Source organism: Ruegeria sp. BI11 (assembly GCF_056538005.1).
Genome location: NZ_JBQFSM010000003.1, coordinates 113,458 through 169,042 on the forward strand (window position 1 = coordinate 113,458; position 55,585 = coordinate 169,042).

58 protein-coding genes (2 of these 58 running past the window's edge) are annotated in these 55,585 nt (G+C 57.4%); 32 read left to right on the plus strand and 26 right to left on the minus strand.

The features are described from left to right. The 3 genes from ileS to ACR0DT_RS08935 all read left to right on the plus strand — a co-directional run. A protein-coding gene (ileS, locus tag ACR0DT_RS08925; RefSeq protein WP_480710386.1) for an isoleucine--tRNA ligase crosses the window boundary here: on the plus strand, positions 1 to 89 show its end. 2,824 nt of this gene lie to the left of the window's left edge; the window shows 89 of its 2,913 coding nt (coding positions 2,825-2,913); its start codon lies beyond the left edge, outside the window; its stop codon occupies positions 87 to 89. A 76-nt stretch (positions 90 to 165) separates the two neighbouring features. Further along, a complete protein-coding gene (locus ACR0DT_RS08930; RefSeq protein ID WP_480710387.1) occupies positions 166 to 621 on the plus strand; it encodes a methylated-DNA--[protein]-cysteine S-methyltransferase in 456 nt (151 codons plus the stop codon). A gap of 76 nt (positions 622 to 697) precedes the next feature. Beyond that, positions 698 to 1,165: a hypothetical protein gene (locus tag ACR0DT_RS08935; protein WP_480710388.1), complete on the plus strand. Its 468-nt coding sequence runs from the start codon at positions 698 to 700 to the stop codon at positions 1,163 to 1,165. Here the strand turns inward: ACR0DT_RS08935 and ACR0DT_RS08940 are convergent. Next, positions 1,150 to 1,863, minus strand: coding sequence for a CDP-alcohol phosphatidyltransferase family protein (locus ACR0DT_RS08940; protein WP_480710389.1), 714 nt, complete (start codon positions 1,861 to 1,863; stop codon positions 1,150 to 1,152). The two genes, ACR0DT_RS08935 and ACR0DT_RS08940, sit on opposite strands and share 16 nt — an antisense overlap. 266 nt (positions 1,864 to 2,129) lie before the next feature. Between ACR0DT_RS08940 and ACR0DT_RS08945 the strand changes: the two genes are divergently transcribed. Then, a complete protein-coding gene (locus tag ACR0DT_RS08945) occupies positions 2,130 to 2,624 on the plus strand; it encodes a hypothetical protein (RefSeq protein WP_480710390.1) in 495 nt (164 codons plus the stop codon). Here the strand turns inward: ACR0DT_RS08945 and ACR0DT_RS08950 are convergent, their stop codons facing one another. The 3 genes from ACR0DT_RS08950 to fsa all read right to left on the minus strand — a co-directional run bounded on the left by ACR0DT_RS08950 (position 2,625) and on the right by fsa (position 5,101). Further along, positions 2,625 to 3,545 (minus strand): tyrosine recombinase XerC, encoded by a 921-nt coding sequence (locus ACR0DT_RS08950; protein WP_480710391.1) that lies wholly within the window; start codon positions 3,543 to 3,545, stop codon positions 2,625 to 2,627. Continuing rightward, positions 3,542 to 4,249, minus strand: coding sequence for a DUF484 family protein (locus ACR0DT_RS08955; RefSeq protein WP_480710392.1), 708 nt, complete (start codon positions 4,247 to 4,249; stop codon positions 3,542 to 3,544). The genes ACR0DT_RS08950 and ACR0DT_RS08955 overlap by 4 nt, the downstream gene beginning before the upstream one ends. Before the next feature lie 198 nt (positions 4,250 to 4,447). Continuing rightward, positions 4,448 to 5,101: a fructose-6-phosphate aldolase gene (gene fsa, locus ACR0DT_RS08960; protein WP_170351720.1), complete on the minus strand. Its 654-nt coding sequence runs from the start codon at positions 5,099 to 5,101 to the stop codon at positions 4,448 to 4,450. Between the two features lie 90 nt (positions 5,102 to 5,191). On the opposite strand from fsa, the gene ACR0DT_RS08965 reads away from it, so the two are divergent. The 4 genes from ACR0DT_RS08965 (at position 5,192) to ACR0DT_RS08980 (ending at position 10,088) form a co-directional block, all read left to right on the plus strand. Beyond that, entirely contained in the window at positions 5,192 to 7,387 is a 2,196-nt protein-coding gene (locus tag ACR0DT_RS08965; protein WP_480710393.1) for a primosomal protein N', read from the plus strand. A gap of 79 nt (positions 7,388 to 7,466) precedes the next feature. Then, positions 7,467 to 8,699, plus strand: coding sequence for an MFS transporter (locus ACR0DT_RS08970; RefSeq protein WP_480710394.1), 1,233 nt, complete (start codon positions 7,467 to 7,469; stop codon positions 8,697 to 8,699). Positions 8,700 to 8,765: 66 nt separating this feature from the next. Next, positions 8,766 to 9,644, plus strand: a complete 879-nt coding sequence (locus ACR0DT_RS08975) for a 50S ribosomal protein L11 methyltransferase (RefSeq protein WP_480710395.1) — start codon at positions 8,766 to 8,768, stop codon at positions 9,642 to 9,644. Positions 9,645 to 9,743: 99 nt separating this feature from the next. Continuing rightward, a complete protein-coding gene (locus ACR0DT_RS08980) occupies positions 9,744 to 10,088 on the plus strand; it encodes a hypothetical protein (protein ID WP_480710396.1) in 345 nt (114 codons plus the stop codon). A 99-nt stretch (positions 10,089 to 10,187) separates the two neighbouring features. Here the strand turns inward: ACR0DT_RS08980 and ACR0DT_RS08985 are convergent, their stop codons facing one another. Next, positions 10,188 to 10,400 (minus strand): DUF1127 domain-containing protein, encoded by a 213-nt coding sequence (locus ACR0DT_RS08985; protein ID WP_480710397.1) that lies wholly within the window; start codon positions 10,398 to 10,400, stop codon positions 10,188 to 10,190. Positions 10,401 to 10,729: 329 nt separating this feature from the next. On the opposite strand from ACR0DT_RS08985, the gene ruvC reads away from it, so the two are divergent. From ruvC to ACR0DT_RS09005, 4 genes are all read left to right on the plus strand, one after another. After that, positions 10,730 to 11,227 carry a crossover junction endodeoxyribonuclease RuvC gene (ruvC, locus tag ACR0DT_RS08990; RefSeq protein ID WP_480710398.1) on the plus strand — a complete coding sequence of 166 codons (498 nt, stop codon included), beginning with the start codon at positions 10,730 to 10,732 and terminating at the stop codon, positions 11,225 to 11,227. Beyond that, positions 11,224 to 11,901, plus strand: a complete 678-nt coding sequence (ruvA, locus tag ACR0DT_RS08995; RefSeq protein WP_480710399.1) for a Holliday junction branch migration protein RuvA — start codon at positions 11,224 to 11,226, stop codon at positions 11,899 to 11,901. Before ruvC ends, ruvA begins: the two co-directional genes overlap by 4 nt. A gap of 16 nt (positions 11,902 to 11,917) precedes the next feature. Beyond that, positions 11,918 to 12,937 (plus strand): Holliday junction branch migration DNA helicase RuvB, encoded by a 1,020-nt coding sequence (ruvB, locus tag ACR0DT_RS09000; RefSeq protein ID WP_480710400.1) that lies wholly within the window; start codon positions 11,918 to 11,920, stop codon positions 12,935 to 12,937. A 62-nt stretch (positions 12,938 to 12,999) separates the two neighbouring features. Next, complete coding sequence (locus ACR0DT_RS09005; RefSeq protein ID WP_480710401.1) at positions 13,000 to 13,623, plus strand: hypothetical protein; 624 nt, start codon at positions 13,000 to 13,002, stop codon at positions 13,621 to 13,623. A 3-nt stretch (positions 13,624 to 13,626) separates the two neighbouring features. Here the strand turns inward: ACR0DT_RS09005 and ACR0DT_RS09010 are convergent, their stop codons facing one another. Next, on the minus strand, positions 13,627 to 15,333 hold the full coding sequence (locus ACR0DT_RS09010; RefSeq protein WP_480710402.1) for a SulP family inorganic anion transporter: 1,707 nt from the start codon (positions 15,331 to 15,333) through the stop codon (positions 13,627 to 13,629). 164 nt (positions 15,334 to 15,497) lie between these two features. On the opposite strand from ACR0DT_RS09010, the gene ybgC reads away from it, so the two are divergent. The 14 genes from ybgC to ACR0DT_RS09080 all read left to right on the plus strand — a co-directional run bounded on the left by ybgC (position 15,498) and on the right by ACR0DT_RS09080 (position 29,057). Continuing rightward, complete coding sequence (ybgC, locus tag ACR0DT_RS09015) at positions 15,498 to 15,893, plus strand: tol-pal system-associated acyl-CoA thioesterase (protein ID WP_480710403.1); 396 nt, start codon at positions 15,498 to 15,500, stop codon at positions 15,891 to 15,893. A 109-nt stretch (positions 15,894 to 16,002) separates the two neighbouring features. Further along, positions 16,003 to 16,698, plus strand: a complete 696-nt coding sequence (tolQ, locus tag ACR0DT_RS09020; protein WP_480710404.1) for a protein TolQ — start codon at positions 16,003 to 16,005, stop codon at positions 16,696 to 16,698. Between the two features lie 2 nt (positions 16,699 to 16,700). Continuing rightward, a complete protein-coding gene (gene tolR, locus ACR0DT_RS09025) occupies positions 16,701 to 17,177 on the plus strand; it encodes a protein TolR (RefSeq protein WP_480710405.1) in 477 nt (158 codons plus the stop codon). Positions 17,178 to 17,186: 9 nt separating this feature from the next. Further along, positions 17,187 to 18,281: an energy transducer TonB gene (locus tag ACR0DT_RS09030; protein ID WP_480710406.1), complete on the plus strand. Its 1,095-nt coding sequence runs from the start codon at positions 17,187 to 17,189 to the stop codon at positions 18,279 to 18,281. After that, positions 18,278 to 19,597: a Tol-Pal system beta propeller repeat protein TolB gene (tolB, locus tag ACR0DT_RS09035; RefSeq protein ID WP_480710407.1), complete on the plus strand. Its 1,320-nt coding sequence runs from the start codon at positions 18,278 to 18,280 to the stop codon at positions 19,595 to 19,597. The genes ACR0DT_RS09030 and tolB overlap by 4 nt, the downstream gene beginning before the upstream one ends. An 88-nt stretch (positions 19,598 to 19,685) precedes the next feature. Then, positions 19,686 to 20,195 (plus strand): peptidoglycan-associated lipoprotein Pal, encoded by a 510-nt coding sequence (gene pal, locus ACR0DT_RS09040; RefSeq protein ID WP_480710408.1) that lies wholly within the window; start codon positions 19,686 to 19,688, stop codon positions 20,193 to 20,195. Positions 20,196 to 20,199: 4 nt separating this feature from the next. Continuing rightward, the gene (ybgF, locus tag ACR0DT_RS09045) at positions 20,200 to 21,030 is read left to right on the plus strand and encodes a tol-pal system protein YbgF (protein WP_480710409.1); all 831 of its coding nucleotides are present in this window, start codon (positions 20,200 to 20,202) and stop codon (positions 21,028 to 21,030) included. Then, positions 21,027 to 22,280 (plus strand): tRNA lysidine(34) synthetase TilS, encoded by a 1,254-nt coding sequence (gene tilS, locus ACR0DT_RS09050; protein WP_480710410.1) that lies wholly within the window; start codon positions 21,027 to 21,029, stop codon positions 22,278 to 22,280. Before ybgF ends, tilS begins: the two co-directional genes overlap by 4 nt. Before the next feature lie 76 nt (positions 22,281 to 22,356). Further along, positions 22,357 to 24,273, plus strand: coding sequence for an ATP-dependent zinc metalloprotease FtsH (gene ftsH / locus ACR0DT_RS09055; protein ID WP_480710411.1), 1,917 nt, complete (start codon positions 22,357 to 22,359; stop codon positions 24,271 to 24,273). 103 nt (positions 24,274 to 24,376) lie between these two features. Next, positions 24,377 to 24,952: an MOSC domain-containing protein gene (locus tag ACR0DT_RS09060; protein WP_480710412.1), complete on the plus strand. Its 576-nt coding sequence runs from the start codon at positions 24,377 to 24,379 to the stop codon at positions 24,950 to 24,952. Positions 24,953 to 25,116: 164 nt separating this feature from the next. After that, the gene (locus ACR0DT_RS09065; RefSeq protein ID WP_480710413.1) at positions 25,117 to 26,793 is read left to right on the plus strand and encodes a formate--tetrahydrofolate ligase; all 1,677 of its coding nucleotides are present in this window, start codon (positions 25,117 to 25,119) and stop codon (positions 26,791 to 26,793) included. Between the two features lie 57 nt (positions 26,794 to 26,850). After that, the gene (locus ACR0DT_RS09070; RefSeq protein ID WP_480710414.1) at positions 26,851 to 27,156 is read left to right on the plus strand and encodes a chorismate mutase; all 306 of its coding nucleotides are present in this window, start codon (positions 26,851 to 26,853) and stop codon (positions 27,154 to 27,156) included. 52 nt (positions 27,157 to 27,208) lie between these two features. Next, the gene (gene folD / locus ACR0DT_RS09075) at positions 27,209 to 28,099 is read left to right on the plus strand and encodes a bifunctional methylenetetrahydrofolate dehydrogenase/methenyltetrahydrofolate cyclohydrolase FolD (protein WP_480710415.1); all 891 of its coding nucleotides are present in this window, start codon (positions 27,209 to 27,211) and stop codon (positions 28,097 to 28,099) included. Between the two features lie 361 nt (positions 28,100 to 28,460). After that, positions 28,461 to 29,057: a LytTR family DNA-binding domain-containing protein gene (locus tag ACR0DT_RS09080; RefSeq protein ID WP_480710416.1), complete on the plus strand. Its 597-nt coding sequence runs from the start codon at positions 28,461 to 28,463 to the stop codon at positions 29,055 to 29,057. A 6-nt stretch (positions 29,058 to 29,063) separates the two neighbouring features. Here ACR0DT_RS09080 and pdeM read toward each other — a convergent pair whose 3' ends face one another. From pdeM to ACR0DT_RS09155, 15 genes are all read right to left on the minus strand, one after another. Further along, positions 29,064 to 29,726, minus strand: a complete 663-nt coding sequence (gene pdeM / locus ACR0DT_RS09085; protein ID WP_480710417.1) for a ligase-associated DNA damage response endonuclease PdeM — start codon at positions 29,724 to 29,726, stop codon at positions 29,064 to 29,066. Positions 29,727 to 29,767: 41 nt separating this feature from the next. Then, entirely contained in the window at positions 29,768 to 32,179 is a 2,412-nt protein-coding gene (locus tag ACR0DT_RS09090; protein ID WP_480710418.1) for a ligase-associated DNA damage response DEXH box helicase, read from the minus strand. Between the two features lie 40 nt (positions 32,180 to 32,219). Beyond that, positions 32,220 to 33,527, minus strand: a complete 1,308-nt coding sequence (locus ACR0DT_RS09095; protein WP_480710419.1) for a P-loop NTPase family protein — start codon at positions 33,525 to 33,527, stop codon at positions 32,220 to 32,222. A 117-nt stretch (positions 33,528 to 33,644) separates the two neighbouring features. Further along, positions 33,645 to 34,190, minus strand: a complete 546-nt coding sequence (locus ACR0DT_RS09100; protein WP_480710420.1) for a prepilin peptidase — start codon at positions 34,188 to 34,190, stop codon at positions 33,645 to 33,647. Between the two features lie 3 nt (positions 34,191 to 34,193). Beyond that, a complete protein-coding gene (locus ACR0DT_RS09105; RefSeq protein ID WP_480710421.1) occupies positions 34,194 to 35,045 on the minus strand; it encodes a tetratricopeptide repeat protein in 852 nt (283 codons plus the stop codon). Between the two features lie 29 nt (positions 35,046 to 35,074). Further along, the gene (locus ACR0DT_RS09110; protein WP_480710422.1) at positions 35,075 to 35,614 is read right to left on the minus strand and encodes a tetratricopeptide repeat protein; all 540 of its coding nucleotides are present in this window, start codon (positions 35,612 to 35,614) and stop codon (positions 35,075 to 35,077) included. A gap of 49 nt (positions 35,615 to 35,663) precedes the next feature. Further along, positions 35,664 to 36,644 carry a type II secretion system F family protein gene (locus ACR0DT_RS09115; protein ID WP_480710423.1) on the minus strand — a complete coding sequence of 327 codons (981 nt, stop codon included), beginning with the start codon at positions 36,642 to 36,644 and terminating at the stop codon, positions 35,664 to 35,666. Positions 36,645 to 36,654: 10 nt separating this feature from the next. Then, the gene (locus ACR0DT_RS09120; protein ID WP_480710424.1) at positions 36,655 to 37,623 is read right to left on the minus strand and encodes a type II secretion system F family protein; all 969 of its coding nucleotides are present in this window, start codon (positions 37,621 to 37,623) and stop codon (positions 36,655 to 36,657) included. 11 nt (positions 37,624 to 37,634) lie between these two features. Continuing rightward, positions 37,635 to 39,068: a TadA family conjugal transfer-associated ATPase gene (locus tag ACR0DT_RS09125; RefSeq protein WP_480710425.1), complete on the minus strand. Its 1,434-nt coding sequence runs from the start codon at positions 39,066 to 39,068 to the stop codon at positions 37,635 to 37,637. A 25-nt stretch (positions 39,069 to 39,093) separates the two neighbouring features. After that, positions 39,094 to 40,326, minus strand: coding sequence for a CpaE/TadZ family protein (locus ACR0DT_RS09130; protein ID WP_480710426.1), 1,233 nt, complete (start codon positions 40,324 to 40,326; stop codon positions 39,094 to 39,096). Positions 40,327 to 40,515: 189 nt separating this feature from the next. Next, complete coding sequence (locus ACR0DT_RS09135; RefSeq protein ID WP_480710427.1) at positions 40,516 to 41,145, minus strand: OmpA family protein; 630 nt, start codon at positions 41,143 to 41,145, stop codon at positions 40,516 to 40,518. Between the two features lie 16 nt (positions 41,146 to 41,161). Beyond that, on the minus strand, positions 41,162 to 42,568 hold the full coding sequence (locus ACR0DT_RS09140; RefSeq protein WP_480710428.1) for a type II and III secretion system protein family protein: 1,407 nt from the start codon (positions 42,566 to 42,568) through the stop codon (positions 41,162 to 41,164). A gap of 193 nt (positions 42,569 to 42,761) precedes the next feature. Further along, positions 42,762 to 43,637, minus strand: a complete 876-nt coding sequence (gene cpaB, locus ACR0DT_RS09145; protein ID WP_480710429.1) for a Flp pilus assembly protein CpaB — start codon at positions 43,635 to 43,637, stop codon at positions 42,762 to 42,764. Positions 43,638 to 43,786: 149 nt separating this feature from the next. Beyond that, positions 43,787 to 43,999, minus strand: coding sequence for a hypothetical protein (locus ACR0DT_RS09150; RefSeq protein ID WP_480710430.1), 213 nt, complete (start codon positions 43,997 to 43,999; stop codon positions 43,787 to 43,789). A gap of 83 nt (positions 44,000 to 44,082) precedes the next feature. Beyond that, positions 44,083 to 44,337, minus strand: coding sequence for a Flp family type IVb pilin (locus ACR0DT_RS09155; RefSeq protein WP_480710431.1), 255 nt, complete (start codon positions 44,335 to 44,337; stop codon positions 44,083 to 44,085). A gap of 352 nt (positions 44,338 to 44,689) precedes the next feature. Here ACR0DT_RS09155 and ACR0DT_RS09160 point away from each other — a divergent pair, with 352 nt between their 5' ends. Continuing rightward, positions 44,690 to 45,556, plus strand: a complete 867-nt coding sequence (locus tag ACR0DT_RS09160; RefSeq protein ID WP_480710432.1) for a lytic transglycosylase domain-containing protein — start codon at positions 44,690 to 44,692, stop codon at positions 45,554 to 45,556. Between the two features lie 42 nt (positions 45,557 to 45,598). Here the strand turns inward: ACR0DT_RS09160 and ACR0DT_RS09165 are convergent, their stop codons facing one another. From ACR0DT_RS09165 to tldD, 5 genes are all read right to left on the minus strand, one after another. Beyond that, the gene (locus ACR0DT_RS09165) at positions 45,599 to 46,225 is read right to left on the minus strand and encodes a CoA transferase subunit B (RefSeq protein ID WP_480710433.1); all 627 of its coding nucleotides are present in this window, start codon (positions 46,223 to 46,225) and stop codon (positions 45,599 to 45,601) included. Then, on the minus strand, positions 46,225 to 46,929 hold the full coding sequence (locus tag ACR0DT_RS09170; RefSeq protein ID WP_480710434.1) for a CoA transferase subunit A: 705 nt from the start codon (positions 46,927 to 46,929) through the stop codon (positions 46,225 to 46,227). The genes ACR0DT_RS09165 and ACR0DT_RS09170 overlap by 1 nt, the downstream gene beginning before the upstream one ends. 101 nt (positions 46,930 to 47,030) lie before the next feature. Beyond that, positions 47,031 to 49,649: a type I DNA topoisomerase gene (topA, locus tag ACR0DT_RS09175; protein ID WP_480710435.1), complete on the minus strand. Its 2,619-nt coding sequence runs from the start codon at positions 49,647 to 49,649 to the stop codon at positions 47,031 to 47,033. Positions 49,650 to 49,810: 161 nt separating this feature from the next. Next, on the minus strand, positions 49,811 to 50,938 hold the full coding sequence (dprA, locus tag ACR0DT_RS09180; protein WP_480710436.1) for a DNA-processing protein DprA: 1,128 nt from the start codon (positions 50,936 to 50,938) through the stop codon (positions 49,811 to 49,813). A gap of 229 nt (positions 50,939 to 51,167) precedes the next feature. Then, the gene (gene tldD, locus ACR0DT_RS09185; protein WP_480710437.1) at positions 51,168 to 52,589 is read right to left on the minus strand and encodes a metalloprotease TldD; all 1,422 of its coding nucleotides are present in this window, start codon (positions 52,587 to 52,589) and stop codon (positions 51,168 to 51,170) included. A gap of 176 nt (positions 52,590 to 52,765) precedes the next feature. Between tldD and coxB the strand changes: the two genes are divergently transcribed. From coxB to ACR0DT_RS09210, 5 genes are all read left to right on the plus strand, one after another. After that, complete coding sequence (gene coxB, locus ACR0DT_RS09190; protein WP_480710438.1) at positions 52,766 to 53,677, plus strand: cytochrome c oxidase subunit II; 912 nt, start codon at positions 52,766 to 52,768, stop codon at positions 53,675 to 53,677. 76 nt (positions 53,678 to 53,753) lie between these two features. After that, positions 53,754 to 54,710, plus strand: a complete 957-nt coding sequence (gene cyoE / locus ACR0DT_RS09195; RefSeq protein WP_480710439.1) for a heme o synthase — start codon at positions 53,754 to 53,756, stop codon at positions 54,708 to 54,710. Further along, entirely contained in the window at positions 54,707 to 54,868 is a 162-nt protein-coding gene (locus ACR0DT_RS09200; RefSeq protein ID WP_480710440.1) for a hypothetical protein, read from the plus strand. The genes cyoE and ACR0DT_RS09200 overlap by 4 nt, the downstream gene beginning before the upstream one ends. Beyond that, the gene (locus ACR0DT_RS09205) at positions 54,868 to 55,443 is read left to right on the plus strand and encodes a cytochrome c oxidase assembly protein (RefSeq protein WP_480710441.1); all 576 of its coding nucleotides are present in this window, start codon (positions 54,868 to 54,870) and stop codon (positions 55,441 to 55,443) included. The genes ACR0DT_RS09200 and ACR0DT_RS09205 overlap by 1 nt, the downstream gene beginning before the upstream one ends. A 22-nt stretch (positions 55,444 to 55,465) precedes the next feature. Beyond that, positions 55,466 to 55,585, plus strand: the start of a protein-coding gene (locus tag ACR0DT_RS09210) for a cytochrome c oxidase subunit 3 (RefSeq protein ID WP_480710442.1). The gene runs 696 nt beyond the window's last position; the window shows 120 of its 816 coding nt (coding positions 1-120); it begins with the start codon at positions 55,466 to 55,468; the stop codon falls past the right edge of the window.

The following is a 55,585-nucleotide window of genomic DNA, read 5'->3' on the forward strand; positions in this document are numbered from 1 at the left end:
AATGTCAGCGTTGCTGGAAAATCCTGCCCGATGTGGGTCGCCACTCCCATGAGGGCGTCTGCGGGCGTTGCGACGAGGCGCTGAGCTAACCATCAAACCCCCGACCCACCCGCCGGGGGTTTTTCTTTTCTTGCGCAGAGCCTGGCGATCTGAAACGCTGCGCTCATGCCGATGATTGCCGTTGAAACCCAGTTTGGTCTCCTTGGTGTCGAAGAAACCGACGGTGCCCTGACGCGCCTTGTGTGGAATGGCCGAAATGAGGGCCCCGAAACCCCGCTGCTGCAAGAGGCCGCCGCGCAGCTGAGGGCCTATGATCAGGGGAAACTGGATCAGTTTGACCTGCCATATCGCGTCGCCGGTTCCGATTTTCAGCAACAGGTTTGCGATCTGATGTACGCCATCCCGCTGGGTGAAACCCGGACCTATGGCGATATCGCGAAGGAACTGGGCCATCCGCCTCAGCCGGTGGGTCAGGCCTGTGGAGCCAACCCGATTCCGGTGATCATTCCCTGCCACCGGGTACTTGCTGCCAACAGTCTGGGTGGCTTTTCGGGGGATGGTGGAATTGAGACGAAAGTTGCTCTGTTACGCCACGAACGGGCAGCGGGGCTATTGATCTGACACGTTGAATTCTGTTGCAATCCGGCTGGTTGATGCTCAATTTGTATCAGATAGAGAATTCAAAGGATCGCATTGCATGACTGCCCCAACAGACCCGGCCGTCCGTAAGAAGGCCATCATCGACCGACTGATGTCGCTGGAAGAGCAAGAATTAGCGACGGCACAGGCCCACTACGACGCTTTCCTGAAGGATTCTCAGCTGGATGACCGGGAAGGCCATGACAAGGATGATATCGCAGCCTCACGCGAGAACGCGGATCTGGCGGCGGCCTTTGATGCCCCTGTACATGCGCATCACGCCAAGATCGACGTGATCGAAAACACCGATTTCAGCATCACAGATACGGTGCGGCCCGGCGCCGTAGTCAAGTTCAACAACCGCCGTTTCGTGGTCTGCGTTTCGACCACTCGGTTCGATGTGGACGGCAAGACCTATATGGGTATCTCAACCCAAAGCCCGATTTATCTGGCCATGGTTGGCCTGCAAGAAGGTGATGTATTCACCCACAATGGCACTGAGTTCGAGGTTCAGGACGTCTTGTAATCTGCACTCTTGCGCTGTGGAATGATTTGCTGCGCAATGCCTGCGAAGACTAGGTAGAGGCTGGTAATTACCAGCCCCCAATGGGCCCAGCTTTCGGGGTGGAAATCGACCCAGGCCGCCCAACCCGCAAAGAATGTCCAGGCAAAAGCCATCGGTAACGACACCATGCGCCAACGCTCGGTCCGCACCGGGTGGATGAATTTCAGCGGCAGGAACATCGCTAGGGACAGCAGCGACACCAGCAGCAGAATGACCCAGAAGTTGGGCTCCAGCGCGAAGATGACGATCACGAACATATTCCAGCACCCGGGGAAGCCGGAAAAGGAGTTGTCCTTTGTTTTCATGCGTGTGTCGGCGAAGTACATCGCGCTGGCAAAGGTGATGACGATGATGGCGAACCATCCCGTCCAGCCGTCCATCAACCCGGATTTGAACAACGCAAAGGCCGGAATGAAAACATAGGTTAGATAATCGATGATCAGATCCAGCAGCACCCCGTCAAACTCTGGCGCGTTCTTTTTGACATGGTAGTGCCGTGCCAGCGGGCCGTCGATGCCGTCCACGATGAACGAGACCACCAGCCACAAATACATCAGGCTCCATTTTTCCTCGACAGCGGCCAGCATGGCCAGCATTGCAAAAACGGCACCGGTGGCGGTGAACAAATGGACGGAAAGTGCTTTGAATCTAAGAGTCATGCAGGGTTCATGTACGATGCGTTCGACAGATGCAAAGCAAAAAGCCTGCGGCGGAGTATATGGTCAGGATAAGGTGAGTTTTGACCACTACACTACTGGACTGACTTGGACTGTTTAACAAGGCAAGCCGCATGTGTAGCAAACTTACCGCATCGTGGAAACTATCCTTTAACGCGAACCACGTAATTCATTTTTAGACCGTGGTTGTGCCTCTAACAGCCGTAGTTGCACAACAATAGAATCAGCCAAAACGGAATAGAATAAAAATGAAAATCGCACCCCTTTCTATTGTCATGCTGTCTTTGATTTGCACGGCATGCGCAACGAAACAGGAAAGCATCCTAAAAGCCAAAGGGAATGCCGAAAATGTCGAGTTTGCCACGGACAGCGCGCAACAGGGGGTCTTAGGCTTCAGGGCGACAAGCGTTCGCGTATTGAGGGATGGTAACTCAAGTATTCCAGCGACGTGCGATCTGACCGGTGATGGTTTTGCGGCGAATGTGACCACCCCAGCAATCGTCAACCTGCCCAGCTATGGAAAAAACACACAACCCCTTCAGGTCAATTGTCTGGTGGGGGATAAAGCCCATACCCAGACAGTCGAACCGTCCAATCTTTCGGCTGACAATCGCAAGGCGAATGCAATCGGCGCCGGTGTTCTGGTCGGCGGCATTGTTGGCGGTGCATTGGCCGGATCGGTAAGTGGCGAGAAAGAGGGCGACGCTTACGGCTATAAGCCAATCAAGCTGAAGCTTGATTAATCATGCCTTTGGATGCGCGCGGTTGTAGACCTCCATCAACCGCGCGGTATCCACGGCTGTGTAGGTCTGTGTGGTTGAAAGCGATGCGTGGCCAAGCAATTCCTGAATGGCGCGCAGGTCTCCTCCGGCGGACAGCAGGTGCGTGGCAAAGCTGTGCCGCATTGCATGCGGCGTGGCTGTTGCGGGTAGGCCAAGTTGCATCCGGGCCTTGGCCATCACCCCCTGGATGGCGCGGGGGTTCAACGGGCCGCCGCGCACACCGCGAAACAGCGCTTGGTCCGTGGCCTGCGGGTGCGGACAAAGCCGCACGTAGTGGTCAACGGCGGAACGGGCGGCGGGCAGAACCGGAACGATCCGCTCTTTATCCCCTTTGCCTATGATGCGCAAGGTTTCGGGCAGGGGTGCATCCGCGCCGGTCAGAGAGAGCGCTTCGGAAATGCGCAGCCCGCATCCGTAAAGCAGCGTAACCACGGCCACGTCGCGGGCCGCGACCCAGTCACTGTTCGATTGCAGTTCGACTGTGTCGATCATGGCCCGGGCGGCATCTTCGGCCAGTGGGCGGGGTAGTTTTTTAGTAAACTTGGGTGCGCGGGTCGACAACACGGCTGTGGGCTCGAAACCCTCACGCTCGGACAGCCAGCGATAAAAGCTTTTGACGGCCGAGAGCTTGCGGGCCAGCGACCGTGCGCCCACGCCCGATGCGCGCTGATCGGCCATCCAGGCGCGCATGTCGGATACGGTGATCCGGGCCAATGCCGCCAGCCCCTGCCGTTCGCTGTGATGCAAGGTCATAAAGGACAGGAATTCGGTAACATCACCGCGATAGGCGGTCTGCGTATTCTCAGACCGCCCGGCTAATGCCCCCAGACTGTCCAGCCAATGCTGCAGTGCATCGCGACAGGATGGAGAAATCAGGCTCACGACAACCAGTGGCGCATCGATCGTTCGAACACGCCGGCAAAGAACGACAACAGATCGGTGCCCAGCTGCGGGGTGAAGTGGTTGGTGTACTTGGACCCCATGACGATCATGCCGGGCAAGCGCCCTTCACCCAGATTCAGCTTCAGACAGGCCTCGGACCGGAACTGGCTGGCCGTGGCCCCGAAAATCCGCGGGCTTGGCTTCGGTACCTGACGCAAAACAACCTCGCGTGCGGGGCCTCCACGATCCTGGCTGAGATAGGCGTTGATCGCGCCCGGCTCGACCACGGTCAGTACGCCGCCCAGCTTTTCGATTGCCTGGTCTTCCTGCATCACGGTTGTTTCCAGAACCAGCGTGATGTGATCGACACGCAGGATCTCGGCCACTTCGCCGCCAAGCGTGCGCAGGAAATCCTCGAACTCGACCGGTTCCAGAAGGCGCAGAATGGCGCGGTGCACCTGATTTGTGCCTGCCAGATTTTCGTAAGCCGCTGCGATGACCGAGCGGTGGGTGTCCTCAAGCCGGTCCAACCGAGCCTCGAGCCGTTGCATGGCGATGCCGCGCAGGTCGATGACATTGTCACCGCGCGCCTGCTCATTGGCAGCGACCAGCGCCTGCATCAGATCCTTGTCGTCCAGCACGGCGTCTGGCTCGGCCAGAATCGCGGCGCGGAGATTATCCTTGAGTTTGGTGTTGCTGCTCATGTCCCGTCCGGTCTTTTTTTGTTGAGCGGCTTATAACACGGGTTGGTGCAATTGCCTTGGGAAAAATGCAGGCAAAGGTAGAATTAACGCTGAGATGTGTCGGAAAGGCTCCCGCCTGCAATGCTCTGATCAAAAGATCAGTTTTTGCAGTTGGGCCGGGCGCGGCGCCTGACGGCGCCGCGCGGGTGCGTTAGATAATCAGAGGATTTTCTGACCTGTCTTGGCCCAGTCGGCCAGGAAGGTTTCCAGACCCTTGTCCGTCAGCGGGTGGTCAGCCAGTTTCTTGATCACGGCAGGCGGCGCGGTGATCACGTCGGCACCAATGCGGGCGCTATCTGTCACGTGGTTCACGGTGCGGATCGAAGCTGCCAGAATCTCAGTCTCGTACCCATAATTGTCATAAACCTGACGGATGTCGGCAATCAGGTCCATACCGTCAAGGTTGATGTCATCCAGACGGCCGATAAAGGGCGAGATGAAGGTTGCACCCGCTTTGGCGGCCAGAATCGCCTGATTGGTCGAGAAGCAAAGGGTCACGTTGACCATCTGGCCTTCGTCCGTCAGCGTTTTGCAGGCTTTCAGGCCGGCCCAGGTCAGCGGCACTTTGACGGCGATATTCGGTGCGATCTTGGCTAGCTTGCGGCCTTCGGCGATCATGTCGTCGGCTTCGGTCGCAACCACTTCTGCGGACACGGGGCCGTCGACCAGATCACAGATCTCTTTGGTCACTTCCAGAATGTCGCGGCCCGATTTCAGGATCAGCGAGGGGTTGGTGGTTACGCCGTCCACCATGCCCAGATCATTTAGTTCAGCAATGGCGTCGATCTCGGCGGTGTCTACGAAGAATTTCATGAGGGCAGTCCTTTGATGGGTTGGCCTTGGTCGCGGATGCCTTTACCTCAAAGAGACCCATGCTGAAACCCCCCGGCCCAAGGATATGCGGTGAGCACTCAGGAGTATTTCGACCAAGGTGAGCTGGTGGCGGTGTTGACCGCACAACCGCTGGACCGGACGCTGGATTACAAAGCGCCCGAGGGTGGGTGTTTTCTGGGCGCGTTTGTCGAAGTTCCACTGGGCCCGCGCAAAGTTTTAGGCGTTGTCTGGGGGGCGGGGCAGGGCGACTTTGATCTGAGCAAGGCCCGGTCGGTGATCCGCGTGCTTGAGGTCGCGCCGATGCGCGAAGAGATGCGCGTGTTTCTGGGGCGGGTTGCCGATTACACGCTGACACCGATGCCTGCGATGCTGCGGCTTGCTACCCGCGCGCCGGGATTGGGTGATCCACCCTCAATGCGCAAGATTTACCGCTTGGGACAAGGTGAGCCAGACCGCATGACCGATGCGCGGACCCGCGTATTGGAGATTTTGCGGGATTATGGCGGGCTGGCGTTTACGCTGAAGGAATTGGCAGAGCAGGCGGGGGTGACATCGTCTGTCGTCAAAGGCTTGGTGAAACAGGGTGCCGTGCGCGAGGAGGACAGCCCGCGCGATCTGCCCTATCCGCATCTGGATCCGGATTTGCCTGGCAAGACGCTGACCGAAGATCAGGCGGCAGCGGTTGCTAAGTTACAGACCGGTCAGCGGACCGGCGACTATGGCACCACGTTGCTGAAAGGGGTGACAGGTTCGGGCAAGACAGAGGTCTATCTGGAGGCTGTGGCCGAGGCGCTGCGGATGGGGCGGCAGGCGCTGGTCTTGCTGCCCGAGATTGCCCTGACCGCCGAATTCCTGACGCGGGTCGAGGCGCGGTTTGGCGCGCGTCCGGCTGAATGGCATTCGGGCGCAACCATGACGGAACGCCGTCGGGTTTGGCGGATGGTCGGGCAGGGGGATGCGCAACTGGTGGTGGGCGCTCGGTCGGCGCTGTTTTTGCCGTTTCGGGATCTTGGGTTGGTCGTGGTCGATGAGGAACACGACACGTCATATAAGCAAGAAGACGGCGTGCATTACAGCGCCCGCGACATGGCAGTCCTGCGGTCGGCCATATGCGGCGCGCGGGTGATTCTGGCCAGCGCGACGCCGTCGCTGGAAAGCTGGGCCAATGCCGAGGCGGGGAAATATGAACGTCTCGACCTGACCTCACGCTTTGGCGCGGCGGTGCTGCCAGAGATGAAGCCCATCGACATGCGGGCCGAACAGATGCAGCCGGGAACTTGGATTTCCCCGTCCCTGCGGCAGGCGGTGCGGCAGCGGATCAAACGGGGTGAGCAATCATTGCTGTTCATCAACCGCCGGGGCTATGCGCCGGTCACCTTGTGCCGAGCGTGTGGTGAACAGATTGCCTGCGATTACTGTGACGCGCGGATGGTCGAGCATCGGTTTCTGAAACGTCTTATGTGCCACCAGTGCGGTGAGACCAAGCCGATGCCTGACGCCTGCCCCTCATGCGGTGCGGAAGGCAAGCTGGCCCCGGTCGGCCCTGGGATAGAACGGCTTGCGGAAGAGGCCGAGGTGACCTTCCCCGAGGCCACGATCGCGATGCTCAGTTCTGATCTGTTCGGCTCGGCACGTGCCCTGAAAGCCAAGATTGAGGAGATTGCCGAGGGAGACGCGGATATTATCATCGGCACGCAACTGGTGGCCAAGGGACATAACTTTCCCAAGCTGACGCTGGTGGGCGTGATCGACGCCGATCTCAGCTTGCATGGCGCCGATCTGCGCGCCGCCGAACGCACGTTCCAGTTGATGCGGCAAGTCGCTGGGCGGGCTGGACGGGCAGACAAGCCGGGGCAGGCATTGTTGCAGACGTTCCAGCCGGAACATCCGGTGATCCGCGCCATTCTTTCAGGAGATGAAGAGGGGTTCTGGAAAGCCGAGGCCGCCGGACGGCAGGCCGCTGGAGTGCCGCCATATGGGCGGATGGCTGGTATCGTTTTATCTGGACCAGAGGTAGGGCCCGTCTTTGATATCGGCAATGCCATGGCCCGCAACGATGCGGCGCTGCGCGAGATCGATGCGCAAGTCTTCGGCCCGGCCCCCGCGCCGATAGCGCGTATCCGTGGCAGGCATCGCGTGCGCCTGCTGGTCAAGGCCCCGAAAGGTGCCCCGATTCAGAGCGCTATCGCCCGTTGGATCGCACCGCTTCGCCTAAAAGGTGATATTCGTCTTACCGTTGATATCGACCCGCAAAGCTTTTATTGACCTCTGCATCAGCGCAGAGCGACTGTGTGCAGTGCGCTTTCCCCTCGCCAAATCAAAGAAATGGGCTTAGAGAACTCTCATGCTGAAACCTATGCCCCTGTCAGAGGCGCAGAGCCTTCCGTTCTGGCGCCGTCCTGTGACGCTCTTGTTCGTTATGGCGATGACCATGCCGATTGCGTTCAATGGATGGAGTGCGCTGTTGAACAACTTCGTTATCGAAGTTGCCAACTTCGATGGGGCCGACATCGGTCTGTTGCATACCGTCCGTGAAATTCCGGGTTTTTTGGCCGTTGGCGTGATTGCAGTGATCCTGTTCATTCGCGAGCAGGTTCTGGCGATGATCTCGCTGATGATGCTTGGCATTGCGACTGCGGTAACCGCGTGGTTCCCAAGTTTGGGCGGGTTGTTGTTCGTAACCCTCTTCAGTTCGATCGGGTTTCACTACTACGAGACCGTGAATCAGTCCCTGCAACTGCAGTGGTTGCCCAAGGATCGCGCGCCGCAGGTGCTTGGGTGGCTGGTCGCGATGGGCTCAGCCGCGACGGCGGTTGTCTACGGCCTGATTGTACTGACCTGGGATCGGTTCGATCTGTCTTATAACACTGTTTTCATGATCACTGGGGGCGTTACAGCCCTATTGGCCCTGATTTGCCTGATCGCTTTCCCGCAATTTGATGCGCCCACGCCGCAGACGAAGAAAATCGTATTACGTCGCCGGTATTGGCTGTACTACGCCCTGCAATTCATGGCTGGGGCACGGCGCCAGATATTCATCGTTTTTGCTGGCTTCATGATGGTCGAGAAATTCGGCTTTGAAGTGCACGAATTGACCAGTCTCTACTTGATCAACCTGATGATCAACATGATGGCCGCACCGCTGCTGGGCAAAGCAGTCGCCAAGTTCGGAGAGCGTCGCACGCTGATCTTCGAATATACCGGGTTGGCCATCGTGTTTGCGGCCTATGGTGGTATCTACTGGTTCGGCTGGGGCGTGTTGCTGGCGGCGATCCTGTATGTGATCGACCATGTGCTATTTGCGCTGGCGTTGGCATTGAAGACCTATTTCCAGAAGATCGCCGACCCTGCGGATATCGCACCCACGGCGGCTGTGGCCTTCACCATTAACCACATTGCGGCGGTCTTCCTGCCCGCGCTGCTGGGCCTTTTGTGGGTTGTTTCTCCCGGCGCGGTGTTCGGTTTGGCGGCTGCGATGGCCCTGATCTCTCTGGCGCTGTCGATGCTGATCCCACGCCACCCCGAGGCCGGCAACGAAACCATCCTTTCGAAATACGCCCCGGCGCCCGCCGAATAGGCGCAATTGCTTGACCTTGGCGGGCCCACGCCCTAGGCGCTGTTTCAACTGAGACAGGAGGCCCCTATGCCCACATTCACCGCGCTTACCACTCTGACCGGTAAGAAGGCCGCCGAAAATCTGGGCGAAGCGATGGAGCGTCTGGATCCGGAACCCACCGGTGTCGGCGTATTCGAGGTCGAAGACGGCTCGGGCCTGTGGGAGGTTGGCGGATATTTCACCGAAGCACCCGACGAAACCTCATTGGCTGTTCTGGCCGCAGCATTTGAGGCCAAGCCGTTTGTGGTCTCGGAGTTACCCGAAACCGACTGGGTCGCCCATGTACGCCGCGAGCTCGCCCCGGTCGAAGCTGGGCGGTTCTTTGTCTATGGCAGCCACGATGCTGACAAGCTGCCGGAAGGACGCATCCCACTGTTGATTGAGGCCGCAATGGCTTTTGGCACGGGTCACCATGGCACAACGCTGGGCTGTCTCAAGGCGCTGGATTATCTGTTGGATGATGGCTTCGCGGCCTCCAAAGTGGCCGATATCGGCTGTGGCACGGCCGTTCTAGCCATGGCTGCCGCGCGGGTCTGGAACGGCGACATCATCGCTAGCGACATTGATCAGGTTGCGGTGGATGTGGCCCAAGCCAACCTGAAGGCAAACGATATGGCCGGCAAGGTTCACTGTGTCGAAGCTGCAGGGTTCGATCACCCGGACCTGCAGTCGCACGCCCCTTACGATCTGATTTTTGCCAACATTCTCAAGGGCCCACTGGTCGCTTTGTCCCCCGAGATCGGAGCGAATCTGCGATCTGGGGGATATGCAATTCTATCGGGAATCCTCAACGAACAAGCCGAAGATGTGATCGCGGTTTATCTGCAAAACGGGTTCAATTTAACTAAAAGAGACGTGATTGGTGAATGGACAACGCTAATCTTAAGCAAACAGGGCGTAATTTAGGCCATTTGCAGGAGTTTCATGGATTCTTGCCTCTTTTTTGTCGCAATCTGTAACTACCGTCAGGACGTGGTTACGGGGGCGGTTTTTTTGGAGGCTGCCATGACGGGAAAACAATTGGAATTTGATCAGCGCGTTCATCGCCTGAACAAGAAACATGCAAAACTCAGCCGGGGCTATCGCGCTACGATGCGCAAAGACGGTCTGGTAGTGATGAAGCCGCAGCGGGTCAAATCTGCGGTTCCAGCGAAGATGCTATTGATTTGCTTGGTCGGGCTGTTTGCATTCAAAACGTTTTTGCTGACCAGTCTTGGTACTTCGGCCTATCAGTACCGCGTTGACAGCTTGGCGCAGGGAACGTCAGTCGAACAGGCTGGTGCATGGGTCATGCAAATCGACCCGGCGTCGGAATTCTTGGCGAATTATTTCAATACCCTCATCCACTGAATTTGGTCAGCTTTGACAAGAAACGCCGCGCATCGTGAGATGCACGGCGTTCTTTTGCGCCCCTGAGGGAGGAGGGGGCGAGTGAGTGATGGTTGTGTCTTACCGACGACCTTCCACCACGACGTCAATATCGCCGCGGCACAGGCCGATATCATCCAGCTCGCGGTCTGTCAGACCGCTCAGCGTGTTGCGGGTCACACGGGCGTCATTCCATTCAGCAAGGGCATTCACGACCGATGCGAAAGTTGCGCCGATACGGCCGACGAGGCCGAATGAGCCAGTGGTGGTGCGGGTAGTGTCAAGTGCAGCCATATCCTGTTTCCTTCTGGTTGGTGTTACAGTTTTGTTACTAAGCGGGCATCTAGTGATGGCAATTTGGCTGCGCAAGTGCAGAAATTGCATGTGTCCTATGCAATTTCTGCAAGGGTCGGGATTTCTAAAAAACCCTTAATTTATTGGCCATTTAACTGTCATGAAACGTGTCGATTTCAGGCATTTCGCCGTCGCAAACAGGCCGTTCTGTCGCCGGTGAGATAGGTGTGTCGTTTCCAGACTTCGTGTCAATTCGCTTGGAAAATGTTCACGCTTCGTGCTAATCGGAAACAAAGATCACAAAAAACCCGAGCGGGCCGAGGCAAGACATGCGAATTCTGGGCATTGATCCGGGGCTCAGGACCCTGGGATGGGGCGTCATCGAATCGAATGGCAGCCGCCTGAGCCATGTTGCCAACGGCTTGTGCAAGTCAGACGGGGACGATCTGGGCGAGCGATTGTTGTCGCTGCACAACCAGATCGTTGAGGTCATCGCCGAACATCAGCCTGATCAGGCGGCTATCGAACAGACCTTCGTCAACAAGGACGGGGCTGGAACGCTAAAGCTGGGTCAGGCGCGCGGAGTGGCTTTGTTGACACTGGCTCAGGCCGGATTGCCTGTGGGGGAGTATGCGCCCAACCGCGTCAAGAAAACGGTCGTGGGCGTAGGCCATGCCGAGAAGGAGCAGGTACTTCACATGGTCAAACTGCAATTGCCGGGCTGCCAGCCCAAAGGGGCGGATGCGGCGGATGCGCTGGCGATTGCCATCTGTCACTCGTATTACGGCGCTGCGCCACAGGCGCGGATGAAAGAGGTGCGGGCATGATTGGAAAACTGACAGGGCGGCTAGATTATCGCGCGGCAGATCACGTGCTGATCGATGTGCGTGGTGTTGGCTACATCGTCTACTGTTCGGATCGCACGATGGCGGCGCTGCCGGGCGCGGGAGAGGCAGTTTCGATCTACACTGACATGGTCGTGCGCGAAGACCTGATGCAGCTTTACGGCTTCCTGTCGCTGGTCGAGAAGGAATGGCATCGCCTGCTGTGCTCGGTGCAGGGGGTCGGCGCCAAGGTTTCGCTGGCCATTCTGTCGGCGCTGGGGCCCGATGGGGTCAGCCGAGCGATCGCTTTGGGCGACTGGGGCGCGGTTAAGGCCGCCAAAGGTGTTGGTCCGAAGACCGCGCAGCGCATTGTGCTGGACCTCAAGGACAAGGCGCCGGGCGTGATGGCCATAGGTGGCACCGTGACCGAGGCCATGGACGGGCCAGAGTTAGAGGTTGTAGAACTGACCGAACCAGCACCTGCTCCGAAGCGGGCGGTAAAACACTCTTCGGGGTCGGCGGCGGCCTCGGCAGGGGCGTTGTCGGCGCTGTCCAATCTGGGATATGGGCCGTCTGATGCGGCATCCGCCGTGGCCGAGGCAGCGGCCAGCCTGCCTGATGCGGGCGAGGCTGATCTGATCCGCGCGGCGCTGAAACTGCTAGCGCCGAAAAGCTGAGTGAAAGGGTGACTGAATGGTAGATGCTGATCCCACCCTGCGACCCGAGCCAATGCCCGAGGACAATGACCGTGCCCTGCGTCCGCAAGGTCTGGACGAATTCATCGGTCAAGCCGAGGCGCGCGCGAACCTACGTATCTTTATCCAATCCGCTCGCCAGCGTGGCGAGGCGATGGATCACACGTTGTTTCACGGCCCTCCGGGGCTGGGGAAAACCACGCTGGCGCAGATTATGGCGCGTGAGTTAGGGGTGAACTTTCGCATGACCTCGGGTCCTGTGCTGGCTAAGGCGGGGGATCTGGCCGCGATCCTGACCAACCTTGAATCGCGCGATGTGCTGTTCATCGACGAAATTCATCGCCTTAACCCGGCGGTCGAAGAAGTGCTGTATCCGGCGATGGAGGATTTTGAGCTGGACCTCGTGATCGGCGAAGGCCCTGCCGCGCGAACGGTTCGGATTGAATTGCAGCCGTTTACTCTGGTCGGAGCGACCACGCGGATGGGTCTGCTGACCACGCCTTTGCGTGACCGGTTCGGAATACCGACGCGGCTGCAGTTCTACACGGTCGATGAGTTGCACGAGATCGTCACTCGCAACGCGCGCAAGCTGGGCGCACCTGCAGATGACGATGGCGCGCGTGAGATTGCGCGCCGCTCACGCGGGACACCGCGGATCGCAGGGCGGTTGTTGCGCCGTGTCGTTGATTTCGCCATCGTCGAAGGCGACGGGCGGATCACCCGCGAACTGGCCGACGGGGCCTTGACGCGGCTGGGTGTGGATCATCTGGGATTGGACGGCGCGGACCGGCGTTATCTGAAGCTGATTGCCGAAAATTATGCTGGCGGGCCGGTGGGTATTGAAACCCTGTCGGCGGCGCTGTCGGAAAGCCGCGACTCGCTTGAAGAGGTGATTGAACCTTTCCTGTTGCAGCAGGGTTTGATCCAAAGGACCCCGCGTGGACGGATGCTGGCGCAAAAGGCGTGGACGCATTTGGGAATGGCTGCGCCGCGGGGACAAAACGATCTGTTTGGTTGAAGTACGCGCCGTTAGATTTTATGCCACCGGCGGCTGTATTGGACTAAGAAGAGGGGCAGGGCGTGACACCCGATCAAATCGAGGCGCTGTTTACGCGCGAAAGTGGTGAATTCCTGTTTGCCCGCTGGGGGCGTCCAATCGTGCCCATCGTCTTTGGCGTCGAGGATGAGACGCTGTCCACCGTCAAAGGCGCGTTCGAGGCCGTGGTGTCATTGGCCGGACACAAGATGGCCGAAACCGATCCGGAACTGGGCGCCAATTGTATGGTCTTCTTTTTCCGCGACTGGCAGGAGCTGTTGGAGGTTCCTGATCTGGATCGGTTGATCCCTGATCTGGCACCTTTGGTTGATCGGTTGATTGCGGCGGATGCCAACCAATACCGGGTGTTCCGGTTCGAAGACGATGGTGCGATACGCGCGGCTTTTGTTTTTCTGAGGATGGACAAGGAACTGTCTAAGGTTCCGGCGGAGACATTGGCGCTCAGCCAGGTGGTTCAAACCCTCTTGCTGTGGTCGGACACTGCGTTTCGGGAGCAATCCCCATTGGCTGTGGCTGGCGACACCACCGTTTTACGCCCTGACATCGCCGAGCTGATCCGGGCGGCCTATGATCCGATACTGCCAGGCGCGGCGCAAGATGCGTCGCATGCGCTCCGGCTGTTTGCGCGGTTGCAGGCACCGCAATAAGGGTCAGGCCGTTGGTTTGTCTGGCTGCTTAAAAGCGTCAATCAGATCATTGCCGGTTTCAAAAAACGCATCAGCGCCAACCAAGTTGGTAACACCATAGCGGTCCAGTTCTTTGCGGACGTCGGGTTCGACCAGCAAAAAGACCATCCGGATGCCTTTGGAATGCAACAAGGCGTGTAGATTACGTATGGTGTAGCCTGCGGTGAAATCCACATCGTCTACCGAAGAGGTTTCGATGCAGAACCAACGTAACTTTGGAGCAGTGGCATTGACGATCGCCGTGACCTCGTCTGACAGGCGTTGGGTGTTGGCGTAGTACAGGCTGTGGGAAAAGCGATAGATTACAAGGCCAGGTTCGAACTGGTTCGAAGTGGTAACGGGACTGGTGTGCCAACCTCCGTCGGGGCTTCGGACAATGACTGCGTTCTTTGGTCGATACCCACGACGCGTGTGGTCGATCAGCGACAGCACCATCGCAAAGATGATCCCTTGCTCAACCCCGACCAAAACAACCACCGCTGCCGTGGCAACCGCGATCCAGAATTCCGACCGCGCCTGCCGGTAAATGGCGGCAAGGCCCTTAAAGTCGATCAGCTTAACGCCGATCAGGAACACCACTGCAGACAGCGCGGCATTTGGTAAGAATGCAAGTGGGCCGGTCAGAAACAGGATCACCACCAGAACAATCGCAACCGTCGTCAGTTGCGCAATCTGACTGCGACCTCCGGCGCTGGCGACCATCTCGGTTTTGGTAGGGCTGCCGTTGACGACGAAGGTTCCGGTAAAGGCCGCGCCGAGATTGGCTAAGCCCAACCCGACCAGATCGGTGTTTTCGCTGAATTTGTCCTCGTAGCGGGCCGCGTAGGCGCGCGAGGTCGCGGCGCTTTGTGCTAGGATCACCACAAAGATGGACAGCGCAGTAGGGGTCAGTTGTTTGAACAGAGACCAGCTCCAATCCACGTCTGGGACGGACATTGCCGGCAGGCCGCCGGAAACGGCTCCCAGCACGGTTATGCCCGTGGAGCTGAACTGGAAGGTCCAGCTGCATAGAATGATGCCCAATATTGCGATCAAGGGGCCGGGTATTTTCGACGACAGCTGTTTGCACCCGAGGACGACAAGCAAAACGGACAGGGACACCGCGACTGTCGGCCAGTTGGTCTGGTCATAATGCTGTATGAGGTCGCGAAGTTTGGCGAGCGTTCCATGGCCTGATGCCTCGATCCCAAGCATTCCGGGTATCTCGCCAGTTGCCACTTGTATGCCCACGCCGGTTAGAAAGCCGACCAGTACGGTCCGCGAAAGAAAATCGGCCAGAAACCCAAGACCGATCAGGCGCGCGGCAATCAACAGCACTGCGGCCATCAACGCCAATAAAGAGGCCAGCGCCAGATATTCGGACGATCCCGACACTGCCATGCCCGCCAAAGCTGATGCGGTAATGGCCGCCGTGGCAGAATCTGCCCCGACCACCAGATGCCGCGACGACCCGAACAAGGCGAACAGCGCCATCGGGATGAGGATCGTGTACAGCCCCGTTACAACTGGGGTGCCTGCGATTTTGGTGTAGCCCATGACCTCGGGGATCGCGAGGCAAGCAAAGGTCAACCCGGCAAGAACCTCGGTTGGCACGGATGATCGGTTGATCGGCAGGATACCCTGCAGGATGGGAAGCGGGAATTTGCCCTCTTTTCGGTGCGAGCCGGTCATAGGATCACCCTTTAGATTCAAACCTCTATTCGGTCAGATTAGTTCGATACCAAGTACAGGGTGAAATAAATTTTGTAGCCCTGCAGGGATTGCGCGGCGGCCTGTATCCGTGTGAGTCATATCCTGCCCCGTTCCAAAAGATATCAACAGGATGGAATGCCAATATGACCGACCCGCAAAAACACATCTATCCGGTACGGGTCTATTACGAAGACACCGATATGGGGGGCGTGGTTTATCACGCGAATTACCTGAAATTCATCGAACGTGCCCGATCGGACTATGTCCGCGGTTTGGGTAATGACCAAAACGCCATGCGCGATGACGGGATCGTTTGGGTTATTCGGCGGATTGAAGCGGATTATTTGGCGCCGGCGAAGTTCGACGACGAACTGACCATCGAAACTCATTTCATCTCACGCTCGGGCGTTCGGCTTACGATGGGACAGCTGGTAAAACGCGGCGAGACCGAGATTTTCCGCGCCACCGTCACGGCAGTTTGCATGAACGCGCAGGGCAAACCGGTAAGGCTTCCGGCAGAGATTCGCGCATTGCTGTAACAAATTGCTGCGCCGGGGTGGTTCTGTTGGCTTTTCAGGACCATCTGGGTTAGCGTTTGGCAAAACAAGGCCAAACGAACGGCCGTCAGGCAAAACAAAGAGCAGGTTCATGGAAGCTGAAACGCTGGCGCTGGCGCAGGAGATCGATTTCTCCATGTGGGGGCTGTATGCCCGCGCGACCTTTATCGTCAAATTGGTGATGCTGATGCTGGTCGGTGCATCTATCTGGTCATGGGGCATCATCATTCAAAAGCTGATCAATTACCGCGCGGCACGGCGTGAAGCGCAGGTATTTGATGAAAGCTTCTGGTCGGGGAACCCGCTGGATGAGCTGTTCGAGCAGATCGGAACGCAGCCGGATGGCAGTTCGGAAAAGATATTTGCCGCCGGTATGATCGAATGGCGGCGGTCCCATCGCACCGATGGCGGGCTGATTGCCGGGGCTACCGCACGGATTGACCGATCCATGGACGTGGCCATCGCGAAAGAGGCCGAGACGTTGCAAAAGGGTCTGCCCATTCTGGCCACCGTCGGCTCGACCGCGCCGTTTATCGGCCTGTTCGGCACCGTTTGGGGCATCATGAACGCCTTTATCGAGATCGCCGAGCAGCAGAACACCAACCTTGCCGTTGTGGCGCCGGGTATCGCCGAGGCGCTGCTGGCCACGGGTCTGGGCCTGCTGGCTGCGATCCCTGCGGTGATTTTCTACAACAAGCTCAGCGCGGATAGTGACCGGATCGTCGGCGGGTACGAAGCCTTTGCCGATGAGTTTGCCACCATCCTGTCGCGGCAATTGGACAGCTGACGATGGGCGCGGCGGTTCAGCAAAACGGTGGCGGTAACGGACGCAGGCGTGGGCGGCGTCGCGGTCGGGCTCAACCGATGGCCGAAATCAATGTGACGCCCTTTGTGGATGTCATGCTGGTGTTGCTGATCATCTTCATGGTCGCAGCCCCATTGTTGACGGTTGGGGTGCCGGTGGACCTGCCCAAGACGGCAGCAAGCGCCTTGCCCGGAGACAACGAAGAACCGCTGACCGTGACGCTGACTTCAGATGGACGGGTGCAGATTCAAACTACGGACGTGGTGCGCGAAGAGTTGATTGGTAAACTACGCGCCATTGCGTCAGAACGCAGCAGTGATCGCGTGTTCCTGCGGGCTGATGGGGCAATTCCCTATGCGCAGGTCATGCAGGTCATGGGCGCGCTGAATGCGGGTGGGTTTTCCAATGTTGGCCTTGTGACCGATAGTGGCGGGCCGGCCCTGGACGAAGGTGGAGAGTGAGGCCGCGCGGTGGATACCGGCACCAAGATCTCGGCTGTTGCCCATGTCGTCTTGATTGGATGGGCTTTTTTCGGCGGTACGTTCCGGTCCGAACCCCTGCCTATGGCTGTGCAGGAGGTATCGGTGGTCTCGGTTGATCAGTTTGATGCGTTAACCGCACAGCGCACCCCGCCCGAAGTTCCTACGCCTGTCGCCCTGCAGCCCCCCGAAGTTCCAGACGAAGAGGTGACTCCGCCTGCGCCGGTTGAGGAAGAGCAGACTCCACCCGAGGTTGTGACCCCGCCGGAGCCCGAACCTGATATTGTTCCCGAGCCAGTCGAGGCCCCGCCGGAGCCCGAGGTGGTCGATGAAGCCCCGACTCTGGATCAACCCGAGCCAGTGACCGAAGTGCTGCCCGTACCTCCGGGCCCCGAGGCGCAACCGCGCCCCGCCGACAAGGTCGCGCCGGAACCTATCGCGCCTCCGCCACCCGAGGCACAGCCGGATGAAGTGGAAACGCCCGCCGTGTCGCTGGAGGAAGGTGCCGAGACGCAGCAGGAACAACAAGATCAGACCGCCCCGGAAGAGGCCACGGATGAGATCGTGACCGAGGCCGAGGAAACCAAAGAGAACGCTCCACGTACGTCTCCACGTCCACGAGTGCGGCCCAACCGGCCTGCGCCCCCGGCACAAACAGAAGTGGCTGAGGAGCAGGAACCGACCCCGCCAACGCAAGTTGACGAAAGCGCGGTTGAGGACGCCTTGGCAGAGGCTTTGCAAGAGAGCAGAGAGCCCTCTGGTCCTCCACTGACAAGCGGTGAGAAAGATGCAATGCGTTTGGCAGTGTCGCAGTGTTGGAATGTGGGATCGTTGTCCACGGATGCACTGCAAACGGTCGTGGTCGTGGGGTTCTCGCTGACCCCGGACGGCAAGGTTGTTGGCGGTACCCTGCGCATGATTGACAGTTCTGGCGGCACGGCAACGTCTGCAAAACAAGCCTATGAGGCTGCACGACGGGCAATTTTGCGCTGTGGAGCCAAAGGATACACCCTGCCTGCTGACAAATATGCGCAGTGGAAAGATATTGAGATTACATTCAATCCCGAGAGGATGCGGATCAAATGATGAGATTTCTGACCAGCCTGTTACTTGGCCTGACGATTTTGACGGCGCCGGCGAATGCTCAGGACGGACCGCTGCGTCTGGAACTGGATCAGGGGATCATCGAACCCTTGCCCTTTGCGGTGCCTAACTTCGTGCCCGATGGGCCAGCGGCGACGCAATATGCCAACGACATCTCTCGGGTTGTTGCGGCAGATCTGACCGGCACTGGGTTGTTTCGTGAAATCTCATCAGACGCTTTCATCAGCCGGGTCAGTAGTTTTGATGCGCCGGTTCAGTTTGCGGACTGGAAGGCCATTAACGCCGATGCGTTGGTGACTGGTGCCGTAAATGTTTCAGGCAACCGTTTGACTGTTCGTTTCAGAGTGTGGGATGTGTTTTCGGGTCAGGAACTGGGCAACGGCCTGCAATTTGCGGGCACCACCGAGGGCTGGCGGCGCATGGCGCATAAAGTGGCCGATCAGGTTTACAGCCGGATCACGGGCGAGGGTGGTTACTTTGACAGCCGCGTGGCCTTTGTGTCGGAAAGCGGGCCCAAGGATCAGCGTCTGAAACGTCTGGCGATCATGGACTATGACGGTGCCAATGTGCAGTACCTGACCGACAGCGCCGCTATCGTTCTGGCTCCGCGCTTTTCGCCGACGGGCGATCGGTTGCTCTATACCAGCTATGAAACCGGCCAGCCGCGCATCTATGTTCTGGACGTCGACCGCGTCAGACGGACCGAACTGAACACTCCGGGCGGCACAATGAGCTTTTCGCCACGCTTCTCACCCGATGGCCGGTCTATCGTGTATTCGCTGATTCAAGGAGGCAATACCGATCTGTGGAAGATGGATTTGGCTTCGGGCCAAAGCGTTCGTCTGACCAACACGCCTGCGATTGAAACCGCGCCCAGCTATTCGCCGGACGGTTCGCAGATCGTGTTTGAAAGCGACCGCTCGGGGACACCGCAGCTGTATATTATGCCTGCGAATGGAGGCGAGGCGACCCGGATCAGCTTTGGCCAGGGCCGTTACGGCACTCCGGTCTGGTCGCCGCGCGGTGATCTGATCGCGTTTACCAAGCAAAATAAGGGACGGTTCCATATCGGTGTTATGCGCACGGATGGGAGCGAGGAACGCTTACTGACATCATCCTTCCTTGATGAGGGGCCAACCTGGTCGCCCAATGGTCGGGTCATTATGTTTACCCGCGAAACGCAGGGCGCAAGTGGCCGTGCGACGCTGTATTCGGTGGACATTTCGGGGCGAAACCTGCGGCCGGTGCGTACTCCGGATGGAGGCAGCGACCCATCTTGGGGACCATTGCAGAATTGATCGGGGCAGGCGGTTGGAAAAGTTCACAAAAATCCTGCACTGTGGTACAGAGACGGCAACAAACCGATAAAACAACGAGGCACTTGAAATGAACGTATTGGGCAAAGTCCTGGCTTTGGGCGCGCTGAGTGTAATCGCCGCCTGTACCAACAACGATCCATCAGCTCTGGGTGGCGGTTTTGGCAGTGGCGCCAATGGAGCCATTGCGCCGGGCTCGCCCAGCGACCCACGCTCACCCGCCTATTTCCAGCAAACTGTCGGAGACCGGGTGTTGTTCTCGGTCGATCAGTCGACACTGACACCGCAGGCGCAGACAGTCTTGCAAGGGCAGGCCGATTGGCTTCTGGCCAATCCGGATTTCGTTGCCACCATCGAAGGGCACGCGGATGAGCAGGGCACACGGGAATACAACCTTGCTTTGGGCGCGCGCCGGGCTAATGCGGCCCGCGAGTACCTGATCTCGCGCGGGGTGGCAGGCAATCGCCTGACGACCGTCAGCTACGGCAAGGAACGCCCGATTGAGATTTGCAGCACCGAGGATTGCTATTCCAAAAACCGCCGCGCGGTTACGGTGCTGACCGGTTCAACCTTGGGGTAATACGATGAGACTTGCAGGATGGGTTCTGGCCGCGGCCATGGCGACCGCTGGTGTGGCGCAAGCGCAGGATCAGCAGACTCTGGCGGATATTCGTCAAGAACTAACGGTGCTGCACGTGGAGATTCAACGCCTGAAGCGTGAGTTTTCGACGACCGGGTCACCGGCTCCGAACCTGTCCGGCAGCTCTATTCTGGAACGGGTTGATGCGATTGAGGCCGAATTGCAGCGCCTGACACGGCAGACTGAACAGCTGAATCAGCGGGTTCAGAACATTGTCACCGATGGCACTAACCGGATTGGTGACCTTGAGTTTCGCCTGGTAGAATTGGAAGGCGGCGATCTGAGCACGCTAGGTGAAACCTCGACCCTGGGCGGTGATACAGGCGCTACGACCGGTCCTGTAGCGCCCATATCACCAGCGACCCCCTCGGTCATCGAACAGGGCGAACTGGCAATTGGCGAACAATCCGATTTCGAAGCTGCTGCACTTGCGCTGGCCGAGGGTGATTTTCAGGCCGCAGCGGAGCAGTTTGCGCAGTTCGACACTTCATACCCCGGGAGCCCGCTTGCACCCGAAGCACATCTGAAACGCGGGCAGGCGCTGGAAGGCTTGGGCGATACGCGCGAGGCCGCGCGTGCATTTCTGGCCAGCTTTACCGGCGATTCCGAGGGCGCGTTTGCTCCCGAGGCCCTCTTTGAGCTGGGGGCTGCATTGGGCCGTCTGGGCCAGACTGAACAGGCTTGTATTACCCTGCTAGAGGTTGGCGTACGCTTTCCGGCCTCGGCTACAGTATCCGCAGCGACACAGGAAATGGCGTCGCTGGGCTGTTCTTGACCGATCAAGCCAAAACGCTTCGATCCGAACTCCGCGCGCGGCTGCCTGACAAGCTGCCGTCGCGTCTGGGTATCGCTGTGTCTGGTGGCGGGGATTCAGTCGCGCTGATGCATCTATTGCATGAAATCGCGCAGGACGAGCAGGTCAATCTGTTTGCAGCGACAGTGGATCATGGTTTGCGCCCCGAGTCGGCAGCCGAGGCCACTTGCGTGGCCGAACAGGTCGCAGGTTTAAATATCCCTCATGAAGCTCTGCTGTGGCAGGGTTGGGATGGCGTCGGCAACCTGCAAGATCAGGCCCGTCAAGCGCGATACCGGTTGTTGACTAATTGGGCGATTCGCAATGACATCCCTGCGATCGCCTTGGGTCACACCGCAGACGATCAGGCAGAAACAGTTCTGATGCGGCTGGGGCGGGCGGCTGGGGTTACTGGCCTGTCAGGCATGCCCTACGCACGGGATCGGGACGGTGTGGTGCTGTTGCGTCCGATGCTGGGAATCATCCGGCAATCCTTGCGAGACTACCTGTCGGGGATCGGTGCCAACTGGGTCGAGGATCCGTCGAATCACGACCTGAAATTCGATCGGATCAAGGCGCGCGAGGCGATGGCAGGGTTGGAACCACTGGGAATTTCTGCGCAGTCGCTGTCGCGCGTCGCCGAAAATCTTGCACAAGCGCGTGAAGCATTAGCGCGATTTACGCAGGAATCCGCACGCCGTGTTGCAGAAGTGGATGGTGGGGATATTTGCGTCGACCGCGGCGGTTTTGAGTTACTTCCGGTCGAGATTCAACGGCGGCTTGTCATTGGAATCACTGCGTGGATTGCGGGGCCGGGCTATCCGCCACGTAGGTCACCGGTGGAACAAGCTCTGGCGGCAGTTCGGGACGGGCAGGCGCTGACTCTGGCGGGCTGTCTGTTGATCCCACAAGGCGATAAAATGTGGTTTTGCAGAGAGCTAAACGCCGTGGCGGCGGAAGTCGCAGCGCCGCAAGAAGCCTGGGACAACCGCTGGGTTCTATCCGGCCCCCGAAATTCCGGCGCTGAAGTGCGTGCACTTGGTGAGGCTGGTTTGCCTCAGGTGCCAGACTGGCGGGCTTTGGGCAAACCCCGCAAGGCGCTTTTGTCTTCGCCTGCCGTTTGGCTCGGGGAAAATCTGCTCGCGGCGCCTCTGGTTGACTATTCCAATGATTGGACGGTCGAATTAGCCCCACAAAGGCCCGAGTTTTACTCTTCGCTTTTATCGCATTGAACCTGCTTGAATCATCTCTATTTTATAGTGCAAGCCGGCAGACCCCCACCTGCCGATATCTTTTGGGAGATTTTCCTTGGGCAACGCTCGTAACATCGCCTTCTGGGTCGTTCTGTTTCTGTTGATCCTTGCACTGTTTAATTTCTTCAGTGGTCAGGGCGGAACACTTCAGAGCAACGAAAGAACTTATTCCGATTTTGTCACCGCTGTTCAAAGTGGCGAAGTCAAAAATGTGACGCTGGATGGCGAACAAATTCGTTATTCCACGCAAAGTGGTGCGACCTATGTCACCATCAAACCCGGCGATGCCGAGGTCACCAAGCTGCTGATCGAAGAGAACATCCCTGTTCAGGCGGTGAAACAGCAGCAATCCGGATTTCAGTCCTTTCTGATCACGCTGCTGCCCTTCCTGCTGCTAATCGGTGTCTGGATTTACTTCATGAACCGGATGCAGGGTGGCGGCAAAGGTGGCGCGATGGGCTTTGGTAAGTCCAAAGCCAAGATGCTGACCGAAAAGCATGGTCGTGTAACGTTTGACGACGTAGCAGGCATCGACGAAGCCAAGGAAGAGCTGGAAGAGATCGTGGAATTCCTGCGTAACCCGCAGAAGTTTTCTCGCCTTGGCGGTAAGATTCCAAAAGGCGCGCTGTTGGTTGGCCCTCCGGGCACCGGTAAAACCTTGCTGGCCCGTGCAATTGCGGGTGAGGCGGGCGTGCCATTTTTCACCATTTCTGGATCGGATTTTGTTGAGATGTTCGTTGGCGTCGGTGCAAGCCGTGTGCGCGATATGTTCGAACAGGCCAAGAAAAACGCGCCTTGTATCGTGTTTATCGACGAGATCGACGCTGTGGGTCGCCATCGTGGTGCCGGTTATGGCGGCGGTAACGACGAACGCGAACAGACCCTCAACCAGTTGCTGGTCGAGATGGACGGGTTCGAGGCCAACGAAGGTGTGATCATTCTGGCGGCGACCAACCGTAAGGATGTTTTGGACCCTGCGTTGCTGCGTCCAGGCCGGTTCGACCGCAACGTGACCGTCGGCAACCCTGACATTAAAGGCCGTGAGAAAATTCTGGGCGTGCATGCGCGCAAGACACCTCTGGGCCCCGATGTCGATCTGCGCATCATCGCACGTGGTACGCCGGGCTTCTCGGGTGCTGATCTGGCGAACCTTGTGAACGAGGCCGCGTTGATGGCCGCACGCGTGGGCCGTCGCTTTGTCACCATGGAAGACTTTGAGAACGCCAAGGACAAGGTAATGATGGGGGCCGAGCGCCGCTCGATGGTGTTGACGCAAGACCAGAAGGAAAAAACAGCCTATCACGAGTCAGGCCACGCCGTTGTTGGGATGACCCTGCCGCTGTGCGACCCGGTCTACAAAGCGACGATCATTCCGCGTGGCGGTGCATTGGGGATGGTTGTCAGCCTGCCCGAGATGGATCAGCTGAACTATCACCGGGATGAGTGTGAGCAGAAACTGGCCATGACGATGGCGGGTAAGGCTGCCGAAGTCATTAAATATGGTGAAGATCACGTCTCGAACGGACCGGCTGGTGACATCATGCAGGCCAGTCAGTTGGCGCGCGCCATGGTGATGCGCTGGGGCATGTCCGACAAGGTCGGCAACATCGACTATGCCGAGGCGCATGAAGGCTACTCGGGCAATACCGCCGGTTTCTCGGTTTCGGCCCACACCAAAGAACTGATCGAGGAAGAGGTCAAGCGCTTGATCCAGCAGGGTTATGAGCGTGCGCACAGTATCCTGACCGAGAAAAACGAGGAATGGGAGCGTCTGGCGCAAGGTCTTCTGGAATATGAGACCCTGACCGGGGACGAGATCAAACGCGTCATGAACGGTGAATCACCTACCGAAGGTGATGACGATGGCGACAAGCCCGATGAGGGCAGCGCGCCAAGCGTGACGGCGATCCCGAAGACCAAGGTCAAAAAATCTCCGCCTGATGGCGGGATGGAGCCGGAACCTTCGGCTTAAGAGCATCAGACCCGGGAATTGTCCCGGGTCTTTTTTTGCCTGTCCATTCAAAGTGAATTGTCATTTAGTGCGACCTGAAGACTAGCTTTGAAAAGGAACGGTAATGCCTGTCCTGCGCGAAACTGAATACAAGGGTAGGGTGGTCTGGCTGGGCCATGTTCCTGCTGGGGACACTATTCGTGCCAATTCCGTGGACACGCTTGATCTGGCATTCTCGGGTGATCGGGGCGCGCGGCATGAAGGCGTGAACCGAAAATCATGCGTTCGGGTCAGGAACCTTTACCCGGAGGGCACGGAAATCCGCAATGTCCGTCAATTGTCGGTGCTTTCAACCGAAGAAATCGAAGCGACAGCGCTAGAGATGGGACTGGACCGGTTAGACCCGTCTTTTCTGGGGGCCAGCATCGTGCTGAGAGGCATCCCGGATTTCACCCATATCCCACCATCCTCGCGTTTGCAGTCTGCCGGGGGCGTTACCATCACGGTTGATATGGAGAATCGCCCTTGTGTGTTCCCGGGCCGCGAGATTGAGGCGGACTTGCCCGGCTATGGCACAGCATTCAAACCGGCCGCGAAGGGTCGGCGGGGTGTCACCGCTTGGGTAGAGCGACCGGGTGAACTAAAGCTGGGAGACCAAGTGACATTATTTGTGCCAGATCAGCGGGACTGGACACCATAAGCGACGTCGGTTTCCAATTCGGTACGACAGAATACTCCAACGCCGTTTCGCGGCACAAATATGTCGGAATCTATAGCCATCTTTTCGGTACACAACGGTATGGATTGCACAGCACTGGCGCACCGCGCCGGTTTTGCATGGCATTCAATCAGGGACCCTGCCCAATGAGCTATAAATCCGACATCGAAATCGCCCGCGAAGCGAACAAGAAGCCGATTCAGGAAATCGGTGCGAAGATCGGCATCGACTCCGCCGATCTGCTGCCCTACGGCCATGACAAGGCGAAGGTCAGCCAGGACTTCATCAACTCGGTTCAGGACCGTGAAGATGGCAAGCTGATCCTTGTCACCGCGATCAACCCAACCCCTGCGGGTGAAGGAAAGACAACCACCACCGTGGGTCTGGGCGACGGTCTGAACCGCATCGGCAAGAACGCGATGATCTGTATCCGCGAAGCTTCGCTTGGCCCGAACTTCGGTATGAAGGGCGGCGCAGCAGGTGGCGGTTACGCGCAGGTTGTTCCGATGGAGGAAATGAACCTGCACTTCACCGGTGACTTCCACGCCATCACCTCGGCCCACTCGCTGCTGTCGGCGATGATCGACAACCACATTTATTGGGGCAACGAGCAGGAAATCGACACCCGCCGTGTCGCGTGGCGTCGTGTGGTCGATATGAACGACCGGGCCCTGCGTCAGATCACCGCCAGCTTGGGCGGCGTATCGAACGGCTTCCCGCGTGAAGCAGGCTTTGACATCACCGTGGCCTCGGAAGTTATGGCGATCCTGTGTCTGGCAAACGACCTGAAGGATCTGGAAAAGCGTCTGGGCGACATCATCGTAGCTTACCGCCGCGACAAAACTCCAGTCTATTGCCGCGACATCAAAGCCGAAGGCGCAATGACGGTTCTGCTGAAAGACGCAATGCAGCCGAACCTGGTGCAGACGCTGGAAAACAACCCGGCATTTGTACACGGCGGCCCCTTCGCGAACATCGCGCACGGCTGTAACTCGGTCATCGCGACCAAGACCGCTCTGAAAGTGGCTGACTATGTTGTCACTGAAGCCGGTTTCGGTGCTGACCTGGGTGCCGAGAAGTTCATGAACATCAAATGCCGCAAGGCAGGTATCGCGCCGTCGGCTGTTGTACTGGTTGCCACCGTGCGTGCGATGAAAATGAACGGCGGCGTGGCCAAGGCTGACTTGGGTGCGGAAAATGTCGACGCTGTGAAGTCAGGTTGCGCCAACCTGGGTCGTCACATCGAAAACGTCAAATCCTTTGGTGTGCCCGTTGTTGTCGCCATCAACCACTTCGTCACCGATACCGATGACGAAGTTCAGGCGGTTAAAGACTACTGTGGAGAACACGGCGTCGAAGCGATCCTGTCGCGTCACTGGGAACTGGGTTCGGATGGCTCTGCGCCGCTGGCCGAGAAAGTTGTGGAAATCGTCGAAAACGGTGCCGCAAACTTCTCGCCGATCTACCCCGACGAAATGCCGCTGTTCGAGAAGATCGAAACCATCGCCAAGCGCATCTATCGTGCGGACGAGGTTCTGGCCGACAACAAGATCCGCAACCAACTGCGCGAGTGGGAAGAAGCGGGTTATGGCAACCTGCCGGTCTGCATGGCGAAAACCCAGTATTCGTTCTCGACCGATCCGACCCTGCGCGGCGCGCCCACCGGCCACTCTGTTCCGGTGCGTGAGGTTCGCCTGTCCGCCGGTGCTGGTTTCATCGTGGTTGTCTGCGGTGAGATCATGACCATGCCCGGTCTGCCGCGCAAACCGGCTGCGGAAACCATCTGCCTCAATGACGCAGGTGAGATCGAGGGCTTGTTCTAAGCGCCCGAATGATACATCTCGTGGACCGGGGGGTTCCCCGGTCCACAGGAGATTAATATGCCCACTCTGATTCCGCCGCAGGACTGCCATTCGATGCGGGAATTGCGGCCTCAGATCGACAAGCTGGACCGCCAACTGATTGACATGTTGGTGACACGCGCGACCTATATCGATCGTGCGTCTCAGCTGAAACCCGGCGAGGGGTTACCCGCCCGCATCCCGGAACGTGTCGAAGATGTGGTGCAGCGTGTGCGCAGAAGTTCCGACGAGTTGGGAATGGATCCTGATCTTGCCGAAAAACTCTGGCGCATCTTGATTGATTGGTCGATTGCCCGCGAAGAACGCGTGCTCGGCCCTGACTGAAGACCCGGGCGCTTTGTGCGCCCGATCCGTTTTTGAAAGAAGGGATCCAAGGATGGTAGCTCAGGTTATCGACGGTAAGGCCTTTGCCGCAAAAGTACGCGGACAGGTGGCAGATCAGGTCGCAAAGCTGAAAGAAGAAAACGGCATTACCCCCGGTCTCGCCGTGGTTCTGGTGGGCGAAGATCCGGCCAGCCAGGTCTATGTGCGGTCCAAGGGAAAGATGACCGTCGAGGTCGGCATGAACTCGTACGAGCACAAACTGGATGTCGACACATCCGAAGAAGATCTGCTGGCGTTGATCGACAAGTTGAACAACGACCCAGCCGTGCATGGTATTCTGGTGCAGTTGCCGCTGCCCAAGCACCTGAACGAAGATCTGGTGATCAACTCGATTGACCCGGCCAAGGACGTTGACGGTTTCCACATCTCGAACGTGGGTCTGCTGGGCACCGGGCAGAAGTCGATGGTGCCGTGCACTCCGCTGGGCTGTCTGATGATGCTGCGCGACTATCACGGATCGCTCTCGGGTATGGATGCGGTGGTGATTGGTCGCTCGAACATCGTGGGCAAACCGATGGCGCAATTGCTGCTGGGTGACAGCTGCACCGTGACCATCGCGCATTCGCGCACGAAAGACCTGCCTGATGTTGTCCGCCGCGCCGACATCGTTGTCGCAGCTGTTGGCCGCCCTGAAATGGTGCCGGGCGATTGGATCAAGGAAGGTGCGACCGTGATTGATGTGGGCATCAACCGGATCGAACGTGACGGCAAGAACAAGTTGGTCGGTGACGTCGATTACGCCAGCGCGGCCGAACGCGCAGGGGCAATTACACCGGTGCCCGGTGGCGTGGGGCCAATGACCATCGCCTGCCTGCTGGCCAACACACTGACCGCCTGCTGTCGCGCAAATGGTCTGCCAGAGCCCGAAGGCCTGACCGCCTGATCTTGGGTAAAATTATACTGAACGATTGGGCCAAGGGATTAAACGTTCTTTGGCCCGATTGCTTTCTAAAGCTTGAATTAAGTTTTCGACACCGGGTTTGAATGTCGGTGCATTCAATGATAAACAAGTCTTTCCAGCTGGTTACGGGGAAATGGTAAAAGCCACGTAACGTTGGGTTGGGTCCTGTTGGCTTGTTAGTTGAGTGTTTATGACCGCAAAGGCAAATATAATTTTCGCCGAACTCACGTTACGCCGAGTAATTGCTGGCGTTGCTTTCCCGCCATTGCTCGCCAGTGCGTTTCAACCATTTCCGGACATTTATCTGGCCTATGCTCAGCGGCTGTTTTTTTGGATCGGAGTTATGGGATTGGCTCTAGGTGTGACCTGGATCGCCAGACATGTGACGCAGAAATATTTTGCCCAAGCGCATTTCAGCTGGCGCGATATTGCTCTGGTTTTGGTCATACTGACGCTGTTTGTGCCGTCCTTGTGGTTCATGTCATACCTGCTGTTCACCGTCGGAGGACACCAGGCACCGAACTTTCTGGCCGTGGCGCCATACGGTGCTTTGTTCGCAACCGGTTTGGTTTTTGTGCGCGGACACAGTCAGGACTATGAGCAGGAACAGTATCAAGTCGTCCTCCCATCGCCACGTCTAGCCAAGCGTTTGCCGGATACGTTTTCTGGTCAGGTCTATCGCCTGACTGGCCGAAATCACGCGGTTGATGTGGTGACGTCAGAAGGAACTTTCACCATCCGATCCCGTCTGACCGATGCGATTGCCGAGATGGAGCCGATAGCTGGCCACAGTACGCACCGGTCTCATTGGGTGGCAGACCACGCCGTAGCCGGAGTTGAAAAGGAAGGCGGCAAAACCTTCTTGCGCCTGAAGAACGCCGATCTGGTTCCGATCAGTCGAAAATACAAACCAGGGCTAGAGCAGGACGGAATTATTTGAACCGTCTCACCTAGGCATTGGGATGATACGAGGCTGAGGCCCTGTAAGGATAGCCATGGCCTGATCGCCCATTAACGTGTCCAGTATGTAATCCGAACTGCGCAGACCGCCGGTATACGCGCCGTAGGCTGGCAGGATCAGCCGTGTCTGATCCAGCAGAAAGGCAGGGCGTGTGATCGATCGGCCCCGTGCGTTCAGACGTGCTTTGGGGTGGTAGTGGCCGGACACCTCGGCACTGGCCGAGGTGCGCGCGATATGGCGGAAGGTCATTGGTCCGATTTGACATTCGGACAGATGCGTGCCGCCCAGATCAATCGGGCCGGGGTCGTGGTTGCCTTCGATCCAGATCCATCGCCGACCGGCTTGAAGGGCCGTGATATCACGCTGTTCGGCCGTTTCCAGCGCGACCGAAGCTTCCAGATCGTCGAAACTGTCGCCCAGGCATATAACGGTGGCCGGGTTGGTTCTGGCGATATCCGCAGCCAGCCGGGTCAGGGTTTCTTGACTGTCATAAGGGGGCAAGGTCGGGCCACCCCTGCGCGCAATGCGCTCGGACTTGCCCAGATGCAGGTCGGAAACGCAGAGTATTTGCTGATCCGGCCACCACAAGGCCCCCGATCCCAATGCCCTCAGGGCCTGGCCTGCAAAAGAAAACTCCAATTCGTTCATGATCCGTTCTTTGCGCGTTTCACCCGCCGGCGCAAGCAATATCAGTCGGGCGTTAACCCTGCGGCCTGCATTAGACGCGCGCTTTCCTCGGCCAGCAACCGTTCCTCAGCCGCGCCTTTGACCGGGACCTTGCCAACCTCAAGGAACAAGGGGGCGGCAAGGGGTGACACGCGATCCAACCGCAGTAGATCAATCCGATCTCCAATCCGGGCGATCATCGCCTCGATCCGCCCGAAATCGACCAACCCGCGCATGGCCTCCTCGCGAGTGATCTGCATCAGCAGGTGATCCGGGTCGTATTTCTGCAAGGTGTCATAGAGGATATCCGAGGAAAATGTCGCCTGACGCCCGCTTTTGCGTTGACCGTCGGTGTTCCGTTCGATCAGCCCGGCGATAGTAGCCGAGGCACGAAAGGTTCTTTTCATCACGGCATTTCCGGCCAGCCAGGTTTCAAGCCCGTCTCGCAAAGCATCCAGTTGAAACAGAGGACGCGGGTCGGTCACCGCGTCCAGACCCCAGATCAGCGTGGCATAATCGGTGGCAACGAAGCCCAGTGGGGCGAGGCCGGTTTCCTCCATCCGTTTGGTCAGCAACAGCCCCAGCGTTTGCTGCGCGTTCCGTCCGGCGAAACCATAGACACACAGGTTCTCGCGCCCATCATTCGGAAAGCTCTCGATAAGCAGCCGGTCGCGTTGGGGCAGGCGGGACATGTCGCGCTGCAAGACCAACCAGTCGGCGGTATGTTCGGGCAGCTGCGGCCAGTCAGGTTGGTCAAACATCCGCAGAATCCGATCGCTCAGCTGCGTTGATGTGGCGAATTTCGTGCCTGAGAAGGTGGCGATCTTGGGCTTGCGATCGGCGCGTCGACTGACTTCGACCACCATCTCGCGTAGGCCCTCATAGCGGACAATCTGCCCGCCAATTAGAAACGTGTCACCGGGTGTCAGCGAGGCGGCAAAGGCCTCTTCTACTTCACCCAGTGGCTTGCCGCCGCGATTGCGTTTCAGTCGAACCTTCAGCGTATCAGTGTCCTGAATGGTACCAAGATTCATACGGATGCGCTGCGCCGCTCGGGGGTCGCGTAGTTGCCAAAGCCCGTCCGGGCGCTGTTGCAGGCGTTGCCACCGGTCATAGGCGCGTAGGGCGTAACCTCCAGTCGCGCAGAACTCCAAACAGGTGTCGAATTCGTTTCGGGTCAGTTGAGCATAGGGTCCAGCTGCGGTCATCTCACCGAATAGCATATCCGCATCGAACGGGCCTGCTGCCGCCGCTATCAGTATGTGTTGGCACAACACATCGCGGGGGCCGGGGCCGCGTGGCTCACCGTCCAGATCATGCGCTTTGGCGGCCTCAAGCGCAGCGACGCATTCCACCACCTCGAACCGGTTTGCAGGCACCAGCAGGGCCTTTGAGGGCGCGTTATAGCGGTGGTTCGCGCGCCCGATCCGCTGCACCAGTCGCTTGACGTTTTTGGGCGCACCGATCTGTATCACCAGATCAACGTCGCCCCAGTCGATGCCTAAGTCCAGGCTACCCGTGCACACGATAGCGCGCAGATCACCCCGGACCATGGCGGCTTCGACCCGTTCGCGTTGCTGGCGGTCCAAGCTGCCGTGATGAATGCCAATGGGCAGACCGTCATCGTTGGCCAGCCAGAGGTTGTGAAAGAAGATCTCGGCTTGCGCACGGGTGTTGTGGAAGATCAGCGTGGTCTTGTGTTGTTTGATCTGTTCAAGCACTGCCGGGATCGAATAAGCTGCGCCGCCGCCAGACCAAGGTGGTATTTCCTGCGTTTCCAGCATTCGGATGTCGGGATCAGGCCCGGGATCGGCCTGCACGATCTGACAAGGATCCGGGTGTCGGGCCAAAAAGCGCGCGATGGCCTCGGGGTCCTCGACCGTGGCCGACAGCCCGACCCGGCGCAGGTTTGGGCACAGGGTTTGCAGCCGCGCCAAGGCCAGCATCAGTTGATCGCCGCGCTTGCTTTCTGCCAAAGCATGGATTTCATCGACAATCACCCGCTGCACACCTGCAAACATTCGCGGTGCGTCCCCGTACGAGGTCAGCAGAGCCAGGCTTTCAGGAGTGGTCAGCAGAATATGCGGAGGGTCAACACGCTGCCGCTTTTTCTGCGTCGCCGAGGTGTCACCGGTGCGGTCCTCGATCCGGATAGGTAGGCCAATCTCATCCGCCGGCCCGCGCAGATTGCGACGAATATCGGCAGCCAGCGCCTTGAGCGGAGAGACATAGATTGTGTGCAGACCCTCATGGGCGCCATCTGCCAGCTCGGCCAGAGTTGGCAGAAAACCGGCCATGGTCTTGCCGCCCCCGGTGGGCGCGATCAACAGAGTGGCTGGGTCCGAAGCCCGGTTGAACATGTACTGTTGATGGGGGTGGATGGACCAGCCATTGGAGGCAAACCAAGCTGTGATCCGGGCGGGAATCTGCGTCATACGCGCAGATTACCCGGCCCTTTGCCGAAATGGCACGTCGTTATTTGACGATGGTCTCGTCCTTGACGAACATGTTGGACCACGCTCGGTCGATCAGGTCGGGGCTCATCTGATAAGGGATGCCCTCAAACTCGCAGATCGAAATCATCTGGTCGATCAGGAAGATCGGCTGATAGTTGGCGTATATATTGTTGATGGTCGGATATTTGACCTTCAGCAGATGCACCAAGGCGGCCTCGTCCAGCGGCATGCCGCGTTTGCGGGCGACCATGGCAAAGATTTTCAGGAAGTTTTCCTGGTTCGGACCGTCGATCTTGATCTTGAAGAAAATCCGGCGCAGGGCCGCTTGGTCGAAGATTTCGTTCGGGTGGAAGTTGGTCGAGAAGATGACCAGCGTGTCGAAGGGAACTTCGAATTTTTCACCCGATTGCAGACCAAGGATATCCTTGCTCTCTTCCAGCGGAACAATCCAGCGGTTGATCAGGGCCTGCGGGGGTTCTTGCTGACGGCCAAGGTCGTCCACGATGAAGATGCCACCGGTCGATTTCAGCTGCAAAGGTGCCTGATAGGTCCGCGCTGTGGGGTTATAAACAAGGTCCAGCATGCTGAGCGACAATTCACCGCCCGTCACCACGGTCGGGCGCTCACATTGCACATAGCGCGTGTCGAACCGTTTGCGGCGGCGAAGGCTGTTAGGGTCGTCGGGCTCCTGCTCAATCGCGGTGTGCACGATTGGGTCATAAACCGTGATCACCTGCCCGGCATATTCGATGGCAAAGGGCACATAAACATTGTCGCCCAGAGCATCCCGAATCCCGTTCGAAATCGAGGATTTACCGTTGCCCGGAGGGCCATACATCAGAACCGAGCGTCCTGCGCTGACTGCGGGCCCCAATTGATCCAACAGGCTGTCTGGCAGAACCAGATGGCCCATTGCGCCGACCAACTGGTCGCGGGTTACCTGAATGTTCCGGATCGACTGGCGTTTCACCTGCTCTCGATAAACGTCCAGCGGCACGGGCATGGCGCCGAAATATTCCGACTGGCTCAGCGCGTCCAGCGCGCGGGCTTTACCTGCATCGGTCAACTGATAGCCCATCTCGTTGCCGCTGTTGGCATTAAGGGTACCGGTGGCCTCGATCAGCTTTTGCTCGCGGGCCATGTCGATCAGTTCCTGCGTGACGGAACCCGGCAGACAGATCGCTGCGGCGATCTCGGACACGGTGTCCACGTTCTTACGAAAGATCGTTTTCAACATGATGTCGCGCATCATGACGATGGGTAGCCTCATTTCCCCCAATCCCTTTGGGGCAGGGGGGGCCATTACCGAGGTTGTCTGCATATTCATGAGCGTCGCCCGTCTATCCAGTTTTCGCGCCAATGGCCCCAAAAAGGGCCGCTTATGGGAAATCTGGCCCGGCTTTGTGGCAGTACCAAGGCGGGGACAAGGCGGGTTAATGATAGTTTACGAGCCGTAAACAGTGCCTAGAATCAAATAAATGGCCAAGCTGCCGCCCAAGGGCAGCCCCATCGGAAAATGCTTGGTTCTGTTCCAGCTTTCCCAATTCGGCGCAACTTTGCGTAACGCGGTGTGCATGGCAAGTCGATGCGTGACAAATGCTGCAAGCGAGGTGGACGCCAGAATAAGCATGACCAACACAAGATCCCCGGTCCAGACAAAGGGCGAGGCCGCGGCCATAAACTTGGCATCTCCTGCGCCCAAAACGCCGGCAGCGTTAAACAGAATGCCCAGGATCAGAACGATTACGATATGCAGCAAGTGCCAGACATAAGGCGGTAGTGTGATTGAGAGCGACCACGCCGAAAGCGAGGTCCACTCGGTCGACCACGGAGGCAGGACAAACAGCCCTACAACGAAGAAAACCAAAGCCAACGCAGCAACGGCATGATTCTTGATCAGCATGTCCCGCAAGTCCGTAAACGCGACGTAAAAACAAATCGGCAAGACAAACGGAAGGAACCACAGCGCAGCAAACGCGGGAATATTCATCTATCAGGCATCCTCAAGCGCGCGGAGCGAGCGGACGGCTTCGTCATAGTGCTGAGGGTGGGTTGCAATGGCTTCGCGGAACAGGTTCTTGGCTGTTGACACATCCCCTTGCTTAACCGCAGAAATTCCCATTGTGTTCAGCAGCCTGGCGCGTTCCACCTGTGTCATGGGTACAACCGGCATGCTGTAATTCCCTTGCGCGGCCCGGGCGAGAACCAGATTGTTCTTGGCTGTGAACAGGGATTGGTCCTGACGGATTGCTTCGGTGAACAGGCGCTCGGCTTCGGCAAATTGGCCGCGTGTCAGCTTGGAGTATCCCCAGTTGTTCATGACGCCACCGGGACGTGTAGTCAGGCCCACCGCTGTTTCATAAAAGTGGTCCGCGCGTTTCCAATCTTGTTTGGAGTCGGCAACCAAGGCTTCAAGACGATACCGCTTGAAGGTTTCGTGCGTGGGCGGAATGGAATCCAGAACCGATTTGGCCGGTCCCCAGTCTCCGGCACGGACAAGCGCGTCAGCATATTCGAGCTTGTCGACGTTTCCAGCGCCTTTCATCGTCGTCACCTTCTTCCAGGCGGAGACGGCTTCGGTCGTTCGTTTGGCGCGAGACAAGGAAATCGCGAGCCCCCGCTGCAGGTCGATCCGACCTGGATTTTTGGCGGCTGCGCCCTGGAAATAGGTTACCGCCTCATTCGGATCCGCGGCGGTCAGCAGGACCTCGTTCAGGTTGGTCTCGTCAATGACGTTGACCTCCTGATGGGTGCGCTCGACCTTTTCTTCTTCGGTTTCTTTTTCGCAGGCCGACAGGATCAGCCCGCACATTACGATTGGCGCAATCAAGAATTGTTGGCGCATTTTTGCGTCCCTTACTGCTCGTGCCTGTTTTACGGGAGCTTGCGCAGCTTAAATTGCCCGTCGCCTTGCTGCTCCAACGTATATTTTTGTTCTTCTGCCGTAGTATTAACAGGATTTTCCATTTTTGCGAGCGCTAAGCGCAGATTGTCCCGGATTGCGTCACTTTCGCCATTGTCTAGCGCAAAGGCGCGCTTGAATACTTGTGCGGCCTCGGGATATTCGCCCATTTCGATTAGCACCACGCCTAGATTGTTCCAAGCAACTGGCCAGTCAGGATTGTCCTTGACGGCTCGGCGCAGCAGCGTTTCGGCCTGTCCCAGACGCCTGAGCCCCAGATTGGCCGTGCCCATCGCCGTCAGGATTTGCGTCGTCATCCCCTGATCCAGCGCGGCGCGGGCAAAAGAATCCAGTGCAAGTTCATATTCTCCGGCGGCCATCAAACGGTTTCCGACCGTAATTTCGTCCACACCCTGACCTTTCGGGTCAATTCCTGGGACGTCCAGATGATCGGTCGAGCCCGTCTCAGTGCAAGAGGCCACCATGGCGATCACCATGGCGGCCTTTAGCATGTAGCGTATACCGTGCTGGATACGCCTGAAGCTTAATATTTTGGGATCATCAATTACCCGCCGCAAAGTCAGCGATTCCTTTTGCCGAAGGTCCGACCAGAATAACCAGCAAAGGCGGCACCGTCAGGATCATTGTGGCAAGAGTCATCTTGGTTGGCAACTTGTTCGCGGCTTCTTCGGCGCGCATGACCCGTTTGTCGCGCATTTCGCCGGCGTACACCCGAAGCGCTTCGGCGATCGAGGTGCCGAATGTAGCGGACTGGATCATCACGGTCACGAATGAGCTGACATCCTGCACGCCGCAGCGGGTACCGAAATCACGCAGAACCGTGTCTTTGTCTTTACCGGCCTTCAGTTCATAAGCGACAATCTCGAACTCTTGCGCGATGTCGGGGTAGGAGACCTTCATCTCACGCGCAACCCGCACGATGGCCTGATCTAGCGATTGACCGGCTTCAACACAGACCAACATCAGGTCCAGCGTGTCAGGGAAGCCGGATGTGATCGCCTCGTTACGCTCGGCGACACGTCGGGTGATCCAGTAACGGGGGAGAAAATATCCTGCGCCAGCCGGAATCAGTACCCGAAGAGCCATTTGTTGGCCCGTGAATTCCTGATCGCCCGACAGCACAGTCACCAGCATGACTCCGATCAAAATACCCAGAATCCCCAATGCGAACTGTGCAAAGTGGAAGAAACGCACAGCATCCTTTGAATGGTAGCCGGCTTGCCGCAGCTTGAGCTGCATTGCCGAAAACTCGTCTTCGTTTTGAGGTTCAAGGAACGTCGCGAATTTTTCCAGCTGCTCGTTGCGGCTGGTGTTGCGAAGTTTGTCCTTCTTGGATTTTTTGTCGTACTTCGGTGCCGCAGTGGATTTTTGCAGCTTTTTCAGAGGGTCCTCTGGCTGGTTCAGCATCAGAGTGACGGCGATCACGATCATGATCAGTCCCAATACTCCGACCACGATAAGCGGGCCGAATTCACCAAGGTACTGTTTGATCAGGTCGTTGATTGGGGCCAGAACTTCCATGGTAATACCCTCAGACCTTAATGTTGGTAAGAACGCGCATCACGATCAGGTTCACCGTCAGCATGATGCCCACGAAGAAACAGGCCGGGATGAACCACGGATGGTCAAGCACGTCGTCGTAGTAATTGGGGTCTGTCACCATAATAAACAGCAGACAGAAAAGCGGGAAACCGGACAGAAACTTACCGGACCATTGCGCCTCGGCCGTGATCGCTTTTACACGTCGGAAAAGGCGGAAACGGGCCCGGATCACCTGTGCCAGACCGGCCAGAATTTCAGCAAGGTTGCCACCCGATTGCTGCTGAATACCAACAGCCACGGCCAGAAAGCGAAGGTCTTGCATGTCCAGACGCTCTGCCAGATCATTCAGTGCCTCGCCCACATCCCGGCCATAGGCGCATTCATCGGCAATGACGCCAAACTCGGTTCCCAGCGGATCCTGGACCTCGTTTGCGACAATCTGAATGGATGACACAAAAGGGTTACCCACGCGCAGTGATCGAACCATCAGTTCTACCGCGTCAGGTAGTTGTTCTTCCATCATGTTCATGCGTTTGTTAGCTTTGCGGTTCACCCACATGTAAACGCCGCCAACGCCGATAAAGATCGACAAAGCCACTCGCAGAACCAATTCTGTCGCTGTGCCGACGCTCAGGCCCACAAAAGCAAAACCCGACAACACGACCATGACCAGGATCAATTGCTTGGGAGAGAAAGCAATCGCTGCCTTCTGCGCCTTGTCAGCCAGAAGCGAATAAAGCGGGATGCTCTGGGTCTTCATATGCTGCTGCATTTCCTTGCGCAGCTGTTCCAGCACTTGTTCGCGCCCGACACCTTTGTCGAGCATGTCGAGGCGCCGGTTCACGCGGCTGTTCAGGCTGATGGATTTGCCGAACGCCACCAGATAGATGCCTTCGACCAGAGCGAACACCGCGACGAAGATCACGACATAGATGAGCGCCTCAACAGGCAGTTGCATTGTCAGATCTCCTACATATTCGTTGGTTCATAGACCGAAGCGGGCAGGTCAAAGCCCCACAGGCGGAACCGCTCGGAAAAGTGGCTGCGCACGCCGGTCGCGGTGAAATGACCAATGATCTTGTTGTCTGGCGTCAAGCCAACACGTTGGAACTTAAAGATTTCCTGCATCGAGATCACGTCGCCTTCCATGCCCGTAATCTCAGTGATTGAAGTCATCCGGCGTGAACCGTCCTGCAGACGGCTGGCCTGCACAATCAGGTTCACAGCAGACGAAATCTGGCTGCGAACCGCTTTGATCGGCATTTCGATTCCGGCCATTGCAATCATGTTTTCCAAACGCGAAATCCCATCTCGCGCCGAGTTGGCGTGGATCGTGGTCATTGAGCCGTCGTGGCCGGTGTTCATGGCCTGCAGCATGTCGATCACCTCGGCGCCACGCGTCTCGCCCACGATAATGCGGTCAGGGCGCATACGCAGAGCGTTTTTCAGACAATCGCGCGGGCTTACCTCACCCTTGCCTTCAACGTTGGGAGGGCGGCTTTCCATGCGACCCACATGGGTCTGTTGAAGCTGAAGTTCCGCCGTATCCTCAATCGTCAGGATACGCTCAGCGTCGTCGATGAAACTAGACAAGGCATTTAGAGTTGTGGTTTTACCCGAACCCGTACCACCCGACACGATAATGTTAAGACGGGTCGACACGGCGGCCTGAAGGTAAGCGGCCATTTCTTCGGTAAAGGCCCCAAAATTCACCAGGTCGTCGATGCCTAACTTGTCTTTCTTGAATTTACGAATCGAGACTAGCGACCCGTCAACCGCAATCGGCGGCACCATCGCGTTGAAACGCGAGCCATCGGCCAATCGTGCGTCAACATATGGATTGGATTCATCGACCCGGCGACCCACAGCGGATACGATCTTGTCGATGATCCGCATCAGGTGCTTCTCGTCCTTGAACGTGATGTCGCTGATTTCCAACTTACCGTGGCGTTCCACGAAGATCTGTTGCGGACCGTTGACCAGAATATCGTTGACGGAGTCGTCCTGCAGCAAGGTCTCAAGGGGGCCAAGACCCGTAACCTCGTCATACAGTTCCTTGTTCAACTGCGAGCGGTCCTCGCGGTTCAGAACAATATTACGCGTCTCCAGAATTTCGCTGACGATCGCACTGATTTCAGTGCGCAATTCAGATTCGCCTGCATTTTCAAGTGCCGCAAGGTTCAGGTTTTCCAGCAATTCGCGGTGCAGTTCGATCTTGATTTCGCCAAGGCGTTCCTTGCGCTTGCGATCGCGGTCTGCAACCACCGGTTCGGCGGCCTTTTTCTGCACAGGCCGCCGTGCGACAGCATTGGCCGTGGGCTTTTTTTCCGCAGCTGGAGCAGGAGCTGCGGCCGGAGTTTGAACCGGCTGCGCTTCGGGTTGTTTCTTGTAACGTGAAAACACGGCGGCTCTCTCCCTTTAGTACTGGTTACGCGGCCTCAGCGTCGCTGCTGCCCAAACTGTGAAGCGATTTCGCAAGCTTCGCGATTTCCCGACGCAGCGGATTCTTGGCGGCCGCACTGGCCAATGGTTGTCCGTGGTCACCACTTTGCATAACCGGTTTGCCGCCATCAGGCAGTTGCAGGTCTATGGAAATACCCAGGCTTTCGCCCATCCTCTTGACACGGCCTTTGCCATTCAGATCAGTGAATTTTGGCGCTCGATTCATAGCAAAACGCAGTTTGTTGAAGGGCAATTCCTCGGCCTGCAGGGCACGTTTCAGGCGCAATGCATTCTGGGCCGAACGCATGTCCAACTCGATCAAGGCAAAATACACATGTGCGGCCTGCAAAACGGTCTCGGACCAGTGAACCAGCGTCGAGGGCATGTCCACGATCACATAATCAAAGTTCCGGCGGGCCGTTTCGATAACGCGCTGAATATCTTCGGGTGTAATCAGATCCAGCGGCACCATGTCCGATGGAGCGGTCAGAACGTGCAGTTTTTCTTCATAGATCTGAAGCGCTTGCGAGAATACGTCGTCATCCATCGAGGATGTGTCCGACAGCATCTCAAAGACGGTTTCGCGCCGTGGCAAGTCCAAATAGGTCGAAACCGTGCCAAATTGCAGGTCCAGATCCAGCAGGCAAACAGAGGGGGCGTCTTTATCTGACACTGTGGCCAGTTCCCAAGCCAGATTGACCGCCATGGTGGTCGAGCCAACGCCTCCGGCAAGCCCATGTACTACAAACAGGGCGCCTTCTTTCGATTGGCCCTGTGCTGCTGGGGCAGCAGCTTGCTGAACGGCAACAGGGTCGGGTTGGTTCATGCGGGCGATAGCTTCTTGCAACTCGCCTTCGGGCAGAGGGTAGGGGACAAACTCGTCCGCGCCCTTGCGTAACAGCTGGTGCAAAGAGGCTGGTGTAACATCCTCGGCGATCAGAACGATCTTGATCTTCTTTTCTTTGGCTCGTGTGATGATTTCCCCCATCAAAGACAGGTTGTCTTCATCTTCGCCATCAATCGCCAAGGCGACAAATTCCAGAGAGTCCGCATCAGGCTGACTGAAAAACGCCAGTGCTTCGGCAAATCCAAGGTCACCCCATCGTTCCCCTAGTGCAGCTTCCATATCTTCGATCAGAAGGTCGAAATTCTGGACATCACGGCTGATGGTGCAGGCCAGAATGGCGTTTTTGTCATCTTGTGGCGATGCGCTTGTCATTAACACAATCCTTGTCGCGAGAGCCGCCCAACCCAGAGATTCCCCTTGGATTGTTCTTGCCCCGTCGCGGCCAGATCCGGCCGCAGGTCACCTAATTGTTGAAAATTTGGCTCGGAACTTAGGCAAGAATTAGGCGCAAAAGAACCAATTGTAGGGAAATGGGCGACGATGCCGCCCATTTCCTAGGGATTATTCACCGCTTTCTTCTGCGGAAACATCGTCACGCGCGATATAGCTTTGGCGTGTCGCGCTCCCGACATACTCGCGATAGATTATCGCAGCGTATTTGCCGTCCAGAAGCTGTGGATTACGATCCACAAAGCCTGACACTTCGGTCACAGTGCGCCGGTTGCGCCGATCCCTGTTCGGAGTGTCGATGAGGGGGCGCGATTTTCCGAACGACACGACCGCCTCAAGCCGGGACCGCGAGATTCCCTGACTTGTCAGGAAGGCGACCGCCGCATTGGCGCGTCGCTGGCCCAAAGCCTTGTTGTAGCTGGTCGAACCGACAGCATCCGTATGTCCGTAAACACGGAATCGGGCTTCGGGGAACTGTTTGATCCAATCGGCCTGCCGCAACAGGATTTGTTGCGCTGACGCGTCCAACTGAGCGCTGTCAAAAGCAAAGTTGATCTGCGTCGGAACTTCGGCTGCGAACCTCTGACCCAGGATCTGGGCATAGGTCAATTCGCCATTCATGACCTGGACATTGTTCAAGGTCGCGTTGCCGAACGTGCCTTGGTCTATTTCATACCCGGCCTCTCGCGTACAAGCGGCGACAGCGACCGAAAGACCTAGTGTGATGATCCACTTCTGCATTGGTCCTATCCTCCTATCAATCCAGCACGTAGCCATAAGAGCTGCCAAAGTCCTGTCTGGCGACTTCGGACGCGCCACCGGCTCCTGGACGTACAATGCGTGCAGTTTTGCCGTTTACGAACAGATCAAATTCGCTTGGCGGTTTGACCCGATCAGTCGGCAGGGCAAGTGCTTCACCACGTGTCGGAGACACTAGGTGCGCAGTGACAATGATGACCAGCTCACTTTGCTGGCGCTGGTACTGCGCACTACGGAACAGCGAACCAAGAACCGGCACATCGCCGAGCCATGGAATCTGGCTGTTCAGGTCGGTGAAATCGTCCTGAATCAGGCCTGCAATCGCAAAGCTTTCACCATCCCGCAGTTCAACCGTTGTTTTAGTCGTGCGCGCGATAAATGTCGGAACCGATGTGCCAGCAATCGAGAAGTCAGAGTTCGGATCGATACTGGAGACGGAGGTACCCATCTCTAGGTTGATCAGATTGCCGTCAACGACACGTGGAGTGAACAGAACCTGTACACCAAAGGCCCGATACTCAATGGCAATGTTGCCATCTTCTGCAGGCACTGGAATTGGAACCTCGCCACCAGCCAAGAATTCGGCTTCCTGACCCGACAGGGCAGACAGGTTGGGTTCCGCAAGACTGCGGGCAAGCCCTTTGTTTTCAAGCGCTTCCAGTAGCAAGCGAACCTGAGTGGAGCCGGCGCCGAAGCCGAATAGAATTGCACCGTTGTTGGTTTGCAGGAACGGAATGTTGCCGTTCAGCGCGTTGTTCAATGCACCTTGAGTGTTCAGACCATTGAAACCACCGCTCACATCTGTTCCCGAGAAACCAAGCGAAGCGGTCAGGCTTTTAGCCACTGAGCGATTCATCTCGGCAAAGCGTACTTTCAGCATGACTTGCTGTACGCCACCCACCGACATCAGATTCGAAACTCTCTCAGGTGCATAACGCTCGGCCAGTTCCAGTGCGCGCGACAGTTTTGAGCTACTGGAAACCGTACCGGATAGTACAATGCCGTCATTGGCCGTGCGCACTTCGATCGGTTCGCCTGGCAAAATTTGGACCAAACGCTCTTTGAATTCAGATACATCCGGAGAAACACGGACCCGAACGTTCGCCAGCAGGTTGCCAGCTCCATCAAACAGGGTCAGCGTGGTCAGGCCAGGGGCCTTACCCAACACATAAATTGTACGATCCGAAAGCGACGAGATGTCAGCAATGCCTGCATTGGCGATGCTGAGTTCTGCGAACGGTTCTTCGCTTTCCACCACAATTGCGCGGTTCATCGGAACGTCCAGCGTTTCCGCCGTTCCATTCTTAACCACGCGCAAAGTTTCAGCCCAGGCCGTATGGCCGACCGGACCAACTGTAAGCGCCAACCCAAGAAGGGTTGCGCCGATCCAAGTTCGTAATGTCATGTGACCTGCCTCTCCGATCACGCCTCGTTTTTTTGGGTCTATGCCCTATGCCAGGTAACACTGCGCGAATTACGAATTTATTGCAATAATCAAGGGTTTCTGGAATTTTCCTTATGTGGGGAATGCGCAACATGCGAAATGAAACAAGCCGCGCTGTTGGCGCGGCTTGTATTGTTAAATCTCTGATTTAACGTCAGTTTGTGCAAGGAATTTGCGTCTGAACGATTTCTCCGCCACGTCGAATGTTGGTAAAGCATTTCCGCTCCTCGGCCTTGACTGGAGCTGGGGCTGCTTTTTTGATTCCCAACAATTTTCGCTGGTCCACTTCGATAGCGCTTGCGACGGTGTCGTCCTGCACTCCGACCAAAGCCAGTGACATGCGACCTGTATTCTGCGCCTGCGCCAGAGCCGCGATTTCTTCCGGAGTGGCGGCAACTGTCACCGTGCGCGCAATTGTCGTTCCTGTCACATCAGAACCGGCAATTTGGTCTACGGCGATCAATTCAATGTTGGTCTGGATCAAGCGGGTGATTTCGGTGCCACCGCCCTCAAGATTTCTGCTGACGGTACCAGTCCAGTAGACATCTACATTGTCGCCCGGGCGCAGAAAGCCCGAAACACCAGACGCAACGTCCACACTGATGGCAAAAGCGCGTTTACCTTTTTCAATGCGCGAGGTCAGGCCAGCCGACTCCCCAGGATTAGTGACTTTGACTGCCATTAGAGCCTCGTCTTTTTCCATGGCTCTTAGGACGAATCGGTCACCCTTCGCGTTTTCAGGAAACAAAACGGCCATGTCGACGAAGCTACCTTCGGGGATAGCTTCATTCGGCCAATTGACGATGCGAACGTCTTCCTTGGACAGAGGCTCTCCGTATTTCATAGCTCGATTGGAAACAAGAACCCCTGTGGTCCCGGCCAATGCTGCATCTTCCAGTGCTTTTTGGGCAGCCAGGCGTTCTCGGGTGAGTTGGTCCTGATGTTGTGCGATGTAGTCCCGTGCCAAGTAGACGGCACCTCCGGCCAAAGCCACCCCGATAATCAGGACAAGTCCAAATACTGCACGCATTCAAGTCCCCTCGTATTGCTCTATTCTGGTTTATTCGTCGCAGCGTTACGACGATGCAATTCCTCGTAACGTCAAATTGTGTCGAAAACGGGGACAATTACGAAAAATTTAGCGAATGTAGGACTGCTCTCAGTTTGAGGTAATCCCCATCAGGGGTTTGAAGCAGAAAACTCAGTTTGAATGTCGTGTACTACGACATTGGCAACGGCAGCACCATTCTTGGCATCCAGCTCCCTTACGGGGTCGGCCAAGTACAGTCCGATGAAAGTGCCAAATCCAACCAACGCGGCGGTAAGCACAACCCAGTCAACGGTAACGGCTCCGTCTTCACGTTCTAAGATGTTCGCCAGTATCTTCAACATAGGAATACCAGTTTGCAATTGTCACAAAAATGGGGCCAAGCCTTTCCAAGCATGGCCCCACCGATAGTGATGTAACTTTAAAATTAGCCGCCGGTGGTGGTGCTGCCGCCGGTGGTGCTGCCGCCGCTAGTGGTGCCGCCGCCGAATGTGGTTGTGATGTCGGATACTGCTGTACCGGTAATTTCGGTGCCGATCCGACCAGACAGGTCTGCAGTACCATTGCCGATTGCGCTGTATGCAACTGCGGCCAGGCCGACGATAGCTGCGGTCAGAACGACCCAGTCAACTGTTACGGCGCCGTCTTCGTCTTTGCGGAAGTTCTTGATGAACTTGATCATGTTACGTCCCTCCTAAAGGATCAAAAGTCAAATAAACCTCGGCGTCTATCAGAGCTTTCTCTCTCAGTCCGCTCCCGACCGTCTCGGTATGGCACTATGATTGCCTGTCAGGCGTGGCAGGAATTGGGCCAAACACCATTTTTTTCCCTTTCAGCTTAACTTTTTGGTAGCTTTTTTGATAAGTATTTGAAAAGTAACGAATAAAAGTTCCATGCCGATAAGGGTGTTTTGTTTTGCAGATGCAAAATTGCGCCAAATGAGGCGAAATTGCCCCATTTCGTTGTGTTTCTCTGGCTTTACAAAGGGATTCGAGGTTCAAATCCCGTAAAAGAAAAAGCATGAGGCAGGCAAAATGAAACTCCGGGACGCAATGATCTGCGCCGGCGCGTTGGCGTGTATGATGTCAGGGCCTTTGCCCGCTGTTGCAAACGAGGTTGAACCCAGGGGCGTATATAAAAGAGTGAAGGCCCCTAAACCGGGGGCGCGGCCCAAGGTGACTGTTCAGATATCGCCCGAAGAACACGCGTCAGCACCGTTCGCACCCAGCACTGGGACCGCGATTGTCGTCCCCGAGATAATAAAGCGTACCAAGGTTGTGCCCCCCGGTGTTCCGGGGGCGGGATCGCAGAATAAGCCTGTTGGCTCTTACAAAGCTTTCTGGGACAAAATTTCACCTGCATTGGCCGAAGCAGGGGCTTGGCGTTTGGATGCAGCTATTAATGCGTTGGCTGCGACCAATGTCGCCTCGCCGCGATTGCAGACCCTTCAAAACATCGCTCAACAGCAGGGTCTCGAGATTCTGCGCTCGACCGTGGGGACCAATGTTTCACCCGCGCTAGTGCTTGCTGTGATCTCGGTCGAATCCGCGGGGCGAGCGGATGCGGTTAGTTCCGCTGGGGCACAGGGGTTGATGCAGCTGATGCCGGCAACCGCAAAGCGATTTGGCGTCAAGGACAGCTTTCAGCCGTCTCAGAATATCTCGGGTGGCGTGAAATACCTGAACTGGCTGATGGAAGAGTTCGGAAATGATCCGATCTTGGTTCTGGCGGGATATAACGCGGGTGAAGGTGCTGTGCGCAAACACAGTGGCGTACCACCTTATGCCGAGACGCGCGACTATGTGCCAAAGGTTCTTGCAGCCTTTCAGATTGCCAAGGCTTTGTGTTCGACGCCCCCCGAGCTGATCTCGGATGGCTGTGTGTTCCAGACCCTGAATTGAAAAAGACCCGCCAGAACTGGCGGGCCTTTTCAATCTTGCGGATCAGTTGACGATCTTGGCCTCAGTGGCGGCGCGAATCTCATCCTCGGTCACGCCTTCGGCGATTTCGATGATTTTTAGGCCACCGTCGACTACATCCAGAACGCCCAGATTGGTGATTATGCGATCCACGACCTTTTTGCCGGTTAGAGGTAGTGTGCATTTCTGCAGCAGCTTGGACTTTCCGTGCTTGTTGGTGTGATCCATCACGACGATCACGCGGCCAACACCGGCCACAAGATCCATCGCGCCGCCCATGCCTTTGACCAGAACGCCGGGAATCATCCAATTGGCCAGATCGCCTTCTTCATCGACCTCCATCGCGCCCAGAACCGCTGCAGCAATCTTGCCGCCCCGGATCATGCCAAAGGACGTGGCGCTGTCGAAATAGGAGGTGCGCGACAATTCAGTGATCGTCTGTTTGCCTGCGTTGATCAGGTCAGGGTCTTCTTCACCCTCGAACGGGAAGGGGCCCATGCCCAGCATGCCGTTCTCGGATTGCAGGGTGATGTCTTTGTCTCCCACATAGTTCGCCACCAGCGTCGGAATCCCGATGCCGAGGTTTACATACATGCCGTCTTCCAGCTCTTGCGCCGCGCGGGCGGCCATCTGATTTCGGTCCCAGGGCATTATGCGTCCTCCTTCTGGCGGGTGGTGCGCTGTTCGATGCGCTTTTCGTGATCGCCCTGAATGATGCGGTGCACGTAGATGCCGGGCAGGTGGATCTGATCGGGGTCCAACGAGCCACGAGGCACAATCTCTTCAACCTCGGCGACGCAAATCTTGCCGCAGGTCGCAGCGGGCACGTTGAAATTGCGGGCTGTCTTACGAAAGATCAGATTTCCGGTGTCGTCGGCCTTCCATGCCTTAACGATGGCCAGATCGGCAAAGATGCCTTCTTCCATGATATAAGTTTCGCCGTTGAAGTCTTTGTGCTCTTTACCCTCGGCGATCACGGTGCCCACGCCGGTTTTGGTATAGAAACCGGGGATACCCGCACCACCGGCACGCATACGTTCGGCCAGAGTGCCCTGCGGGTTGAACTCCAGCTCAAGCTCCCCAGCCAGGTACTGACGCATGAATTCCGCGTTTTCGCCGACATATGAGCTGATCATTTTCTTGACCTGCTTGGTCTGCAGTAGGATGCCGATGCCGAAATCATCGACGCCCGCATTGTTCGAGGCAAAGGTCAAATCCTGAGCACCCGAGTCTTTGATCGCCTCCAACAGCAGTTCAGGAATGCCGCACAGGCCGAACCCGCCTGCGGCAATCAGCATGCCATCCGTCAGCACTCCATCAAGCGCTTCGGTGGCATTGGCATAGATTTTCTTCATGGAAAACTCCCCCAATGACATGGTGATGGGCAGGTTGTGCCGCCACGTCACGGGGAAGTCAACGAATCCAAGGGAGTGGTGGTATTTCTACCTAACCGTCCCTATGTGGCTGCCTTCTTGGTGGTTTTCTTGGCAGCAGCTTTTTTCTTGGGTGCGGCCTTTTTCTTGGTGCCTTTCTTGGCCGCCCGCTCATTGACCAATTCGATGGCCATTTCCTGGGTCACATCCTCGGGCTTGATGTCCTTAGGGATGGTGGCGTTGACCTTTTCCCATTTCACATAAGGCCCGTAGCGCCCATCAAGAACCTGCATTGCACCGCCATCGGGGTGGTCGCCCAGTTCCTTAAGTGGCTTTGCTGCGGCCCGGCGCCCACGCCCCGGATTGGCGCGCTTCTCAGCCAGCATTTCAACCGCCCGGTTCATGCCGATCTCGAACACATCATTGGGGTCCTTGAGGTTGGCATAGACCGGCTTTGCTTCTTCCGGCAACTGGTGCATCAGATAAGGACCGAACCGTCCGAAATTCGAGCTGATCATGCCGCCTTCGGGATGCTCGCCGATCTGGCGGGGCAGGGACAGCAGAGTCAGCGCCTTGTCGAGATCCATGTCATCCTTGCTCCACCCGCGGGGCAGAGATGCACGCGGCGGCTTTTTATTCTCTGGCGTAGGTTCACCGCGCTGGACATATGGTCCAAAGCGGCCGGATTTCAGCCAGATCTCATCGCCCGCATCCTCTCCCAGCAGACGCTCGTCGCCTTCAGCCCCTTCGCCCGCGATGGGGCGGGTATAAGTGCATTCGGGATAGTTGCCGCAGCCTACAAAGCCACCGGTGCGCGAGGTTTTAAGGTGTAACTGGCCCGTGCCGCATTTCGGGCAGATACGGGGATCCGAGCCATCCTCACGCGGAGGATACAGCTGTGGCGCCAGCGCCTCATCCAGTTTCGACAGCACCTCGGAAATGCGCAGTTCTGATGTTTCGCCAATCGCCGCTGAGAAGTCGCGCCAGAACTTGCCCAGCAGGTCTTTGTAATCGCGATCCCCGGCGCTGACGTCATCCAGCTGTTCTTCCAGATTGGCGGTAAACTCATAGCCCACATACTGCCGGAAGAAGTTCAACAGGAAGATCGTGACAATCCGTCCCTTTTCTTCGGGGATCAGCCGGTTCTTGTCCTTGCGCACATATTCCCGATCCTGAATCGTAGTCACAATTGAGGCATAGGTCGATGGCCGACCAATCCCCAGCTCTTCCATCCGCTTGACCAAGGTGGCCTCGGTATAACGTGGCGGCGGTTGGGTGTGATGTTGCAAGGCCAGAACAGATTCGTTGTCGGACAAAATAGCGGCCTTGTCTTCGGCCTTGGCGAACTGATCTTTCAGCGACGTTTTTGCAAACGGAGCTGGATCACCTTGCATGATCTGCGGCAGTCGCTTTTCATCGTCATCGGCCACATCATCGCGACCCTCTTCGTAGACGCGCATGAAACCGTCAAACAGTACCACCTGACCAGTGGCGCGCAGGCCGACCTGACCATCCGCGCTGCCGACCTCGACCGTCGTCCGCTCAAGTCGCGCGGCGGCCATCTGACAGGCGATGGTACGTTTCCAGATCAAGTCATAGAGCTTGCGCTGATCCTCATCCGTAACCTTCAGGGCCTTTGCATCGCGCGACATATCCGTGGGGCGGATACATTCGTGGGCTTCCTGAGCGTTCTTGGCTTTGTTCTTATACATGCGCGGGCTGTCCGGCACATATTCCGTGCCATAACGGTCGGCAATCGCGTCACGAGCAGCGGCGACTGCCTCAGGAGCCATGTCGATGCCGTCAGTTCGCATATAAGTAATGTAGCCTGCCTCATAAAGTCGCTGTGCCACTTGCATGGCGTGGCGTGCGCCCATGCCAAATTTGCGGCTGGCTTCCTGCTGCAGGGTCGAGGTCATGAAAGGCGCAGAGGGATTGCGCGCAGCGGGCTTGGCTTCGACCGAAGTAACGCTTAATGCGCGGCTCGTGATTGCCTGAACTGCCAGTTCCGCCTGTGTGGCGTTGGCCAAGTCGTGCTTGTCCAGCTTTTTACCGGCCAGCGTGACCAGACGGGCCTCATAAGTCTGGCCACGCGGCGTTTCGAACAGGGCCCGCACCGACCAGTATTCTACAGGTTTGAAAGCCTCGATCTCCATCTCGCGCTCGACGATCAGGCGCAGGCAGACCGATTGTACCCGACCCGCTGATTTCGCACCCGGAAGCTTGCGCCACAGGACCGGAGACAGGTTGAACCCAACCAGATAATCCAACGCGCGGCGGGCCAGATAGGCCTCGACCAGCGGCATGTCGACCTCACGCGGGTTCTGCATGGCCTCGGTCACCGCGTCCTTGGTGATGGCGTTGAAGGTCACCCGGCTCACGGGCGTGTCCTTCTTGATCGAGCGGCGCTTTGTCAGCGCCTCTTGCAGGTGCCAGCTAATCGCCTCGCCCTCACGGTCGGGGTCAGTCGCAAGGATCAGGGCGTTGTCTTCCTTTAGCGCATCAGCGATGGCTTTGACATGTTTGCGGCTGTCGTTGCCGACCTCCCATTTCATCTCAAATTCATGCTCGGGGTCGACGGAACCGTCCTTGGGCGGCAGGTCGCGGACGTGGCCGTAAGACGCCAGAACCGTGTAGTCGGGGCCAAGATATTTATTGATTGTTTTGGCCTTGGCAGGGGATTCTACAACAACTACAGGCATTTAAGGGGAAACCTCGCTCGACGGATTGGGCGCCTTCTATGATGGTGCAAGATGTGTAGGGCAAGAGCGAATTGTCAATGCGTTCCTTTCAAAACTGGAATTTAACGGCGTTTTCAGAGCGATAGCCGCATATTTTTTCGTCGTGAGCGAGGAAACACTGCTCAGGCCGTCAGGGACAGTAGTCCGCCGGGCTGGCGTTGGATGCGCCCGTCAAGCTCCAGGTCGACCAGCGCTGGGCCAATCTCGCCCGCTGTGGCGGCGATATCCCGGATCAGCTGATCTTCGGCAATGGGCGACGGTCCAAGCCGTGCCAGTATTTCGTGATGCAGTGTCGCCCCAGACGCGGCGGGTGTGGGCGTTACTTCGGGCAATGGGGCCTCGAACAGATCTGTCTGTTGCTTCGGCAAAGCCTCGATTACGTCTTCTGCTGATCGTACCAAAGTTGCCCCGTCGCGGATCAACAGGTTACATCCTGCCGCGCGCGCATCGAAGGGATGGCCAGGTACGGCCAGAACCTCACGCCCCTGATCCAGCGCGTCCCGCGCGGTGATCAAGCTGCCGGACTTGGCTGCCGCTTCGACCACCACAACCGCCTGCGCCAAGCCCGAGATGATCCGATTGCGGCGGGGAAAGTGCCGGGCTTGGGGGGGTACGCCAATGGGTTGTTCGGACAAACGCAGGCCGGATCGGGCGATATCCTTTGCCAGATCGGTGTTTTCGGCAGGGTAAATCATATCCACGCCCCCGGCCATGACCGCCACAGTGCCCGTGTCCAGTGCCGCCATATGCGCCGAGGTATCAATCCCGCGCGCAAGACCCGAGACCACGACAAACCCTTGTTTGCCTAGTTCAGACGCCAGACCGCGTGCCATCCGCGCGCCCAGAGATGAGCAATTGCGCGCCCCGACCAACGCGATAGACGGTGTACGCAACACAGACACATCGCCAATGGCCCACAGCATCGGCGGGGCATCGGTCAGATCGTTTAGGGCATTCGGGAAATCAACGGACCCAAGGCACAAAAGCTGCGCATTTGCAGCTTTTGCGGCCTTGAGTTCCGCCTCAACCACGCCGGGCGGGCAAATTTCATACCCTTTTATTCCGGCAGCACGTGCCATTTCAGGCAGTGCGGCCAGCGCGTTCTGCGCCGAGCCATGTTCCCGCAGCAGCCGACGAAACGTCGCCGGGCCAACCTTGCGAGAGCGCAACAGACGAAGCCAGGAAAACCGATCCTCTTCCGTGGTGGGTGGGAGTGTGGGGTGATAGGAAGAATGCTGCTCTTCAGTCATCCGATGCTCCGCCTGATTGCAGAACTGGTTTACGACTGAGGGGGTTAACAGCTTGTGAATCCTGTCAAATTATTCGGATAATTTTCCTGAGTTGACGCGTAATTCTACGTAAGTGTCAGATATTATTTGAAAAATAAAGCGCCGACTCGAAAGGTGGATCTTCAAGCCGGCGTCAATGTTTGGTGATCGTCGAAGCGCGGGGTTAACCTTATCCGTGACCGATTCTGTGTCAGGCGGCCGATCCGCCGACGGTCAGGCCGTCCATCAGAACGGTTGGCTGGCCGACGCCCACTGGCACCCATTGGCCATCTTTTCCGCAGGTGCCCATGCCAGGATCAAGTGCCATATCATTGCCAAGCCCTCTGATGCGGTTCAGGGCGGATGGCCCGTCACCGATCAAGGTTGCACCTTTGACCGGAGCGCCAATCTTGCCGTTCTCGACGCGGTACGCTTCAGTGCAAGAGAACACGAACTTGCCGTTGGTGATATCAACCTGCCCACCGCCAAAGCCCACGGCCCAGATACCGTCTTTGATATCCGCCACAAGTGAAGCCGGATCGGCGTTGCCGCCCAGCATCACAGTATTGGTCATTCGTGGCATTGGTTTATGCGCATAGCTTTGCCGCCGCCCGTTCCCAGTGGCCGACACATTCATCAGACGCGCATTCTGACGGTCCTGCATATAGCCCGTCAAAACGCCATCTTCGATCAGCACTGTCCGCGAACTGGGCGTACCTTCGTCATCCACAGTGATCGACCCCCGACGATCAGCAATCGTACCGTCATCCACGACGGTCACGCCTTTTGATGCGATTTGTTGCCCCATCAGGCCAGCGAAGGCGGAACTGCCCTTGCGGTTGAAATCGCCTTCCAGCCCGTGACCAATGGCCTCGTGCAATAGAATACCGGGCCAGCCGGGGCCGAGGGCCACCTCCATCACGCCAGCCGGGGCAGGGACGGCGTCCAGATTGACCAAGGCGATCCGCAGGGCTTCACGCGCCTTGTCTTGCCAGTCGGATGAGTCGATCAGGCCATCCAGTCCCACGCGACCACCGCCACCGGCCGAGCCGCTTTCGCGGCGACCGTTCTGTTCGACAATGACCGAGATATTCAGCCGGGTCATCGGGCGCACATCGCGAACCAGGACACCGTCGGGGCGCAGAATCTCAACCTCCTGCACAGCAGCGGCGATGGTGGCACTGACCTGCACAACGCGCGGGTCAAGATCGCGGGAAAAGGCGTCTATCTCGCGCAGGGTCTCGATTTTCACCGGGAAACTTGCGGATTCGATCGGGTCTTCGTCAGTATAAAGTCGCGCGTTGGTGGCGCGCGGCGCCTCGGCCAACGTGCCGCCACCGTCGCCAACTGCCAAACGCGCCGTTTCTGCGGCTCGCTTCAATGCCGGGATCGACACGTCGGTGGAATGCGCATAACCCGCCACTTCACCTTGCACCGCCCGCAAGCCGAAACCTTCGGAAGCATCATAGGACGCCGTCTTTAAGCGCCCGTCGTCAAAGACCAGAGACTCGGATTTCCGCCGCTCGACAAACAACTCTCCGTCCTCGGCGCCGGCTGTGGCTGACTGCAAAACCGCAAGCGCTTCGTCTTGCGGAAGAACGGTTTCAAACGGGCGAAACGGATCATTGGGCATCGGTTGGGACCTTTCGAGTTTGATCCAGATCAAAAATAGCGTCTGTTTGACGCAAGCATTTTGCTTTATCTACCCGCCGGAATATGGTTTTTAACGCGGCCAAAGACAACGGGAGAGGTGCGACTGATTCACACCTTTTCGCCAGAGAAGCTAAGATCAGACGATCAGGACAGAAAATGAAGAATGCTTTGATGCTTTCGGGGTTCATGACAGCCCTCTCCAGCCTTCCCGCCATGGCTCAGGAGCTTGAGATTATTGGCAAGCCGGTTCCCGGCGGTGTAAATTTCCAGCCTGCAGCCACAGACCTTGCCGAAGGGATTCACAACCTGGATGCGATGATTCTGGTGATCATCACCGTCATCTGTTTGCTGGTCGCGGGCCTGCTGGTCTACTGTATCATGCGCTACAATCAGCGCGTAAACCCAACGCCAGCGCGATTCTCGCACTATACCCCTGTTGAAATCGCCTGGACGCTGGGGCCGATTCTTGTTCTGGTCTTTATCGGTGCGTTCTCACTGCCGGTGCTGTTCAAACAGCAGGAGATTCCCGAAGGCGACGTTGTCATCAAAGTGGTGGGCAACCAGTGGTATTGGACTTACGAATATGTTGATCACGACTTTGCGTTCGACAGCTACCTGCTGGGCCACCCCGCGACTCTGGACGAAGGTGCCCGCCCGGCGGATGCCGACGTAACCCCGTTTGTTCTGGATGATGCAATGCGTGCCAAGCTGGCTGATGCCGGTTACAGCGATGACGAATGGTTGCTGGCTACCGATACCGCCGTTGTTGTGCCCGTTGGTAAGATCATTGTTATGCAGGTGACGGCTTCGGACGTAATCCACTCGTGGACCATTCCGTCCTTCGGCGTAAAGCAGGACGGCGTCCCGGGTCGTCTGGCAGAGCTGTGGTTCCAGGCTGACAAAGAAGGCGTTTACTTCGGTCAGTGTTCGGAACTGTGCGGCAAGGACCACGCCTATATGCCGATAACCGTCAAAGTGGTCAGCGAAGAGGCATATGAGCAATGGCTGCAAGGCGCTCTGGAAGAGTATGCAGGCCAGCCCGCAGCCTATCAGGTTGCCTCGAACTGATCTTGGCTTCGGCCGGATAAATACATGATGCAGGCTGCGCGGTGATCGCGCAGCTTTCGCCCCAGAAGGACCCGAAATGAGCGACGCAAGCTTCAATGCCAGCACCGTAACCGCGCAGACCCGCGCGGACGAGGCCAGCTTTGGCGATTATTTCGCCCTGCTGAAGCCACGGGTCATGTCGCTGGTGGTGTTTACCGCTCTGGTTGGTCTGTTGGCGGCTCCTGTGCCGGTACATCCCTTTATTGGCTTCTGCGCCATTTTGTTTATTGCCATTGGCGGCGGTGCCTCGGGCGCGCTGAACATGTGGTGGGATGCGGATATCGATAAAGTTATGAAGCGCACCAAGGGCCGCCCGATTCCGTCCGGTAAAGTGGACGCTGGCGAGGCAATGGCCATCGGTTTGGCGCTGTCTGGCTTGTCGGTGATCATGCTGGGTCTGGCGACCAATTGGTTCGCCGGAGCTTTCCTGGGCTTCACCATCTTTTTCTATGTTGTCGTCTACACTATGTGGCTGAAACGTTCGACGCCTCAGAACATCGTGATCGGTGGTGCGGCAGGGGCCTTCCCACCGGTGATCGGTTGGGTCGCGGCCACGGGATCAATGACGCTTGAACCGTGGCTGATGTTCGCCCTGACTTTCATGTGGACCCCGCCGCATTTTTGGGCACTGGCGCTGTTCATGCGCTCGGATTACGACGATGCGGGTGTGCCGATGCTGACCGTGACCCACGGTCGCCGCGCGACGCGCTGGCATATTCTTGTCTATACCGTGCTGCTGGCTCTGCTGGCGGTTGGCACCGCGTTCTCGGGCATTGGCGGTCCGATCTATCTGGCGGTTGCGGTTGTGATGAACGCCCTGTTCCTGCGCGGTGCATGGCGGATTTCGCGCCGGACCGAGGATGACTCGGAGGCCGATAACTTCAAGGTCGAGCGTTCTTTCTTCAAGCTTTCGCTGCTCTACCTGTTCCTGCATTTCGGTGCGATTCTGGCCGAAGCACTGCTGAAACCCTATGGGTTGGGAGGATGGTCATGAGCCTACGCAAAAGCCATGAACTGCATCAACGCCGGTTCAGCCGCAATCTGGGGGTGGGACTGACTCTGGCTGCCTTCATCGTGATCATTTTCGGGCTGACGATCGTAAAGGTCTCGGGCACAAGCCTGGGTCAGTCTGTGCAAGAGGTGCAGAACTGATGCCTTTGTCCGGTCCGCAAAAAACGGTGATGCAGACGGTCAGTGTGGTCGTGTTGATGGGAGGCTTGGCCTGGGCGGCGGTGCCGTTTTACGACTGGTTCTGCAGGGTCACTGGTTTTGGCGGCACGGTTGGTGTAGCCGAAACCGCGCCCGAGGATATTCTGGACCGCAAGGTTACCGTGCGCTTTGACGCCTCGAAAGCCAAAGGCATGGCGTGGGAGTTCAAACCGGTCGAGCGTGAGATGGAAGTGCGCATCGGTGAGACCGGACTGGCCTTTTACGAAGCCCACAACCCGACCGACCGTCCGATTGCCGGGCAAGCGTCTTACAACGTCGCGCCGTATTCGGCCGGTGGGTATTTTCAAAAAATCGCCTGTTTCTGCTTTGAAGAGCAGGTGCTGCAACCCGGTGAACGGGTGCAGATGCCCGTAACCTTCTTCGTCGACCCGGAAATCGTCGAGGATCTGGAAGCCAAGTATATTCATACGATTACTCTGTCGTATACATTCTACGAAATAGACCTGCCCGAGGGCTACGCCGCCCTGGATGAGCAGGCAGATACAAACACGAACTAACGCCTGTAGGTGAGGGACGCTGATGGCACACGCAAAAAACCATGATTATCACATTCTGGCCCCGTCGATCTGGCCACTGATCGGCGCGATCGGTGGCTTTGTGATGCTGTTCGGAGCCGTCCTTTGGATGCACGGTATTACG

What these genes read in the sequence shown, in the direction of transcription:
- ACR0DT_RS09100 (WP_480710420.1), bottom strand. Translation starts at nt 34,190, where the DNA reads ATGAATATTCCCGCGTTTGCTGCGCTGTGGTTCCTTCCGTTTGTCTTG.
- ACR0DT_RS09095 (WP_480710419.1), bottom strand. Translation starts at nt 33,527, where the DNA reads ATGAATATGCAGACAACCTCGGTAATGGCCCCCCCTGCCCCAAAGGGA.
- ACR0DT_RS08975 (WP_480710395.1), top strand. Translation starts at nt 8,766, where the DNA reads ATGCCCACATTCACCGCGCTTACCACTCTGACCGGTAAGAAGGCCGCC.
- ACR0DT_RS09115 (WP_480710423.1), bottom strand. Translation starts at nt 36,644, where the DNA reads ATGGAAGTTCTGGCCCCAATCAACGACCTGATCAAACAGTACCTTGGT.
- ACR0DT_RS08945 (WP_480710390.1), top strand. Translation starts at nt 2,130, where the DNA reads ATGAAAATCGCACCCCTTTCTATTGTCATGCTGTCTTTGATTTGCACG.
- ruvC (WP_480710398.1), top strand. Translation starts at nt 10,730, where the DNA reads ATGCGAATTCTGGGCATTGATCCGGGGCTCAGGACCCTGGGATGGGGC.
- dprA (WP_480710436.1), bottom strand. Translation starts at nt 50,938, where the DNA reads ATGACTGAAGAGCAGCATTCTTCCTATCACCCCACACTCCCACCCACC.
- ybgF (WP_480710409.1), top strand. Translation starts at nt 20,200, where the DNA reads ATGAGACTTGCAGGATGGGTTCTGGCCGCGGCCATGGCGACCGCTGGT.
- ACR0DT_RS09080 (WP_480710416.1), top strand. Translation starts at nt 28,461, where the DNA reads ATGGGATTGGCTCTAGGTGTGACCTGGATCGCCAGACATGTGACGCAG.
- pal (WP_480710408.1), top strand. Translation starts at nt 19,686, where the DNA reads ATGAACGTATTGGGCAAAGTCCTGGCTTTGGGCGCGCTGAGTGTAATC.
- folD (WP_480710415.1), top strand. Translation starts at nt 27,209, where the DNA reads ATGGTAGCTCAGGTTATCGACGGTAAGGCCTTTGCCGCAAAAGTACGC.
- ybgC (WP_480710403.1), top strand. Translation starts at nt 15,498, where the DNA reads ATGACCGACCCGCAAAAACACATCTATCCGGTACGGGTCTATTACGAA.
- pdeM (WP_480710417.1), bottom strand. Translation starts at nt 29,726, where the DNA reads ATGAACGAATTGGAGTTTTCTTTTGCAGGCCAGGCCCTGAGGGCATTG.
- tolB (WP_480710407.1), top strand. Translation starts at nt 18,278, where the DNA reads ATGATGAGATTTCTGACCAGCCTGTTACTTGGCCTGACGATTTTGACG.
- ACR0DT_RS09165 (WP_480710433.1), bottom strand. Translation starts at nt 46,225, where the DNA reads ATGCCCTGGGACCGAAATCAGATGGCCGCCCGCGCGGCGCAAGAGCTG.
- ACR0DT_RS08955 (WP_480710392.1), bottom strand. Translation starts at nt 4,249, where the DNA reads ATGAGCAGCAACACCAAACTCAAGGATAATCTCCGCGCCGCGATTCTG.
- cyoE (WP_480710439.1), top strand. Translation starts at nt 53,754, where the DNA reads ATGAGCGACGCAAGCTTCAATGCCAGCACCGTAACCGCGCAGACCCGC.
- ACR0DT_RS09135 (WP_480710427.1), bottom strand. Translation starts at nt 41,145, where the DNA reads ATGCAGAAGTGGATCATCACACTAGGTCTTTCGGTCGCTGTCGCCGCT.
- ACR0DT_RS09155 (WP_480710431.1), bottom strand. Translation starts at nt 44,337, where the DNA reads ATGATCAAGTTCATCAAGAACTTCCGCAAAGACGAAGACGGCGCCGTA.
- ACR0DT_RS09010 (WP_480710402.1), bottom strand. Translation starts at nt 15,333, where the DNA reads ATGACCGGCTCGCACCGAAAAGAGGGCAAATTCCCGCTTCCCATCCTG.
- ACR0DT_RS08940 (WP_480710389.1), bottom strand. Translation starts at nt 1,863, where the DNA reads ATGACTCTTAGATTCAAAGCACTTTCCGTCCATTTGTTCACCGCCACC.
- ACR0DT_RS09110 (WP_480710422.1), bottom strand. Translation starts at nt 35,614, where the DNA reads ATGCTAAAGGCCGCCATGGTGATCGCCATGGTGGCCTCTTGCACTGAG.
- coxB (WP_480710438.1), top strand. Translation starts at nt 52,766, where the DNA reads ATGAAGAATGCTTTGATGCTTTCGGGGTTCATGACAGCCCTCTCCAGC.
- ruvB (WP_480710400.1), top strand. Translation starts at nt 11,918, where the DNA reads ATGGTAGATGCTGATCCCACCCTGCGACCCGAGCCAATGCCCGAGGAC.
- ACR0DT_RS09205 (WP_480710441.1), top strand. Translation starts at nt 54,868, where the DNA reads ATGCCTTTGTCCGGTCCGCAAAAAACGGTGATGCAGACGGTCAGTGTG.
- ACR0DT_RS09070 (WP_480710414.1), top strand. Translation starts at nt 26,851, where the DNA reads ATGCCCACTCTGATTCCGCCGCAGGACTGCCATTCGATGCGGGAATTG.
- topA (WP_480710435.1), bottom strand. Translation starts at nt 49,649, where the DNA reads ATGCCTGTAGTTGTTGTAGAATCCCCTGCCAAGGCCAAAACAATCAAT.
- ACR0DT_RS08970 (WP_480710394.1), top strand. Translation starts at nt 7,467, where the DNA reads ATGCTGAAACCTATGCCCCTGTCAGAGGCGCAGAGCCTTCCGTTCTGG.
- ACR0DT_RS09090 (WP_480710418.1), bottom strand. Translation starts at nt 32,179, where the DNA reads ATGACGCAGATTCCCGCCCGGATCACAGCTTGGTTTGCCTCCAATGGC.
- ACR0DT_RS09060 (WP_480710412.1), top strand. Translation starts at nt 24,377, where the DNA reads ATGCCTGTCCTGCGCGAAACTGAATACAAGGGTAGGGTGGTCTGGCTG.
- ACR0DT_RS09130 (WP_480710426.1), bottom strand. Translation starts at nt 40,326, where the DNA reads ATGACAAGCGCATCGCCACAAGATGACAAAAACGCCATTCTGGCCTGC.
- ACR0DT_RS09150 (WP_480710430.1), bottom strand. Translation starts at nt 43,999, where the DNA reads ATGTTGAAGATACTGGCGAACATCTTAGAACGTGAAGACGGAGCCGTT.
- ACR0DT_RS09105 (WP_480710421.1), bottom strand. Translation starts at nt 35,045, where the DNA reads ATGCGCCAACAATTCTTGATTGCGCCAATCGTAATGTGCGGGCTGATC.
- ACR0DT_RS08935 (WP_480710388.1), top strand. Translation starts at nt 698, where the DNA reads ATGACTGCCCCAACAGACCCGGCCGTCCGTAAGAAGGCCATCATCGAC.
- ACR0DT_RS09120 (WP_480710424.1), bottom strand. Translation starts at nt 37,623, where the DNA reads ATGCAACTGCCTGTTGAGGCGCTCATCTATGTCGTGATCTTCGTCGCG.
- ACR0DT_RS09065 (WP_480710413.1), top strand. Translation starts at nt 25,117, where the DNA reads ATGAGCTATAAATCCGACATCGAAATCGCCCGCGAAGCGAACAAGAAG.
- ACR0DT_RS08985 (WP_480710397.1), bottom strand. Translation starts at nt 10,400, where the DNA reads ATGGCTGCACTTGACACTACCCGCACCACCACTGGCTCATTCGGCCTC.
- ACR0DT_RS08930 (WP_480710387.1), top strand. Translation starts at nt 166, where the DNA reads ATGCCGATGATTGCCGTTGAAACCCAGTTTGGTCTCCTTGGTGTCGAA.
- cpaB (WP_480710429.1), bottom strand. Translation starts at nt 43,637, where the DNA reads ATGCGTGCAGTATTTGGACTTGTCCTGATTATCGGGGTGGCTTTGGCC.
- tolR (WP_480710405.1), top strand. Translation starts at nt 16,701, where the DNA reads ATGGGCGCGGCGGTTCAGCAAAACGGTGGCGGTAACGGACGCAGGCGT.
- ACR0DT_RS09170 (WP_480710434.1), bottom strand. Translation starts at nt 46,929, where the DNA reads ATGAAGAAAATCTATGCCAATGCCACCGAAGCGCTTGATGGAGTGCTG.
- ruvA (WP_480710399.1), top strand. Translation starts at nt 11,224, where the DNA reads ATGATTGGAAAACTGACAGGGCGGCTAGATTATCGCGCGGCAGATCAC.
- ACR0DT_RS09200 (WP_480710440.1), top strand. Translation starts at nt 54,707, where the DNA reads ATGAGCCTACGCAAAAGCCATGAACTGCATCAACGCCGGTTCAGCCGC.
- ACR0DT_RS09160 (WP_480710432.1), top strand. Translation starts at nt 44,690, where the DNA reads ATGAAACTCCGGGACGCAATGATCTGCGCCGGCGCGTTGGCGTGTATG.
- fsa (WP_170351720.1), bottom strand. Translation starts at nt 5,101, where the DNA reads ATGAAATTCTTCGTAGACACCGCCGAGATCGACGCCATTGCTGAACTA.
- tolQ (WP_480710404.1), top strand. Translation starts at nt 16,003, where the DNA reads ATGGAAGCTGAAACGCTGGCGCTGGCGCAGGAGATCGATTTCTCCATG.
- ACR0DT_RS08980 (WP_480710396.1), top strand. Translation starts at nt 9,744, where the DNA reads ATGACGGGAAAACAATTGGAATTTGATCAGCGCGTTCATCGCCTGAAC.
- tldD (WP_480710437.1), bottom strand. Translation starts at nt 52,589, where the DNA reads ATGCCCAATGATCCGTTTCGCCCGTTTGAAACCGTTCTTCCGCAAGAC.
- ACR0DT_RS09140 (WP_480710428.1), bottom strand. Translation starts at nt 42,568, where the DNA reads ATGACATTACGAACTTGGATCGGCGCAACCCTTCTTGGGTTGGCGCTT.